Consider the following 57671-nt stretch of genomic DNA (forward strand, 5'->3'; position numbering starts at 1 on the left):
CTTCATTCTTGGGCTTAATCTTCATTTTAAGAAACTTTGAGGCTTTGAAAGCTTTTGACTACAAAGTTATTTCAGATTATATAAAAAATCCTTTTTCTCACGTTGAGGTTATATTCCTTTTACCTTGCCTGCTCTGGCTTTTCTCGTTTTTTCTTCTGGGAGGAGAGTTGAACCCTGAATATGTAGCCAAAAGAGATAATAGCCTTACAGAATACGTTGGTGACAATTTTATAGAGTTGATTTTAATTTCTATCATCGCAGTATTTATGACTGTAAGAGCTCGATTTGACCTATACGCTGTTCTGATACTGTCCTGTATCCCCATGGTGCTCTACGGTCTATTAGTTAGCCAATCAATGGGAGCCTATAATACATTCACTTATTATAATTACTTAATATATTTGGCTTTTTCTATATATATAGTATGTACGAAAACGAGCAAATTTGTAATCATTGTCCCTTTTACATATATAACTTTTACGTTGATAACCATTTCTGGCTTTCTTGATTTTACAGAGGAAGTCAATAAGCGAGATAAAGTTGTAAGAGCTGCTGTAGAAGTAATTAAAAATAAAACATTGAACATTAACCTTGATGAACCATGGAAAGAGCGTAACTTAGCAAGGTTTATTTTGTACAAAGCCGGTCAAGGTAATATGAATCACTTAACAAAGCACGATTTATTCTGTAAAGACACCAATCTATATACTGACAATACTTCGTGTACTATTAATGAGCAGCCACCTTCTTGCCGGACGCTTGTTGATGACAAAGACTCAAGTGCGCAATCGGAAGCACTTAAAATTATTAACACAAACTATGCACATTGTGAATAATGTGTGTTGAATTAGATATTTATTGCTCTACAACTTTAAACAAGACAAACAGACAATTAATAGTACGTGCTTTCACGATAAAGTTGGAACTACGAGCGAGTTAGTCGAACTGCAAAGACACCTTCGCCTACGCTTGATATTTAACAACTTCATTTCTATAAAGGTATTTACCAATCGATTTATTAGTTATTTTCCATATGAATAAAGCAAAAAAAACCTAAAACACAATGCGCGATTCCAAATGATTACCTATATTTGGCAGATACAGGTAAAAACGAATGTTTCTATTTATTGTTACTTCTTAAAATATACCTAGGTCGTTTTTTAGTTTCAACATAGATGCGACCTATATATTCTCCAAGAACACCTATCCCTATAAGTTGAACTCCACCTAGGAAAAGAACAGATACCATTAATGACGGGTATCCTGGAACGTCATTACCCCATATAAGCTTTTCAACAATCATCATCAAGCCGTACGCAAATGCCAGCGAAGAGATAGCGAAGCCGATATAGGTCCACATTCTAAGAGGTACTGTTGAGAAACCTGTAATCCCCTCTAATGCCAGATTCCATAACTTCCAGCCATTAAACTTTGTCGTACCAGCTGCACGTTCATCGCGAGTGTATTCTACAATCGCGGTTTTGCCGCCACACCAAGATAAAATAGCTTTCATAAAGAGATTACGCTCTTCAAGCTGAATAATACTTTGAACTATCTTTTTATCTAGAAGCCTAAAATCGCCAACGTTTTCTTCTATTTTAGTATTGCTTATTTTATTGTGGAAAGAGTAAAACCACTGTGCTGTTTTACGCTTGAGGTAAGTATCTGAATCTCGATTGGCACGTTTAGCGAGCACCATTTCGTAGCCCTCTCGCCACTTAGCAATCAACTCATGGACAACTTCGATTGGATCTTGCAGGTCAACATCTATGGGAATAACGGCGTCACCATCACTGTGCTCTAAACCGGCAAATAGCGCGGGTTCTTTGCCAAAGTTTTTTATGAAGGAAAGTGCTTTCACATTTTCATCACTAGCAGCTATTCGAGAAATGATTTCAAGTGTCTTGTCAGAACTGCCATCATCTATAAAAACGACCTGTACCTGGTACTGACTCAGCTCTGCTTTAACTTTCTCATAAAAGATGTCTATGACTTCCTCTTCGTTGAATACAGGGACGACTAAAGAAATTTTTTCCATGGCTTTGTTTAGACCTCTTTGAAAACAACGTATTTTGAAAACAGAAAACCGATGACCAAACTCGTTCCAGAGAATAATATTAATGTTACCAAACCAGGTAACTTAAAATAATCTGAAGCTAAACCAAAAGTGAAAGCAATAACACCCATAAAAGCGGTGAAAGTCACGTACCTTTTTAATGAAGTCTTCGATTGAAATGTGTACTTGCCATTTACGTAAAAAGAAAATGTAACAGCTGTCGCAAAAGCAAATAAATTTGAAAGAGACTGCGAGAAATCAAATTTCAACAATACGTAGAACGTTATCCAGTGTATTGCGGTGTTCACAATACCTACTGTTAGGAATTTAGAAAAAAGTGATAGTAGTGAATGACTTACTTTCTGAGCCAAAACAGTTTCCTTAGATGAAAAGTTTCTCGGCACTATTATGCATCGAATTACGCAAATTAATTATGGCATTAGTCTATGACACATTATACGATAAGACTAGGTGCTTTCTAGATATTTATAAAAATCATTTAGCGAGTATTTTTACTTTTACTATACAAGATTTGGAGTCTTATTACTTCGCCGTGAAAAAGCAGTTAAAACCAAAAACATTAACTTAACAAAATAAAAACAACTAAAGCTTTTCTATAATTTAGATAAGCGTAATGTAAACTACAGTTAAGCTTCAGAATAGAAATATAATATGAAATATACTCTAAATTACAGGCCCGATATAGATGGCTTAAGAACTATTGCTGTAGCTTCAGTCGTTCTATTTCATTGTGGTTTTTCCAGCCTATCAGGTGGCTTCATAGGTGTTGATATATTTTTTGTTATATCTGGTTTTTTGATAACTACGTTATTATGTAGAGATATTGGCAGTGACCTTTTTTCGCTGACCTCTTTTTACGCTAAAAGGTTACGCCGCCTTTATCCAGCATTAATAGCAACAATACTGTTAACTCTAATTTCCGGGTATTTTGTCTTTATGCCAGACGAGATGAAAGAACTAGGGCAAAGTGCTGTCAGCGTAGTAGCATATCTTTCAAACGTGTTTTTCTGGCTTAAAAGCGATTATTTTGATGGCCCATCAGAGCTCAAACCCCTTCTACATACTTGGTCATTAGCAGTAGAAGAGCAGTTTTACATATTATTTCCTTTAATATTGCTCACTCTACACAAGCTGTTTAAAAAAATCTCCGTATATGCTCTTCTCCTACTGCTAGCGACTTCGCTTTTAGGGTGTCTGGTGGTTCAAGGAATTGAGAACAGCGCTGCGTTCTACCTAATGCCATTCAGAGCATGGGAGTTCCTCTTTGGCTCACTCTGTAGCGTTTACTTGGCCCATGAATCCACAGCTAACACCTTTGCGAAGAAAACTCTGCCTATTTTAGGCATTATTCTAATATTTGGTTCTATAGTTGTTCTAGATGAAACCTACCTCTTCCCTGGTATAAGCGCAATTCCCGTCACTATTGGTACTGCTTTAGTTATTGCTTTTTATGAAAAAGATACACTTGTGTATAGAATTTTAGCAAGTTCGCCTATGGTATTCCTCGGTAAAATTTCATATTCGACTTATTTAGTACATTGGCCCATAGTAGTTTTCTATAAATACTCAATCATGAGAGAGCCAAACCTTTTAGAAAAAATAACGATGACTGCTGCTTCTTTCGTTATCGGTTTTTTGTTTTACAAATATATAGAAAATACCTTTAGAGCCAAGAGACTTTCAAAAAAGGATATTCGACAAACTTTTTTGTATACGGCATCTTGTTCGGTAGCAATCGCATCTATCGGAATTTTCAGCCACATTCAGCAAGGTTTTCAAAACAGATTTGACGTTCTTCCCGCCCCAATCCATAAAGTTTCAAATGCGTTCCCTAAGGGGGCCAATTGTTTTCTTTCAACTGATGAGGGTGCCGATTTATGGACAGGGGACTTATGCACAGTCGGTGGATATGATAAGGAGAAACAAACAACATTGTTGTGGGGTGACTCCCACGCTAATCACTTAGTTCAAGGTGTATTATCAACAAAAGACGACATCCCTAACAACGTTCTTTTGTATGCAAGTGCCGGGTGCGCTCCAATTTTAGGCGAGCTTCCTAACAATAGGCCTAACTGTAGTGATAACAATCAATTCGCATTACGAGTAATAACCGAGCATAACGTTAAAAGGGTAGTTTTAGCGTCAAATTGGCAATATGCACGCTCACAAGGTGTCGAAATCAGCAGAATTTTAAACACAATACAGCGTCTAAACAGCTTGAATGTGGAAGTTGCCGTTATAAGCCAGGTTCCTATTTACTCTGTCCATAATCCTCAATATCTAAATGTCAGGCTATCAAGCAACACTAACTTTAATGGCAATTGGATGATAAAACCTTCGAAAGGCTTACGCGAACGTGAAATAATTAAAGCCCTACCCTTTCCAAGTACAATAAACGTTTTTGATCCTTTTGAGACTTTTTGTGAACATGGAAGCTGCTCAATTATGAAAGATTACAACTTGATGGTAGTAGATTCAGGACACCTCTCGACAGAGGGCAGTACAACCTTGGTTAGACAAATCCTCACCAACAACGCACAATTTTTTTGACTATTAGACTAATAGCAGAGCTATTGGTGGCTTGACTAAATTAGTAATGTCAATATTTCAGTGTAGTGCTACTTCGATTCACTCAATAACCTATTTGATGAAGCAGAAAATATAATGCCGAAAATTGTTTTCGTTATCAACTCAATTAAGTTTGGTGGCGCTGAAAGAGCGTTAGTGAATTTGTTAAGTAAGCAAGAATTCTATGAAGGTTTTGATATCTCAATAGTACTGTTAGACGATGAACCACTTGAACGCGAAATGCCAGCCCATATTAAACTAATTAAGCTAGATAGCAGAGGCTCGCTCGTAAAAAGTATTATAAATCTTAGTGGTTATATAAAGAGAAACTCTCCAGATTTAGTCGTAAGCTTTCTAGTAAGATCCAACGTAGCTAATGCGTTTGTACGGTATTTTAACAACACTTCGAAAGCTGTGCTTTGTGAACGAATGCATTTAAGTAGTCATCTAGACAATCAATTTTCTGGTTTCAAACGCCTATTATCTTCTTTACCCCCCCGCGCTATGTATCGCCACGCAGACGCTGTAATAGGCGTGTCAACAGGTGTAACCAATGATTTAGTTAACAACTTTAATCTTCCAAAGCATAGGGCAATTACTGTTTTCAACCCGTACAATACGGAAGAAATATTAGCTAAAAGTAAGCATATTTCAGAAATAAACATACCGAATGAATATATTGTTAGTACTGGTCGTTTAACGCCTGCAAAAAATTTCAAGCACCTTATAGATGCTTACCTTGCATCCAATGAGCCAGCTCCCCTTTGCATACTCGGCGAGGGTGAACAAAAGCAGGATTTACTAGATTTCATTCATGCGAAAGGTGCCTCTGATCGAGTTCTACTGTTAGGCTATGCCAAAAACCCTTTCCCTATTCTTGTGAAAGCAAAGTACTATATCTCAGCATCAACCAACGAGGGCTTTCCTAACGCACTTGTTGAGGCTATGGCTGTGGGCTTACCTGTTATTATGACAAACTGCCCATCCGGACCTGCTGAAATATTAGAAGAGAATGAAGCGTTTTACAGTGAAACCATGCATATAGGAAAATACGGCATACTTGTTCCATTAGGTAAACAAAGCGAGCTCACCGCCGCAATAAACTACCTTCAAGATAAAGAGCGTAAAAAAGTTTTCCGTGCAAAAAGCCTTCATCGCGCTAATGATTTTCATATAGATAAGATAGCGAACGAATATTGGCAGTTTTTAAGGTCACTCTTATAACAACGACTCAAATAGCTCTATGTGCTTCTGAATATTTACTTCCCACGTATTTTGTTGCTGTAGTGTTTCAGCGTATGTATTTTTGTAAAAAAGATAGTCTTTAACGTTCAACTTTGCTGCGAGGCCATATACATCCCCCCTCTCGAAGTAGCTTGTCTTATTGAGCTCAAACTCTTTATGGGGGGCAATATCGCTGGCTACAATGGGAATACCAACAGACAAGGCTTCTGCAAGCACTAGGCAAAAACCCTCCATATATGATGGATTCACCAGCAAAGATGCATTTTTGTACAGTTCTGTAAGTTCATCATCAACACGGGTACCGGCAAATACAATACGTTCACAAGCATGTTTTGTTAACGATTTAACATATTCATCTTCAACATAGTTAGAACCTACAATTACCAGTTTTAGATGCTCGACATTACTCATATTAAAAGCGGCAATTAAATCGTCGAAACCTTTAGTTTTATCTAAACGCCCCACGGCCAATATGTACTGGTTTGCTCTTATTCCAAGTTCTGAAAGTATTTTACTATGCGCACTTCGGTAGTTGATTAGCGAGCCTGCATTTCTTATAACCGTACGCTTTCTCTTTAAAAAAAAGTATTTTTCATTAACTTCGTCAAGAACAGACTGGCTCACACAAATAATACGGTGTGCAAACAAGACTGTTGCTAATTCGCCCAACTTTAAAATAAATTTACCGTGCCAACGCCATTTTGGACGTTTATAGTCTGGTGAATGATGAGTTACTATTGTTTTAAACCCCAAAAGACGAGAAACGGGACTAAAAAATCCGGGGCCAATTCCGTGTAAATGAACAAGCTCCGGGTGTACAAATAACCTAGCGTAAATCAAGGCGAATAAAGTATGAATAAATGTTTCTAAGCCGCTTATATTTACAGCCTTAAGTGCCTTAACCTTTACTCCATTATATTCGTATTCTGTTTTTCCCTGATATGTTATTCGGCTGAGTATAGTGATATCAAAATCACTACGTGCCTTCATTATACCAGGGTAAAGATGTTCGCATATGGTCTCTATTCCCCCAACGAAACATGGAATGCCTCTGGTGCCAATAACACAAACTTTTGGCATTTACGTTCCTTTATAATTGCCTTTGGTGAAAAGCCGAAATCCACATGCAATAGAAATAACGCATGATGGATACATATAGATGCTCAACTGTTTCTTTATTTTATTAGTATTTAATGGAATAACCAACACCTTGCGTGTTCAAAACTGAAAAACTACACTTTATTTATATTATTTTGCGCTTGCCGCTTTCTTTCCCCAAGGTTTTCCCATGCATTTACGCACTTTTTATTACCTTATCGCTATACTAAACTTACTTACCATTTCAGCGTGTACTAGTACAATTACTGAAACACGGCTATCGCAAATGGCGCTGCAAACCGGCGACAAGTATGACCTACTCATTAGTGACACTTACGCAAAAAATGATGTAAATATACCACCAGAAAAAGTTGTTGAATTAATTAGCACAAGCAACTCGCTTGATGAAGTTGAAAAACAGTTATTAGAAAGATACGGCATTAACATAATTAAGCTTTACGAGCATGGGTTACTTACTAATTCTGACGAGCTAATTTTATCTCAAACTATGCCTGCACTGTCAGAGAATATTGCATTACTTAACGCGTTATTAGCAATATTTCCTGTCGATAGTTATTCCATTATTCGAAGCGTTCGTAAAGCTAATATTATTGATAGTGAGCAGCTTCTTGACGCCATTTTGCAAGCTGGGCTCGACCCTTCCCTGGCAATGGAAGCTACTGCAAATGGGTTAGAAAATACTGTCACACCGCTTATCCATTCGGCAAGTATAACTCTGTATAACCAAGATGAAGAATACACTAGCGATATTAAATACAGACAAGCTGGAACAGAACTTTGGGATGAAGGCTTATCATTTTCTTGGGATCCTATATATGGCGCATTATCAGGAAGCATTTTCAATTTGCAGCCTGAAACCACTTATGACGTTGAAATACAAGTCAATCAGAGTGGTGATATAAAAGAATTTGTATTTGAATTTACTACCAAGCCCGACAGTCCACCGATTGATCCTGATAAGGTGTACTATCTTTCTGAGATATACAACGGTGGTCAATTAGATCTCGAAGCGCTAAATATATTTGGCTCATCACAAGGATATGCAAAAATAATCGGTGACGGCGCAGTTATTACGCCAGAGTCGGATGATATCGCTGCAGTGAATATTGGCCGCCAGTCATACGTAATGTTAGAAAACCTTACTATTCGCGGTGGTCAGAGGTATGGAATTTTCGCTAATCATACACATGACATTTGGATTAAAGGGTGCGATATCGCTGAGTTCGGAAGAACAGCTTACGAGTATAGAGGCGGAAAGGCGTATTCTAGCGCAGGGAGTACATCACCAATAAACTACGACTCTGGTATTTATCTAGAGAAGTCGGGTATTGCAGTTATTGAAGACTGTGAGATTCACAACCCCAATTTGGGGTCAAATCACTGGGGCAACGGTCACCCTAATGGGGCAAATGCCATCCAAATATGGGCATATCACCCTGATTTGGAAAAACGTGGACAATTTATTATCAGAAATAACAGGCTTTATGGAAGTGATGAAAAGCGCTTCAATGACGTAATAGAAGGCAGAAAAAATGCTTGGAGAGTCGGAGGCTTTGTAAGAGACTCTGCTATTTACGGTAACTACATAGCATATGCAAATGATGATTTAGTTGAATTGGATGGAGGTCAAAGTAATGTACTCATCTATAATAATGAACTTACTCAAGGGTACACTGGTATCAGTATTGCACCTAACAGACTAGGCCCCAGCTATATCTTCCACAACCTTATTTACAACCTTGGTGATGAGAGGGGCCGTGAGTGGGCAGCAATAAAAGCTGGTGGCATTATGAGCCAACCGGCGGGTGTTACACGAGTATACGAGAACGTGATTCTTACTAACCGAAACGGTATAGCAGCCTCTAGCTTTCAAGGAGATAAGACATTTTGGATTGAGACACAAAATAATGTGATTATTACTCGAAACAATTCAAACATGGTAGGTTATGGTATATACGATGAACAACAGTTTCTATCCTCTCAATTCTTCAACGATTTAATTTATAACATTTCCATGGGAGGTACTAAAACATATGTTTCGCCGGAAACTATTTCCTCATTAGCCACCAAGGTTGATACTAGTTCTGTTCAAAACTTTGACCCTGCCCTCATCAATGTGTTGGAAATCGATAGTAAATACCAAATACCTAATATTTCAATCACCGTTCCAAAAGATAGAGCGTTTAGTTCAACTCAGATACTGTCTGAGAAATGTATTTTTAATTGCAAAGAAAAACTATTAATTAAAGTGGGCAAAGGCAATTGATTTTTAGCGCTACTTGAAGTAAGTGTAATCGACTTTATGATTTATCGTGAATATAACTACCAATAAGCTTTAATATCAAAGAGTTTTTACCAATAAAATGAATTCTCTTTTTTTCTACGAGTTTTATTTTGATTGCTACAGCGAGTGCTCTGAAGACTTTTTTTCGTTCCACAAAAATGAGTGAATGACTCTGATCAACGTAGGACAGAGCTTTTTTGTTGCTATTTAGTATGCCAATGTAATCATCGAGGTGATTTAGTTTTTGACCGCGAAGTTTTTTGATTTGCAAGCATTCGAAATCTAATTGGCTTGTAATCTCATAACCTAGCTTTATCAGTACACCACCAGTTATTTCTTCAATCTGTTTTAATAGATTTGGAGGCATGGACGTTTTCCAACGTCCAACGCTAGAAGCATCTATTTTACCGAATATGTCTCTTTTCCAAGGCTCACCTTCCGAAGTTATATCAGCAGCATTACTTCTTAATAGAATTGATCTATCAAATTCTTCTCCAATAAATTCGAACACTTTTTTCAATATTGTTTCACTATCAGTCACTAATTTTTCGTAACTAACAGTTAAAAAATCGGGTCCGTTGAATTCATCATCGACTTGGACAAACCATGACGAAATAAGAGCTGCATTTTCGATAACAGAGTTTGAAGCCCAAGGGAGTTTAGGTATAGAAACAGCGCTATCACGAAGATCTCTATGTATCAGTATAATCTTCGCTGAAGGAAACTCTTTTCTTATGTCTTTAAGATGTTTTAAATGATTAGGTGTTTTCTCAAGCCACCTACTTTGCGAATTAGTGTTTTCCCGCTCTACAATAGATTCTAACATGGCTTTTAGAGAAGGCTCTTTTTTTGACAGCGCGGTTTCGATGTCACCAGAACTTTTTTTGTAAAGTTCTAACACACTCTGATCTGAAAGCGTCAACCTATTCTTCATAAGTAGCGCAGCTTTATGGGGCCAATTTTCAGTTTTCAAAGCTTCATTTAACTCACAACTGTTTAGTCCAATCTTATTAAAAAATTGCGTCTCAGCACCAGAATAAATGTTCGGATGCGAAGCTAAAAAAGACGTGAGTAATGTTGAACCAGATCTTGGAGTTCCTACTACGAACAAAGGCGCCTTTCCACCGATACCGATATTATTCATAACGTTTCCTCCACTGTGAAATTTATATTATCGAAGCAAATATAGCGCCAAAAAGAGTTCTATGAGCCACTTTAATAGAGTCCCTAATTCTTAGGAAAATACAAAAATGTAAGCTTTATCAATCGTGCGAAAGGTATCCATTTAGCAAAACTTACCTAGGTGGTATAGTTCTAAACAACATTAAAAGCATAAAAAAAGCCAATCATGTTTGATTGGCTTTAGATTTGCTTATGAAGTTAAATTAAGCTTTTCGACGAATACCAGCTAAACCAATTATTGCTAATGCAAAAATCATAACCGTAGAAGGTGCATTCGCACTCACTACGTTTGAGTCCGGTACTGATAGAATAGAAATGTCGTCCAAGCCAGTTCCTGAAAGAACTACGCTACTCTGTCCGTTATCATCGAATGTTAGGAATGAATAACCGTCGATACCAGAAAACGAACTAAATATTATATCTAATCCCCAAAAATCGCTTGAAAAATTCGAGAAAACTAATCCGTCGGTTTTACCTGCAGCATATGAGAACCTAACGTTAGTACCAGTAGCCGTAGCAACAACAGGGTCTCTGTTGCCCGGATCATCTACAAATACTACTTCCCCATCACTACCGTTCATATCGAAAACTATGCTGCCAGCGTCGCCGCCTGGACCACCGAAAATCATGTATAGACCTAGTGCGTCAGTATCATCTAAAGCAAAAAAGGCTACAAGTTCGTTTGCTTGTTCAAAGCCTGTATTAGCACTCCAATCTGCAAAGTTGTAAAAAGATTCAAAAGTCTCATTCAATTCTAACGCTTGAACTTCTGTAGAACCATTTAATGTAATTATAGAAGCGTTTGCTCCAATACTACTGCAAAGCATTAATAAAGCTGCCCCGGCTTTTACTAGCATGTTTTTCATTCTGACCTCAAAAATATCTTTAAATGAAACTTAGATTAAGAACCTAATATTTTTATACAAGATACATACCAAAAATAATAACGATAAAATTCAAACACTTGCAATCTAAATATTTTCAACTGTAAATTTTTACGACACCGTTTTCCGGTCTTTAGAGAGCATAAATTTGAGTTCGCTTGTGTATAACAAAGTATATCGATTAAATAACGTCAGCATTGTTAGAGGAAAAAGCACTCCCCCGGCAGCGACTAATCCAATTAGTACGGAAATATCATTTGGGAAAAAACTGTTCAAATAATTCTTTAATTCAATAAGAATTATGAACATAAACAGAGAGGCACTCGCAGGTGGAAATACCTCTTTAGACAAAGCAATAAAGTCTATAACGATGTGCCTACGCACAATCAAGAGACGGATTGGCAATAAAACAAATGCACTTATCACTATACTTATAAGCATAATTTTGATGCCGAACCATATAGTCGCGCCAGCAACGACCACGCTACTTATTATGTTTAGTAAAGTCAAATTGAAGGCATCTTTTGTTTTACCATTAGCAATTAGTAAGTTTGGCAAAAACCAAGCAATCACTCCTGGAATCATACCAAATATAGAAATCGTCATATATTCGGCACTGGGAGCAAACTTATCTCCAAAGGCAAAGGTAACAAATGGATCGGCAATTGCGGCTAACCCCATAAATATAGGTAATACAATGATTGCTGTTACAGCGACCATTTTTATATATAGGCTACCAAGCTTGTCTTTTTCTTTCACTCTAGAAAAGCTAGGAACAACCATTGTATTTATAGAACTCATCGTAACTTGGCTTACTACTGACTCCCCTTTATGGGCCGCTGCTAAAAGCGCAAAACTAGCAGGGCCTAAAACAATACCTGTAAACATGTTGCTAGCTTTCCTGTGAAGGAAATTCATTATTGTCATTCCGAATAGAGGCAAGCAAAAGCTAATCAACTCTTTGTTATCGTTTTTATCGAAATGAAAGTAGGGTTTAAATTTAGCCACATACAACAAAAGAAAATATTGAACTATAGCATTAGCTAATTTACCAATAATCAGCGCCCAAAGCCCATAACCATTCTCAGCCAATACAATAATCATCACTGCAGAGATTAAAGTGGCACAGAACTTTGCTACGCCCATTTGTCTATTTTTGAACTCACGCATTAATTTACCACTGACTACAACTTGAAGGCTTGTTATTAGCGTTATTGGAGCAAGGCTGGCGACAACCCACGCGGCCAATTCGGAATATGAATAATAAGCAATAGGGGTACCAATACCCAATATTCCCATCACTACGACCATACCCATGCCAGCGACGAAGGTCATAGTGCTAGCTGCATATCTGTCTTCCCATTTGTCTCTTTGAACCAAGTTTTGATTTACGCCTGCATTCACCAGTGTATTAGCAAACTCAATGAACAAAAAGCAAAAACCAGCCAAACCGAACTCTTCTAAGGTAAGAACTCGCGCTAAATAGGCATATACCATAAAATCAACGACGTTGATCCCTGTTCTTGTTAAAGAAGTCCAAATGCTACCTTTTGTAGCTTTTTTCTTAAGCGACATTTATTTCTCAATAATTTAACTGGAAGGTTACGAAAGTATCAACTATGTTCTATTTGCTTCTTTACCTAATTGAAGCTGAAGAAACTCAGTCATACTGGTAAGAAAAATCAAAAAAAGTAACCAGATTAAACCTGCTTTACGTTTGGGTGATAACGTAGAGTTAATACATGCTTGGCTAGAACGAATAAAAAACATTTTTACCAAATTTGCACAAAACCTTGATTTACGTATTAATCCAGCTTCAGCGAGCTCCAAATCCCACATGCCACCTACCACTCGCCTACGCTTGACTAGTAATTCGTTTTTATTACGAGAAGGATGTAAAACTTCAGAGTTTTCTGAGTAAACAACCTTACCTCCACTTTCAACAATGCGCTGACTAAACGCAACGTCTCCGCCCGATTTCAACTTTTCATTAAAGCCACCGTATTTTCTTAGCAAATCCAACGAACAAAACAAGTTGGCGGTTATACACTTACCGTTTTTAGCGTTTTGATCTTGTTTCATAGAAAACATGTTTTCAAAATCTAATGCACTTTGTTGAGTTCGTTTGGCCGAATCTGAGAAAAAAGAAACTTTACCAGCAACAATTACATCACCTTCTTCCTGATGCCAACTTGTCATTAAATTTAAAAGCCAATTATTTGAAACTAAGCAATCTGAGTCTGTAAATGCTATACAGTCACCGCTCGCAACTTCTAAGCCAGCATTTCTCGCTGCATAAGAGCCTGGCGTCAAACATTGCAAAAGTTGGAAAGGTTTTTCTTTTTTCTGCGACACAAGATTTGAAAGATATTCGTAGGTGCCATCAGTTGAACCGTTATCAATAACGATTACTTCGTAAAGATCTTTTGGATAGTTTAAGTTCAGCAAATTACTAATACACTTACCAATTCTGTCAACGTCATTATATACAGGAACCAAAACGCTTACTTTTTGGAAGGAAGTTGAAACATCAATTTTCGAATTCATTCTAATCCTTTATCTATATTAAGAACTTGCAAGAATTAATTCCCAAGCACTAACTACTTTTTCTTCGCCATAACAAGAAACCACTTCTTCTAATACTTTATCTCTAGAAACAAAAATGCCCTCTAATATGTCGTTAGACAGGCTTTTAATGTCCATCACATGCACAAAAGAGTGTCGCTTACTTTTTTCTCTTCCGAAAATGCTGTCATTAGTAAGAATGTTGCATCCCTCTCCTATAGCATGGTAAAAAGAGCCCGAACTGATCATAGTACCTTCTGCATGTGGTAACAGAACAAATTTCGATACATTAAGTAAATCATCTAACTCACATCTTGAAACGAAGCGGTTGTCCCAAGTAACGTTTAGACGCCGTTCAATAATTATGGAGTTTAATTTATTTATGTATGAAGCGTCTGAACACTTCCCCACTATTTTTAAAGAGAGCGAAAGCGGCCAATCTTGCAACACTAAATCTAAGTTTTTGTAAGGCTTGATGCCCCCAAAAAATATGACGTCATTATCATATTTTTTATTCAAACCTAAGTTTTTTAAGATGGTCTTGTCATTTTTATATAACGGATGAATAAGTGCAGGCGTACTATAGTACTCTTCCAAAGCTACCGGCCTTATTTTAAGAAATGAGTACAAGCCACAAATAAATTTGAATCTCTTCATACTTCCAGCGGAATTATGCGGTTTGAAATTATGTTTTACCCACACGGTCTTCTTGGCAAAAATCTTGGAAAATATAACTAAGGCAATCATTTTCAAAAAGTATTGAACTACACGCTTATAAGATCTTCCATATACTCTATCTTCCACCCAGTTTAAAATAACAATAGCTTTCTTGGGCGATGATATAAGGAATTTTACGAAGTCAAGATTTGTTTCTCTTACATCATACCCCAACTTTTTCAGTGCTTTTTTATTCAAGTCTAAGAATTCATTTTGACTTCTATGTGGGTACATAAATGCTCGCACTAATTCACCGTTACTCATTTATAATTTTCCAAACAAAGTTACCCGTATGACTAAAAAGACTTGTTTAAATTATCTCTCTCAGGCCATAGTTATAATATCACTCTGCTATTAAAGCAGGTTCATAAGTAAACAGTGGTGATTAACCAAACTTTCTTTTAACTCCATTAAGGAAAAACATAAACGTAGCTCTATAACCAGCAATCTCGATTGCTTTTTTAATCCAAGCTACCTTTGAATTTTTATGTTTAAGAGAAAACAAAACCTGTTCACAAATGCGTTTTTTGTACCAGTACTCACCTAAAAAATCTCTATGTTTTTTTGCAGAACCTAATCGCTTTTCTATGTCCCTGGGTGACATTTTACGAACTTTTGCGCCGATTCCATCTTCATTTTGAAATCGATAGAGAAATATAGGAATGTTGATATTAATAAAGGAAACATTACGTTCGAATAATCTAACGTACATATCCCAATCTTGGCCGTTATTAAGCGTTTCATCAAAAGGCATTTCTAGAAGCAATTCCCTCTTTGCACTAAAGCCACTCATTCCACAATAGTGATTTCCTCTTACCAGAGAAGATTTAGTAACCTTACTATCTTTGTTTACTTTTACTTTAGATTCGTCACCTAAATGCTTGAAACCAGAAACTACTGCCTCTGCACCACTGAGATATTTTTCATGATGATGAGCGAGGTATTCAGGCAGCCAAATATCGTCGTCATCTAAAAAGGCTATTACATCACCATTGGACTCATGAATTCCTCTATTTCTAGCTACATTTGCACCGCCTGATAAAGGCTGCTTGATATATCTTATTCTGATGTCATCAAATTTAGACAACACGCTTGCGTAGCTTTTCGAAGAATTGTCATCGACAATAATAATTTCTCTTGGTTGAGCTAGCTGTTCCAATACGCTTTTCAGTGAAAGCTCTAAGTAATCAGGCCTATTGTAAGTTGTAATAACAACACTGAATTCCATGATTATATCCCTCTCAGTGACGTATATAATCGCTTGGCTGGCGAGTAAATAAAACGAATGTATCTATGGTAAATCGACCATCTTAAATTTGATCGACCAGCTATATCTTGTTTGGTATAGCCTAACAAAGAAGCTAAATGATAAACGGACTCTGAAAAAGTGTGGCCAAAAAACGAAGATTGTTTTGATGCCTTACTTTTTCTAGAACTCTCTTTAAAAGTTGTTTGCGAATCGACGCCTAAAGCGCTACATATTCGGCTAGTAATTTCAGCTTGATTCAGCACTAAATCTTCGTACTTTAGCAAAGTACACTTTTCAGGTGAACTTGAAGAGAAAGAAAACCAATTCATATAATTTATAATCCATTGATTCTCGAGTTCTATTGGATTTACGTTCCACCGTCTAAATTGAGAAAGAAACACATCTTTAGGATTTCGAACTATGCAGACATAATGGCAATTCAAAACATCGTTATATTCTAGTTCAAACTCTTTCATGAGTTGTAGTGCACTGTTCTGCATTAGGTGGTGCGGCGACTTTTCGATAAACGTTGGTCCAAATTTTTTTATTATTTCAAACCAACCTCTAAATATTAACTGTTTGTCATCATTATGAGGCGGTAGGAACCCTAAATTCAGTTCTAGAAAATCAACGATCTCAGTGCGTGCTCTCATGGCACTATACGGCACAGAACTGGCGAGCATCTTTAGTTGTGGTAAGTGCAAAACAGAAGCAGCCTTTGTCCAATAAAGCGTCTCTGACTCAAAATGCTTTGTAACTGGGTACTCATGTATACCTAGTGCTTCATTAAGACTACGGAAAAGAAAACTAGAGCCAGAGGACTTCTCAGAGAGTATGTAAATTATGTTTAACTTCTGGTCAACTGTCATATCGAGCCACTCTTTTCCTGTACAAATCCAAGAACACTTGCATACTGATTCTTTGTTTTTTGAGCAATTGCATTCCAATCATATCTTTCAAGAAATTCAGATTGCACAACGTGTAAATTTAATTCATCGAGATTGTTTAGTTTATTAGTTAAAGAGTTGACGTCCCCAACTTTAAAATAGCAATCGGTTTGAAGTGCTATGTCTAAATTAGGTTGTATATCAGATAGGATGACTTCTGTACCTGCACTTATCGCTTCAAGTGCTACTATTGGATGTCCTTCGTGATAACTAGGCAGAACAAAAACTCTTGCAAATTTGTATAAGCTTTGAAGCTCAATACCGCTGCGTCGGCCAGCAATTACTACTTTGTCACTAGCTTCATTTTTTATTTGTCGCGAATATTCATCGTCATGATCAGCATCTCCTACAATAACAAGCTTATGGGGGGCTTCTGAATGGTTGAAGGCCTTGATTAGATCGTGCAGTCCTTTTTCAGGAACCAACCTTGCAACAGCTAAAATATAACTGTCCGATAAAACAGAAAGATCTTTAGGAAGATCGCTTTTTACACAATTAAAACCAAAATTCGCAAGTGTTCCATTTGGAATAAAAATAATGTTGTTCTTTCTTTTCGGAAATTTGTTTTGAAGTTCTAATGTTAGAGAGCGACCAACTACAATAACTTTATTCGCAAACTTGCACGCCATTTTCTCTCCGGTTTTGAGAATAAACTTAGCTAATGCATTCCACTTTTGACGATCATAGTCAGCTCCGTGATGGGTTACTACCACTTTCAAACCAAGTAAGCGTGCGAAAGGCGTAAAAATCGCAGGTCCAATTGCATGAACATGGAGTACGTCAGGACGGATAAATACGGCTGAGTAAATAATAGCAATGAATGTATGAAGAAAAGTTTCTAAAAACTTATTTTGGATTGCCCACAAACCAACAATTGAAACACCTTTGTATTCAGTTTTCCGCTTTTCCAAGTAAGGGCTACGACCAATGACGGTAACTTCAACTCCTTCACCCGCAATCCTAGGATAAATTTGCTGACAATGAGACTCTATCCCCCCCATGATATTTGGAATACCTCTAAGTCCTACAACTGCTATTTTCATTTACTTAATATCCCTGTAGGTCTTCGGGCCATCATTACTGATCACTTTCGCTGGCATTCCCGCAATAGTCACATTCCCTGAAAAACTCTTGTTAACGACAGCATTTGCTCCAATACCGATATTATCGCCTAGTTCAATACCACCATATATTTTCGCACCCGGACCTATATAACAGTCGTTACCTATTTTAGGCGCTTTCATCCCGTCTCTTACATCAGCACCAATATTTACACAGACATGAATTCTACAATTCTTGCCAATTTGTGCGTTCGAGTTAACAACAATAGTACCTGCATGTGCAATTGATAAGCCTGGACCAAAAACATTTGGAGGTATTGAAAAACCTAACTTTCTTCCTTTTTTTCGAACTTTGAGCCGTAAATAAGCAACATAAACTTTGCTTAGTAGTCCAATCTTGCAATTCAAAAAGTACTCCAACTTTCTCAAGCATTTTTGAAAAGACCAAATGTCATGGGTTAACTTGTTTTTCAGTGAAGGTTCTATATTTAGTGATTTCAAATCTTCATCTAGAAACATTCTATAATCCGATTTACTCTTAATTTTCATAAAGTAATTCCCGTTTACTAAAAGAATGTCTGCAATGTTTAGGTTTCTTTTTATAACCAATAAGAACAGCATTGAAGATTGAAAAGAATATGAGCCCTTCAATATTCCATAGTGGCATGGTCGCCATATTCATTGCTAAGAAACCGACGAATGATAACGCAATAATTTTTGACAACTTTTTGTCTAATAGCTTGAGTGAATTTATGAGGATAGTTATGCAGACAAAAATGAAACTTACAAAACCAAGTACGCCGTACTCGTAAAGATACGAAACAAAAGTATTATGAGCGTATAAATTGAAACGCCCCTTCCAAGAGTCTGGGCCGAACCCTAATAGTTGGTTAAGTAACTCGGCATTACGGAAAGCATCAATGTATTGGCTCCATATATAGACTCGGGCTGACATGATATCACGCTCAGAGTCTGAGAAGTATATTGGGGCTTTTAACATCAAGTCTAAGTTACCCAACAAAAGTCCTATGTCAGAAAACCTCTCACGCATCGAAACAGACAATGCGACAAATACAAAACATAATATAATAGCAACAACCATCATCACCGGTGCTTTTTGGGAAGGTTTTAAGCGTTGTTCGACTAGCGTGAAATAAAACACTGCTGCTATAGGGATTATGGTCAGAATAGATGTTCTATAATTTACTAAAATTAATAGAAATAACGAAAGGCTGAACAAAGCCGTTCTGAAGGGCAGAGTACCTCGATTGATGAGCCCTATTACGAAGATAAAACTAACAATTATCATTGAAAAAGCCGCTTCGTGGTTATACCCACCAATAAAACTAGCGGAACCATCAGCTTCAGTAGCCTTTGCTTGCCCTAAAACTACAGAAAGAATTTGCAATGCAACTGGCATTGTGAATGCCACAAGCAGCTTTTTCAATGTTGTATTTTGTCCTTGTAACCTAATTGATATTACGAGCGAGCTGGCAAGTACCAAAAAATAACACCATTTAACTAACACATTGATCGTGCCTGGTATTTTCATATTTACAAAACCACTAATTGCGATACAAAGACAAAAAAGAAAAAACGGGAAATACTTTTTGAGCAAAAGCGCTGACGTGGGAATAAGCAGTAACCCTAAGCCAGCTACACCAATACTTCCCAAAGCATTTATTGAAAAGCCCGCAACCAATGAAGGGTAAGTAATAGTATGAAATGCTGACAAAAAGAATCGCAACCATATAGCGCAAATAGCAAACGCTAAATATTTATTGCAGTTCCCCGTTATGGTGCGATACACCATAATGAAGCTTATTAGGCTAACAACTACCTTTAACCCTTCGAACATGTTTATTTACAAACCTTTTCAATAATGGCTATGACTTTTTCTTGAAAGGCATTGTAAGAAAATTGCTTTGCACAGCTTTTGCTTTTTGCAACGTAAGATGCCCGAACAGTTTCATCACTGAATGAGCTTAACGCACTTGCAACACCTTCAGCGTTATTTAACTCACAAAGAATACCGTTTTTTTCATTACTAGCGCCAGTTACTCTGTAAGGGTATTGCTCGGCAATAATTTCCGCAGGGCCAGATTCGCAGTTTGTTGCTATTACTGCTTTTTCTAAACACATGGCTTCAACAATGGCATTAGGGAAGCCTTCAGCGTTCGACGTACTTACAAAGTATTCGGCATTGCTTAAATAAGGGTATGGGTTTGCTTTAAAACCAAGAAACTGCGTTTTGTTTTCAATTCCTAGCTCTTTGGCTTGTGCTTTTAGGTTCGCTTCTTCATCGCCCACGCCCAGAATTACTAGGTTTTCTGCTATGTTAGCTTTAGCATAGGCGTTAAGTAGTAAAGAGAAATTTTTATTTTTGACTAAGCGCCCTACCCCAATAATGTAAGGCTTTGCTGGCAGATCCTGCACATTTTCCGATGCCTGGGCCTGAAGCTGCTGTATATCATACGGGTTATACAGCACCGAAATTTTGTCTCTTGATACTGCATAGTTGTCGATAAGGTCGGCTTTTACGCCTTCAGAAACGGCTACAACGCTGTCAGCTTTGTTGTAAAGCAAACGAACCAAAAGTCGGCTTACACTATCTTTTAGGCCGCCAGAAAGGTGGCTTGTTGTATTAACCCGCTCGCTAATTATAGCTTTAAACTTTAAGCGCTTAGCTAAGGTAACGTTCAAGAAGTTACTTCGCGTTAAGAAACTAAAGCAATATTCTGGATTTAGTTTCGCTAAAACCGGCTTTAGCTGCTGGTAGCCCGAAACTAGACTGCCCTGGGAATTAAGCACTATTTTATTAACGTAATCGGGGCAAACTTGAGATTCAGGCAAGTCATCTAGCAAAATAAGGTGTACGGGAATGTTTTTAGCAACGAAATAAGACTGCATTATGGTTAACAGTTTAACCATTACTCGTTCAGCGCCACCGCCTTCAAGTGAATTAATGATAAACACCGCTGGACGCGCTGAGTACTCCATGAAAGTTCCTTTTCGTTGTAAAATTACTACAAAGCTTGGCAATGATACCAGACGGCGCACAACTTCATAACCCGCACCGCATACTTATATTTTTAAAACCTTAATTAAAAACAGTTAAACATGAACCATGCCAGAAAGATCACTTTCTAATAAAATACCTTTATGATTTTTGAAATGCCTTTCAAGTTCTTAATAAGTTTGCCATCATTGTGTTATTGGTAGGCAAGCTATGGTAACGCATAGTAGTGAAAGATTTTTTACACTTGCCTTAATCTATTGCATAAAGTACCTACGGTTTGCACCAAAAGAAACGTTCATGCTCACCTTTTCTTGCCTTATTAACTGTGCGCGGCATGTTATTAGCTGCTCGCATGGTTGTGATTGTAGGGTGTACTTTGTTGGCAGTTACATCGCCCATTGCACAACAAAAAACCGTGTTCACACCCCAAGTTTATGCCCGTATTGGTTCAGTTTATGGCACTGAGGCTAGCGAAAACGTTGCTAAATGGCGACAATTGGTTAGTGAACTACAAAGTGAAGACTTAGACGAAAAGCTTTACGAAATAAATCGATTTTTTAACCGCTTTGATTTTGTAGACGACCTTGTTCACTGGCAACAAAAAGATTACTGGGCAACGCCAATTGAGTTTATTTCTACCGGTGCAGGCGACTGTGAAGACTATACCATAGCCAAATATTTCTCTTTACTCGAGCTTGGTATTCCCGAACAACAGTTGCGACTAATGTATGTTACTGCGTTAGAATTGCGCCAACCTCACATGGTATTGGCGTATTATGAAACCCCAACCTCTATTCCACTTGTTTTGGATAATATAAACAGGCGTATTTTGCCTGCCAATAAAAGAAGAGATTTGTCGCCTATTTATAGCTTTAACGGTAACGGACTGTGGGCTGCTAAAGCTATGGGCACTGGCCGCAAACTTAGGGGAAGCGGCCCAATGAAAATGTGGGACGACATGGTAGAGCGGCTAGACCGCGTTATGTACGGAGATAAACAAGAATAATGAGACTATCTACCCAATTAAGTTCAAGCTTACTCGTTTTTTTAATACTGGTTTTTGCTGGTTCTTTCATAATAAACGTTAAGCTAACAAGAGAATATGTAAACGAGCAGCTTGCTACCCACGCGCAAGATACCGCAACTTCGTTAGGACTTTCTGTTACGCCCTATTTGGGTGACGCTAACGGCCTGATTGTAGCCGAGACCATGGTAAATGCTATTTTCGACAGAGGGTTCTATCAGTATATTACCATTACTGACATGGAGGGGAACCTACTGATTGAAAGACGTAACCCAGATACTGTCGATACGGTTCCTACCTGGTTTACGGATATTGTAGAAGTTACTCCCCCCGTTGAAAAAACAGAATTAAATGATGGTTGGACGATGGCAGGTGAACTAGCGGTTCAAAGTCACCCAGGGCTTGCCAATGAAACCTTGTGGGAAAGCGTTAAACAAAGTGCGTTTATGTTTTTTGCAGCCTTTGTTTTTGCCTATATTGCCCTGCTTTTTATCATCACTGCCATTACAAAACCGCTTCGTATTGTGGTAAATAAAATTGAAGATATTCAAAATCAAAAGTTTTCTCACATCAACTACAGACCTTTTACGAAAGAACTTTCTTTTATAACCCAGGCAGTAAACAGGCTTTCTACTTCTGTTGAAGTTATGTTTAAAGAACTAACACAAAAAGCCGAGCAGTTCAGAATTCAAGCTTTTGAAGACAGCCTTACCGGTGTGCAAAATAGAAACGCTTTCACCCGCCACATGAACGCGCTACTAAGTAAAACTGCCACCTCGGATGAAGGCTATTTAATTTTAATACGTCTTGCACAACTAAACGCTATTAACATGACGTTAGGTGCTCAAGATGGCGATAAGTATGTTACTGGTGTAGCTGAAGAGCTTAAAAACTTCTCATCTAGTATTCAAGAAACATCATTTTTGTTTAGGATATCGGGCGCTGATTTTGTTTTGGTTACAGAGGCTATGACAAAGCAAGAATGTGAAGCCCACATAAACGTACTCTGTAGTACGCTAGCACCTTGCAACCCACTTAAAGATGGCAGTAAAGCAGTATGGATTGGCGCTGCGCAGTTTAATGATGAACAATCTTTTTCCGAAATTATGGAAAATGCCGACAGCGCGCTTATGGCCGCTACAAAACAACCCAATGGCTGGCAATTTGCGTCTGAGCTTTCTCACATTCACAGCAATACGGCGTGGAAAGAGCGTTTGAACCAAATATTACACCAGCAATATGCCGATATACTTATTCAGCCTGTAATGAACGTTGACCAAAACACGCCCGCTTATTTCGAGGCGTTTGCACGATTTAAAGACAAAGATACTGGCAACCCTATACCAATGTCTCAATTAATTCCTGCGTCAGAGCGCTTGAACTTAATTCCTGAGGTAGATAAGTTGGTGGTAAGCCTAGTGCTTAATAAGCTAGCAGAAGACAAACGTAATGTTGCGATTAACATTGCGAACGCGTCGCTAGCCAATGCAACATTTAGACAGTGGCTATTAGGTTTACTGAACCAAAATGAAGCGCTGTGCACCTATTTGATCTTTGAATTAGAAGATTCTGCGTTAATACACCATAAAAACGATGCAGTATCGTTTTGCAAGTCGCTGGTTAATTTAGGCTGCAAGATTACCATTGAACATTTTGGAGACAATCTTGCATCGTTAGTCGGGTTGAGGGCTATTCAGCCTCATTTTGTAAAAATTTCTGGCAAACTTACGAAAGATATTCACTCGGATAAAGACAGTCAGCTGTTTGTAAGTAGTTTATTGAGTATCGCTCGTGGGTTAAGTATTAACATTATTGCTGAACTTGTTGAGAATGAAGCGGAATGTGTCGCTTTGTCAAAATTAGATGTTTCATATCAACAAGGTTTTTATTTTGCTAAACCATCGCTGTGGCAGTTTTAATACACGCGTAAAATGAGCATAAATGAATAGATGTACAACAAAAGCGAGATCTTAGACGTTCACTTGTTGTACAATATGGTCATATGGCGTTAGCAAGAAGCTAACCAGACGTTTTTAATCTAAGGATAAGTTATGCGTAGCAACATTATTTTATCTGTGCTCTTTTGTGTATTGATTGCTTTTTCAACAGTTTCTTTTGCACAAGAAGGTAGCGTACCAGGCCTACAAGTTAGAAACCTTCTAGTTACTGAAATTGAAGAAGGTTCAGCAGTTGAGCAAGCAGCTAGTGAAGTAAGCCAGACCGTACTTGACGAAGGTATGTTTTTTAATGCCGCTGGCTTATCTTACTTAAGCGAGAACCAAGCTGCTTATCAATCGATGGTGAGTCTACTGAACGACAACGCAACCGGCTTTGAAATTGCTATAGCAGGTTTTGGTGAATTGCCGGAACAACCAGAACAAGTAGTAACTATCGCTATTTTGATGTTCCCAGAAGACGCTAATGAAATTTACAATATCGCCCTTCAGATGCAGGTTATTAGCGAAGAAGACGCATTATTAGCAGTTATTAATGCAGGTGTAGACCCTAGCACGTTAACGGCAACTGCGGCAGGCGCTGCAGGCAATACCTTTTCTCCGCTAGGTGTAGGTACGGGTGCCGCTGGTGCTGGCGGTGGCGATACCACTATTTCAGCGAACTAAAGTCCATTATTTTTAAATTTCGCGCTAGTACGTTGTAAGTGCCTATTTTTAATACCCAGAAAACCGAAAAGTTTCTTTTCGGTTTTCTTTTGTTCACTCTTTTTTGGCTGCCTTTATCGTTAGGTGCCAACCGCCCTTGGGCGTGGGCATTAATGCAAATGTCGTTTTTCTTTATTGGCGGCGTTTTATTACTCATTAACAACTCTTTACTTTCAAAGCTATACGCACAATTCAAGGTGCTTGTTATTGTATGGATGGCATTTTTAGCCTGGCAGCTCGTTAATATAATTCCCCTTCCTTTTTCTTTAGTTGAAGCCCTTCGCCCTGAACGCGTTCACTTTATGATGAACGAAAATATTCGGTACGTAGAAGATATAAGGTCGCAGTGGCTTTCGCTAAGTTTCGATGTTGGGCAGAGCAACGTTACGTTTTTTAAATCGCTTGCCTATTGCTTCTTGTTTTTCATTGCACTTACGCTTATCAAAACAGGTAAACGCCTTAGGTACACTTTGATAGTGATTAGCGCTGCTGGTGTGTTTCAAGCTATATACGGTGCATTGGAAGTATTGTCTGGCTTACAGTATAGTTTGGTGTTTAAGTTACCTGTTTCGCATATCGCAACGGGAAGTTTTGTGTATAAGAATCACTACGCTAACTTTCTTTTGCTATGTTTAAGCGCTGCTATTGGTTATATGATAGCGAATTTGCGTGTTCAAAGCGGTTCTAGCACTAGAGAGCGATTACGTAGAATAGTGCGCTTTTGGTTAAGCAATAAAGTGCTGTTTCGTATTGGCATTATTATTATGGTTATTGCGTTAGTTATGTCTCGCTCTAGAATGGGTAACAGCGCCTTTTTCATAGCCATGACTATTACCGCCACACTAGGCTTAATTTACTTCAAACCGCGCCAAAAAAGCTATGTAGTGTTATTTATCAGTATGTTGGTAATCGACATTCTTATTGTTAGTAGTCTTTTTGGACTTAAGCAGGTTCAGCAACGTTTAGAGCAAACAAACTTAACTCAAGAAAGCAGAGATGAAGTTATTACTGATGCCCTGCCCCTTCTCTCCCAATATGGGATTATAGGTACAGGAGGAGGCACCTTTTATACGGTATACCCTCAGGTACAAAGTGAATCTATTCAGCACTTTTACGATCATGCTCACAATGAATACCTTCAGTTTGCTATTGAGTTTGGCATAGTAGGCGCAGTCATTATAGCCATGCTCGTTTTGCTTTGCGCGAAAAGCGCCTTAAGCGCAATACGACACCGAAGACACCCGCTACCAAGGGGAACAGCCTTTGCTGCTGTTATGGCGGTTATAGGGATGGCATTACATAGTACGGTAGACTTTCCTCTACAAGCGCCTGCAAATACCGCTATATTTATTATACTGTTAGCGCTAGGTGCGTTAAGCCGCGATATAGCTATGGGAAGACAAGATAAATAACCAACATTGGTTTTATAACACAAGGGGATTTGTGTGGTATTAAAGATAAAGCGACCGATAAAAGAAGAGCCAAACGTTCAACATATGCTGGAACGTATGCCAAAAAATGTTGCCGATTCTTTTACTGACGAACAACTGTTTCACCTAAACACAGCCCTAGCCGGTAGGCGATGGGGTAGCCACAAAGTTGATGTAAGAGGCACTATAGGTTTACTGCGAAGCCGATATTACTTCGTTTTACTGGCAGGCCGAGATAAGCGCGACCTATCGCGTACCGAAAGTCGCATAGGCAAACTGGTGATGGCAGCGGTTATTGCTTTATTCTTATGCGTATCTTTAGTACTAGGCTTAGTGCTGTTGTATATTTTAAAAAGCTGGTTAGGTATTAACCTTTTTGAAGGGTTTTCATTAGGCTTGTGGGATTGGCTAAACGGGAAAGGATAGCTAATTGTAGGTTATGCAGTTGGGTATGCGTTTTTTAACCGGATAACTGGCGTCGCGCAACCATCTGCAAACAGTTTCACTCGCATTGTGCTTTTGTATTGCCTTTAAAACAAAACCTCTGCTTAGCGGGTTTTGAAGGCCTAAATTCAAATGCTGTTCCAATTGCTCTTTAATTTTTACATAGTGAATAGACCTTGCACTAAACATTTCTAAACCAAACTCCACTATGAATTTATGCACTATGGCATCTTGTGGGCCGGCTTGCTTCGCGTTTTTTAAGTAATGGTAAAATTCCTTATCTAACTCACCCTGCTGTAGCTTTACAGAAGCCAAGCCAATCCAGCTACCGCTCCAAGTAGGCCTTATTAACAGACTTTTTTCGTAGCTCTGTGCCGCATTCTTTAAGTTATCACTATGGCTCTTTAAGCCTAATTCAGCATCGCTCGATTCTTTACTTCTCTTTTCAACAAGGGCTTTCCACTCGAACAGCTGCCCTTGTATTTGATAATACAGCGCGTTATCTGGGAAATAATCGATAGCGCTCCTAATTTTACTTAGGCCACTGTCAATTCTGTTTATTGAAGCTTTGTCAGGGCTTAGTTGCCACCCCTCAATATCGTTTTTCACGCTGTAATACGCGTTACCCGCAATGAAAAGCTGGAAGCTCCACAAAAAACAGAAACCGGCAAGCAGCACCATTACCCACTTCAGTATTAAGCTGTTATTTGTGAAGCTATTGAGTAAACGGCTAGTCATTGATTGGTTCATTGCTTTGAGCGAACGACACTATCTCACCAGGCCGCTTTATAAAAACCTCTTGTGCGAGTTCATCACTGAATGTCGACACAACTTCGTAGGCGGCGCTCATATCGTTAGGCCGGCGTACAAGGTCATGGGTGTCTGACGCCACAATATGAAATGCTTTGTTTCGCATCATAGATAATGCAAAGTCTTCTACCTTGTCGCCAAAGCGGCCTGTTAACGCACCTGCAGTAACTTGGAACATACAGCCTTGTCGCTGCAGCCAACTAAATTTGTGCTGCTCAGCTAACAACTCACGGTTGCGTTCTGGGTGAGCGATAAGTGGCTGCACGTTATTTTTCAAAAGCCACTTTATAAGTACTTCCAAGCCTTGCGGTATATGGCTATGTGGCATTTCTAGTAGCAGGATATGCTTGCCGTTATATTCGCCTAAAAAAGGCAGCTCCTTTTGCTTGTACCAAATAGGAATTAGCTCGTTGACGCGCACTTCTGCGGCAAAGGAAAGGGAAAGAGGAATACACGTGCGATTTACTTCTTTTTGAAACTCTAAGAAAGTTTGTTCGATAGACTTTAACGTATTGTCAAAATAGCCTTTGTGTATATGTGGTGTGCAAACCATATGGCGAACACCGCCATCTACCGCTTGCTGTGCCATTTCCAAGGCAATGTCTAGAGACCTGGCACCATCGTCGATGCCAGGTAATATGTGGCTATGTAAGTCTATCAATAAATGCTGTTAGCTGTTTTTATGACTAGTATACCCATATTGATCATAAAACCCAGCGTACCTTTGTGCTGCTCCTGATTTGCGTAAGTCTACTTGATTTAGTACTACACCATCAAGACGATGACCCACTTGAAGGAAACGAGACAAGCCATTGTTAATTAGTTTTTCACTGGTACTGTCAGCACGCACAACATAAATAACCGAGTCACAAGAGTTAGCAATAACCATAGAATCACTTACCGCTTGCGTCGGTGCAGTATCAATAACTACATATTTATACCGTGTTTTCAGCTGTTGAATTAGCTCGTTAAAACCTTTATCTGAAAGTAGCTCTTGCGGATTAGAAGGAATAGTACCGGCAGATAAAATATCAATATTAGACTCTTCATCCCTTACTAAACACTCGTCAAATGTATGAGATTTGAGTATAAGGTTCGCTACACCAGGCTGGTAATTTGGAATATTGAATTGCTTACCAACACAAGGGCGACGTAAGTCTGCATCGATAAGTATCGTTTTATCAAGCTGACCTAAGGCGAACGCCAAGTTTATAGAAACCGTCGTTTTACCTTCTTTAGGTACACTTGAGGTTACCATTATAGCTTGCTGCTCTTTGTCTAAATTTAATAAAGACAAGCTAGTACGCAATGTACGAACAGACTCGGCAAACTGATGCTTTTTACCGTCGAAGAATGAACGAACGGGCAAGTCGGTCTTTTTCTTGTGTGGTAACCAAGGAATAAGGCCCAGCATGCGTTGACCAAGCTTGCGCTCAACATCTTCCACTGAACGTATACCACTGTTAAGCGTTTCCATCGCAATAGCTAAGAACACACCAAAACCCACACTAAATACGAAAGCTGCGCCAATTAACAATTTTTTATTTGGTTTTGAAGGCACATAGTTTGGAAGCGCTTCATCCAACACTCTTGCGTTTGCAGATTCAAACCCACCTAGCTCGTCTGTTTCTTTTAAGCGTGTAAAGAATGAATTGTAAAGCTGCTGATTAATATCAACTTCGCGCTGAAGGGCTTTGCGCTGATTATCCAGCGCGGATAGGTCGCGAAATTCTGCTTTTGCTCGTGAAACTTCTCTTTCTAACTGAGCAACACGATCTTCCGATACTTCGTATTGCGTAGTTATACTTCTAATAAGGTCACGAATTTGGCCGCTTAATGTTTCTCTTATTGATGAAAGCTCAGCGTTTGCTGCAATCATGCGCGGGTGTTTCGGGCCGTATACATTGCTAAGCTCACTTACGCGCGTCATCGCCTTAGCTTCGTCGCGGCGAACGTCTCTGATAGTCGGGTGGTTAAGCACTTCTGGTAAACGCGCAATATCATCTAAAGAAACATCGTTTCGTGTTTGCTTGTAAATTACCGCATTTAATTTAAGCGCCGTTTGCGCATCTAATAACTGCTTACTTAGCTGCTCTAGTTCTTCAGACGCTAAACCTACTACACCATCAATGTTTACCACTTGGTTTTCTTCATAGAACTTCGCCAAATTACGTTCAGCAACATCTAGTTTCTGCTTCAAACCTTCTAAGCTTTCTGTAAGAAAAGACGTCGCTTTTGCCGTCATATCCAGCTTAGCTTGAAGATAGTTCTCGATGTACACATCGGTAACAGCGTTGGCCAATTCAGCCGACAGCTGCGGAGATTCGGTGGTAACGGTAATACGCATTACTTGCGTGTTATCTACCATTTCTACAGACAACGCTCTCATTAGCAAGGACGTAGCTTTACGTTTTTTAGCCGCTAAAATTTGCTCTTCGGTAAGCTCTTTTGGCTCTTCCTGCGGCAAAAATGGTAATGCCTCTAGAAGACTGGCTTTAAGCTGGTCGGCAATACCTGGCTCTTCTTTGGCTGGCATAAACTCTTCATTATTCCATAATGACAAGCTTTCCACCGTACGCTCTGCAATTTGACGCGACTGCAAAATTTCAAACTGAGTTTGCATGTAGTCTTTACGCTTGGTATCTAAGCCATAGACTTCTTCAATTGAAACAACGTTAGCTTTGTCAGCTTCTACCAAGATAGTCGTGGTAGAGGTATACATGGGCGTCATGCGCATAACTAACAGCGCAACTAAAATTGTGAACGCAATTGCTAATGAAATAATACGAAATGCGTAACGCTTTATAATTCCTAAATAATGAGCAATGTCGATGGTTTCATTTTCAAACACACCGGCGTTTAACTCTTCCCTGCTATTTACTGCCATTTTTATTCCTGAACGCTACGTAAAATTTAGAAGAAACGCTGATTAATGGTGATAATGTCACCAGGCTGGATCATGTCGCTAACCGTTACTGTGAACTCGTTAGTTCTGCCATCTTTTTCGCGAATGATTGTTATTTTGTCGCGCGCTGCTCGTTCGGTGTACCCGCCTGCTAACGCCGCCGCTTTATTTACCGACAACCCTGGTTGGTAAGCATAACCGCCAGGGCGCTTAACTTCGCCATCAATAAAGAACGGGCGATATTCCACGATAGCTACAGAAACAGATGGATTAACAAGGTAGTCACCTAGTAAACCGTCGTATATAAGCTGTTCTACTTGTGCTGCAGTTAGGCCTACAAGCTTTATTTCACCAAGGAATGGATAGTTTATTGTGCCAACGTCAGGAAGGCGAACCTCCATAGACAGATCGTCTTGCCCGAAAACACTTATTTGTATTCTATCGCCAGAGCCCAGCTGATATTGGCTCATACTTAAATTACCCTCTTGGGCCGTAACGACGTTCGAGAGGAGTAAGAAACAAATTAAGAAGAAACTATAAACTACACCATTCTTCACAACGTAACCTCTGCGGATAAACCTACAACGTTTCTATCGTAACCTATTGATTCTCTATTACTGTCACGATCTGCTAACTGGTAAAACAGCGAGAACGATAAATAACGACGTGCTTGATAATTTAGAGAGGCTGAATAGCGCATCAGCTCGTCATCACGGTTTTCTATACCTTCATCATTTAATACATATTCATTGGTTTCACGAGTTATACTCACAGAAGAACTTAGACGATTTAACCACTCATGATTCCATGATGCAGTATAGTCTCTGCCACGAATGAAGTTTCCTTCGCCGTTTGTTTCGCGAGTATCCGCATTGGTCGAGAAGCGGAACGTTGAATATGAAACAGGTTGCCACTCTACTCCAACTTCCCAATCTGTTCCGTAAAAGGTGCTTCTTGTTGCAGATTCAAAATCTTTCTCTTTATAACCGACTTTCGCAAAACCCGTTGTTGCAGCAGTCGATTCCCAAGTTACACCTAATAGAACACGTGTCTCGTCACTATCACGTGTTTCAATCCCGGTTTGGTTATCGTATCTGACATAAGTTTGGGTGACATCAAGAACGGCTGTAGTCGCTGAACCTATTCTATAACCCAATTCAGCGCCTACTTTATTTTTTACACGATCTCGAATTAGGTAAGCTTGTTCAGACCTATCATAGTCTAGCGTTTCACGGTTGGCTTTGAGCGTTAACAAACCATCAGATGTAGCAGCGCCGTACATGTATTCACCACCGAAATAAGTACTTTTATACCTGTCAGGAGTAGTAATAGCTGTACCAAGGCCTAGTGAGAAGCCGGTGCCTCTCTCTTCATGACCGTCTTCATATTGAGCGACAGCATTGACTCGATGGCGACTGTTCAACTCGAAGTCACCCGAAGCTTCTACAAAATGATCGGTGTAATCGTCGTTATCACTAGAAAAATAAACGCCGCGTTCTAATCTATATCCAACTTGAACTGGGTTACCATCTACTTCTGTAGCAGCGATCAATTCCGGTGATAACGTAGCGCGCCAGCTATATATTTTGGGGTCATCATCACGCGCATATGCAACGTTATCAACATAAGCCATTGACGAAGTAAATGATGGTATTAAATCGAATTGTCCAGCTTGGATTCGACCGGCCTCTTGGGCATATAGTGTCGGGGTGGCGCAAATTACCGACATTGCTATGATGCTTTTGGTCCTTTTAAACATGTTTTTTCCTTCCTTCGATGACCTATCTGTAATGACAATCTAATAACGGTAACTTCGTTTAGCTTTCACCCACTACACACGCGTATAGCTCTAGTAAAAGAAAAATCTGCATCTTTTACAATTTTTGGTGTTTTTTTACCGGAATATCTAAACTATATTTGAACACGAGCAATAGACGTGCCGTTTTTTGGCCTCTTAACTAAACGTAGAAAAAGTTTCGTTAACTCGCCTGCGCTCAACAAACGGCCGCTCGCAGACACATTAGCTAAATCAAAAGTATTTTATAAAGTACTTAGGTATTGTTTCAGCTATATGTCGACACGTTATTTTGCTCAGTATGCTATCGTATTTATGTAACGAATGGAAAGCTTGTGAGCGTCATTCTACTCTTTCTGCACCAAATTAGTACGAAATAAAGTTGTTTGCTGTAATAAAATTACAATAACAGTCCAATATTGTTACAATGAAAAATAGTAGTTCTGAAATAACTAAGATTAACGTGTCAAAAACACATAGTTGTAAAAGCAGCAAACACCGCGCCATAATTAGGCACAACTATTGCTTACTTTTAGATAAATGTATTAGCTGTTTTTACTGTTCACGTAATAATTGGATCAGGCTAGTAAAACAACCAAGCCATCCACGGCGGCCTTCACTTTTCACCTAGAGATTACCTAAATGGACAATAGAGTAGAATCTAACAAAGCGATAAAAGCTCATCCGGTAGAACCTAATACCAACGGTGGTTTAGTTGTTAGAAACCAGAGCGGTTTTTCTACGATTTACAGACTTATTGACCTTTCACTTGTCACTATTCTTTATTATTCTTCGGCTGCGTATTATGGAACGCAAATAGACACAACAAGCTTAATCCTACTATTTATCAACGTAATTTGTTTCCAAATTTCAGCGGAAGGCGTAGAGCTTTATCGTTCATGGCGCGGTCACAGAACACCAGAAATGCTTCGCGCAGCCGCAATTACTTGGATGTTGAGTATTCTGGGCACTATGACCATGGGATACTTCTTCGTTCAAGAAATTAAAACTCCGCCGCCTGCAATTTTACTGTGGTTCGCATCGTCATTCGTTGTTTTAATCATGTGGCGATTTGTTATGCGAAAATTTTTATTTCGCATTCGTAAAAGTGGTTTGAACTCACGTCGCTCTATAATAATAGGCGCTACTCAACTTGGCGCGAATGTCGCACTTCAGATACAACAAAATGAGCACTTGGGTATCAAGTTCAATGGCCTCTTCGATGACCGTGAGCCAGAGCGCCTTCCACACGAGATGCAAGGGGCTGTGTTAGGCAACATTGAAGCTGCGATAGAAATGGCAAAGCGCAATGAGGTTGATTACATCTACATTGCCCTTCCGATGAGTGCAGAAAACCGAATTCGCAGCATATTAGAGCAGTGTAGTGACACCACGGCAAACGTTTATGTTATTCCGAACTTCTTCATGTACAACCTACTAAATGCTCGCTGGCAAACAGTAGGTAATGTGCAAGCACTAAGTGTTTACGACACCCCGTTCCAAGGTGCAAGCGACGTTCTTAAGCGTTTTGAAGATATTGTTTTAAGTACTCTAATTTTAATGCTTATATCTGTTCCTATGTTAGCGATTGCAGCAGCAGTTAAGCTTACATCCAAAGGGCCCGTTATTTTTAAACAAAAGCGTTACGGATTAGATGGTAAACAAATTACGGTTTATAAGTTCCGGTCTATGACCACGCAAGATAATGGTGCAGTTGTAAAACAAGCAACCAAAAACGATGCCCGTTTAACGAAGATTGGTGGTTTCTTAAGAAGAACGTCTTTGGATGAACTACCGCAGTTTATTAATGTTCTGCAAGGCCGTATGTCGATTGTTGGCCCTCGCCCTCACGCTGTGGCGCATAACGAGGAATACCGCAAAATCATTACAGGCTACATGTTACGCCATAAAGTTAAACCAGGAATTACAGGCTGGGCACAGGTAAATGGCCTGCGTGGTGAGACTGAGACAACTAACAAAATGGTACAGCGCGTAGAATACGATCTAGATTACATACATCGCTGGTCTATTTGGTTTGATATCAAAATAGTATTTATGACTATTTTCAATGGCTTTATTAATAAGAACGCCTATTGATTACCCTTATTCGAATTTTTCCAAAGCGGCTTAAGCCGCTTTTTTATTACCAGAAAAACGTATCAGCTCTATTTCTCTTTCATGTAGCTATATCTTGCTAGCAAGCGTTTCTCCGAAAGCATATATAACTCATTAAAAAATAATGTCATATCTAATTATAAGTACTGACTCAGTGATATCTTTATAAGCGACCAAGCTGTTTTAAAATATTACCGTTATCAAACTCTGACACATCTCTACAAAACTGATATTTTCTATAGGAAGGTAAAGTTTTATCGAATACAGCTAGTTTTTGCGCTACTTGTTTGTGACCTAAAGATTTAATCGAGCCGATATTTCCTGATGCAAAGTCTGCAAGAGCTTTAAGTGAATCGTCTAGCTGTCCGCCCATAATTTCGTGAGAAGCATCTTGATAATCCAATGACCAAATGAGAAATTCATTTTGGCAAAAGTAATCTACACCTCCATCGATTATAGTAAATCCGGACTCATTAGATATTCCCTCTAGTGCAGCCGACATACCTCTGCTGTAAACATTCATGAGTGAACGATCTCGCCCACTTACAGACAAGAAATGAAAATCCTTTTGCATTAATAAACCGGAAAATTGGCTTTTCAATTTTGCCAAATCTGCGCAATCTGGAAAGCATTCGAACAACAACTTTCTCGTACGTTGAATTGATACTTCCAACTTATTGAGATCCGCAGCTTTAGCAAACACCCCAGAGGCCGCCGCTCCAGCTTGCGCCCCCATACCAGCAAATACATATTCTGTTGGCGTTAGTAACCGATACTTAAAGCTATTATGTGACGAAACTGTACGCGAACTCGAGGTGCTTTGCGTTTTGTCTAACGAGTCCAAAAGACTGCGCGATTTTGCACTTGGTAACTCGAATGTTCTTTCAAAAATTAAATAGGTTTTATCTGATAAGTTCCTATAAAGACTTTTATAGGGGGAGCGGTCTTCTCGAAGCTCGTCCTTCTCACCACCGTAATAATCACGTACGGAGTTGTCTTTCGCTTTGGAAAAGGCTAGTTCATAAAGTTGCTGCCACATCTTTATTTCAAATCGGAGTGCAAACGCTTTTTTGCTATGCCAATCGTTGAATGAGTCGCTCGTAATGGAGGAGTTTTCACTTAAGTCTGTTATAAACTCATTGCTAAGTTTAGTTAAAACAGGAGGAATAATGTCGTTAGCAAAATAGCCAATCTCGGATACTAATTTGTCGTACTCCGTTTTCGACGATATGTCGTTTGAATTTAGCCTTTGTATAAATTTTATTCTTTGAAGCGCTACGTCATCTATAGTTTTTATAGCATTTTTGCTTTCAATAACGTTTTCATCAATCTTCAATTCATCTTCTATAAGCTTTTGCCTTAAATTTCCAAGCATAGCCATTAATGGGTGCGATTGATATTTACCTTCAAATTGTCTTATAACCTCTAGCGCTTTGTCGTTCTGCTTCAACTGCGTATATGTTGCCGCAAGTCCAAACATTACATCAGGCGCGCGTCGTTCATTCGGGAAACGCTTGAGAAAATACTCATAAATCAATTTTCTATGCTCCCAATCTTGATCCTTAGTCGCTAAAGTAAGTAAGTCGCTCGCACTAAGGTCTTCCATTTTTGATGCTACTACTTCTTGGGGCTTCTCGTCTTGACTTACTGTTCTACTCTCGGAATTAGGTGCTTGTGTTAAGGCTTGTGAGTTTCTTACGTTGTCAGAGGGCTTATATTGAGGTTTACTGCCTTCTATAGTGTTTACGTGACGCCCCGTTGTTTGTCGCTGTGTTGTTTTATTTTCTGCAATGACCGCAGCATTATCGTTAGATAACATTTCTACAGCAGGCATGGAATACAATAAGGAAGCACCATCGAATCTTGAGCTTTTGTTAGTTTGAAGTTTTTTGATAAGAACTAGCATAGTATTTCGGTGCTTATTGTTCCTGTCATTTATTATATTTTTCACATCATTTTTTATTCCCCAATATATTGGTACGCCTTCTTCCCGATTTAAAGTAAGAAAGCGCAGCACTGCATAGGGTAAATATTCTGAACTTTTATGTTCCTTGATAAGCTCGTGAAGAATCACTCTTTCTTTTTTCGCTACCTTTTGTTTTTGTCTAAAACTACTGGTTGTTAGGCTTTCTTTTGACTGCGTATTTCGGTGAATCCGAACGGTCATTTCGGTTTTATCCGATCACTTTTTCTTCTTCTTTTTCGTCCTCGGCGTTTTTCAAGGTAGTTGTCGCCTGAGCTGTTAAGCTGCTTCTTTTTTATTCTCCGGATTTAGCTCTACGCTTCCGATCTTATCCCAGTTTCTGGTTTCACCAGACCAACGACTTGGATTTCTCACTTTTGCCTCGGCATATAACTCAGTGCGCTTTGCCAGTATCTGTTGGTCTTCACCTTTGTGTCGCTGCTCTGGGGTAACGAATCTTATGCGGCTATGGCGATGTTCGGTGTTATACCAGCGGACAAAATCTCGCACCCAGGCTCGCGCTTCCTCCAGCGACTTAAAGCCTTCACTCGGCCATCTATGGCAGTATTTGACTGTGCGGAACAGAGATTCTGAGTAAGGGTTGTCATTACTGACACCGGGACGGCTACGTGAGCCGATAACGCCCATTTCAATCATCTTAGCTTGCATGGTCAGGCTCTTCATCGGACTGCCATTATCAGAATGTAAGATTATCTCGTCATTCACGCATTTCTCAGACCATAGCGTGCGTTCCAAGAGGTTAGCGGCATGATCACCAGACTCGCAATCATACACTTCCCATCCCACAACTTTACGGCTAAAAATATCCATTATCATGTACAGATAAAAGAACCGACCAATGACCGTAGAGGGGCAGTACGATATATCCCAGGTCCACACTTCACAGGGTCCCGTAGCCGTAAATCCATCAGGTTTTGCCTGTGTACCTTTGGGTTTTGCTTTGCCTCTGTGGCTAAGCTGATTATTGGCTTTCAATATACGGTAAAAGCTGGATTCCGAACCCAGATAAACTCCCTCATCGGCCAACATGGGCACAATCTGACTGGGCGGCAGACTGGCAAACCGCTCTTCATTGCAGATATCCAAAATGGCTTGTTGTTCTATCTCAGTTAGCTTATTTGCAGGCGTCGGCCTGCTCGCCTCCGGGCGCTTATCTGCACAAATTCCATCCGCGTCCCGCCATCGTTGTAACGTGCGCAGGGATAAGCCGATGATGCCACAGGCTTTGTGCTTTCTGGCCCCCGCACTAACGGCTTCATCAATCAGTGAAATATAGTATTGCCTATCTGAGAACGTGGTTAGTTGTCCTCGTCTTCCCCCCAGTAGGCATTTAACTTTTTTCTAAGCACCAGAAGCGCAGCAGTTTCGGCTAACGCTGCGTCTTTGCGTTTTAACTCTCTTTCCAGCTCTTTAATGCGTTTCTTATCCGCTTTACGTTCCTGGGCCTGCTGTTTACGCTTATCCGCCTCGGATTGATTACCGGAGATACAGCTATGTTTCCATTGCTGGATTTGCTCCGGGAAAAGGCCCTTTTTCCGGCAGTATTCACTTACCTCAACTTCCGACATGGCAGCAGTCTCTATCACCGCAGAAAACTTCTGCTCTGCGGTCCAATTCTCTGGCGTATTACTTTTAGTCAAACTGAAATCGGCCTCTGTATACTTGTCCCGCCAACCATACAACGTAGACAGGCTAATACCTTCTCTTTGCGCAAACTGGCGTAATGATAAACCGCTTTCAATCAACTTACTAACCACTGCCTTTTTATGTTCTTCTGGATAATGTCTCACTCATGCCTAACTTCCGCACCCTGTCTAATACTATGAAAAACTGAGGCGACAACTATCCTGACACAGAGGGATCGGATAACGCCGAAATAAGCGATCGGATTAGACCGAAATCACTGATCGGATTGAACCGAAATGGGTGATCGGAATGGGCCGGAACATGCATTGACACTAACTCACTGAGAATATCTTGGCTGGCGAGCGCTTTCTCATAAAGTTTTTGAGCCTCTGTACTTTCATCAGATAAAGCAACGTTGCAGAATAAACTCAGAACGATGAAGTGAAGAAGCATTTTAGAAAGGGGAAGTGCTTTAGTTTGGTGCATATAGAATTTCCAATGTCCGTATTGTATAGCCTCAAATAGGCATAGCTACGCATCCAATATCTTTACTGAGCTGCGCTTTGAATAGTATTTAAAGTCAACGAGTGATGCTATCTGCGAAACTTAATCCACTAACAAGTGCTTATACGTTTTTTATATAGTCAACAAAAGTTAGATTGAGCCTAAGCCTAACCCATATTGATCATTTTTTAACCTTAAATATGGATGAGTTAGCTTATTAATTTAAAAACCTTTATCTAATCAGTTAAATACGGACAACGAAGCGTAACTGTGAAAGTTAGATTTCGGCTTAAAACCACTTGGTATGAAGAATGAGTTTGAGAAGATGTGTTAGAAATTAAAACGAAAAAAGGCGAGCATCCTGCTCGCCTTTTCCCGAAAGAACTTAAACTTAATTAGTTAATAATTAAGCTAATGCGCCTTTAGCCGCTTCGACTAGTGCGCTGAAAGCTGCTTTGTCATGTACTGCGATGTCGGCAAGGATCTTACGATCGATTTCAACAGACGCTTTCTTCAAACCGTTAATGAAACGGCTGTATGACATACCATTTTGACGAGCAGCAGCATTGATACGTGCAATCCATAGTTGACGGAATTGACGCTTGCGCTGACGACGGTCACGGTAAGCATATTGACCAGCTTTAGTTACAGCTTGTACCGCTACGCGATATACACGTGAACGTGCGCCGTAATAACCTTTTGCCTGCTTGAGGACTTTTTTGTGACGAGCACGTGCGATAGTGCCGCGTTTTACTCTAGCCATTAATCAGTCTCCTAAGTCTTATACGTAAGGCAACATGCGCTGAACCAATTTGGTATCAGAGTCATGAACCAGTTTTTTGCCACGAAGGTGACGTTTACGCTTAGAGCTCTTCTTAGTCAGAATGTGACGTAAGTGAGACTGTTTGCTTTTAAAGCGGCCAGAACCCGTTTTCTTAAAACGTTTGGCGGCACCGCTTACAGTTTTCATTTTAGGCATTGCTAAAACTCCGCATTGTTTAATATCGGTATTTTTCGTGTTGCAGTCACTTCATACCGGCTAATGTTTAGCAGCAAGGTGTTTAAGGGTGCAGATTCCTTAAAACTTTAGACCGTTACTACTTCTTATTTGGGGCTAGCACCATGATCATCTGACGGCCTTCCACACGACGTGGGAAAGACTCGCATGTAGCGATTTCTTCTAAATCCGTTTTAACGCGGTTTAGCAAATCGATACCGATGTCTTGGTGCGCCATTTCACGACCGCGGAAGCGGATCGTAACTTTGGCTTTGTCACCACCTTCAAGAAAGCGACGCAGGTTGCGCAGTTTTACCTGGTAATCGCCTTCATCAGTGCCAGGGCGAAATTTAATCTCCTTGACCTGAATTTGCTTCTGTTTTTTCTTCTGCTCTTTTTGAGCTTTACTTTTTTCGAAGAGGAATTTGCCATAGTCCATAACTTTACAGACTGGCGGCTCGGCATTCGGACTGATTTCTACTAGATCTAGGCTCGCTTCTTCAGCGGTACGCGTAGCTTCTGCTAGCGAAACCACACCAACCTGTTCACCGTCTTTGCCAATTAATCTTACTTCTCTGGCTTTAATCTCATCGTTAATGCGGGCTTTGTCGCCCTGAGCCTTGTTGTTAGCGCCTTTAATGTGCTATTCCTCCAAACATTTAATTCTTTTGTCTGCTTTTAGGTGATTCGTATGAATCTAAAAAATAAAAACTAAAAGCAGACACCTTGATGTGCATTATACACAAAATGCTCAACTATTTAATTGTCTTTTCTACAACTTCTTGTTGAGCCATGGCAATAAAGTCTTCCAGGCCCATTTTGCCTAGGTCATCGCCGCGACGAGAGCGTACTGCTACTTCGCCCGCTTCCATTTCTTTATCGCCCACAACCAGCATATACGGAATACGCTTCAATGTGTGCTCGCGGATTTTAAAGCCGATTTTCTCATTACGCAAGTCAGACTTTGCTCTAAACCCTAAATCTTGCAGTTTTTTTACACAATCTGATGCATAGTCAGCCTGTTTGTCGGTAATATTCATTACCACAACTTGCTGAGGTGCCAACCAAAGTGGGAAGAAACCTGCAAATTCTTCGGTCAAAATACCAATGAAGCGCTCTAGTGAACCCAAAATAGCACGGTGAATCATTACCGGTACTTTACGTTCGCCATCTTCAGCCACATAGGTTGAACCCAAACGGCCAGGCATTGAGAAATCAAGCTGTACCGTTCCACACTGCCACGCACGGTCTAAGCAGTCGTGCAGCGTAAATTCAATTTTAGGGCCGTAGAACGCGCCTTCACCAGGCTGATAATCGAACTCGATATCGTTGGCTTTAAGTGCTTCTGCAAGCGCCGCTTCTGATTTATCCCAAATCTCATCCGCACCTACACGCTTTTCAGGGCGAGTAGACAGCTTAACTTTGATATTTTCAAAACCAAATGCCGCGTATGTCTCATACACCATCTTAATACAGCCACTTACCTCTTGTAGGATCTGTTCTTCTGTACAAAAAATATGAGCGTCGTCTTGCGTAAAGCCTCGCACACGCATTAAGCCGTGTAGCGCACCCGATGGTTCGTTACGGTGACAGCAGCCAAACTCGGCCATACGAAGCGGTAAATCGCGATACGATTTCAAACCTTGGTTGAAAATTTGTACGTGGCCCGGGCAGTTCATAGGCTTAACCGCATATTCACGTTTTTCAGATTCGGTGGTGAACATGTTTTCAGCGTACTTATCCCAGTGACCTGATTTTTCCCACAAAGAGCGGTCCATCATTAATGGGCCTTTTACTTCGTCGTAGCCGTATTCACGCAGCTTTTTACGCACAAAACTTTCTAGCTCGGTATAAATAGACCAGCCGTCGTTGTGCCAAAACACCATACCTGGCGCTTCTTCTTGCCAATGGAAGAGGTTAAGGGCTTTACCAATTTTGCGGTGGTCTCGTTTTTCCGCTTCTTCTAAGCGCTGTAGGTAAGACTTAAGCTGTTTCTTGTCAGCCCACGCTGTGCCGTAAATACGCTGAAGCATTTTGTTGTCGCTGTCACCACGCCAGTAAGCACCCGCTACCTTCATGAGTTTGAAGTGGTGGCAGAACTTCATGTTCGGTACGTGCGGGCCACGACACATATCGGTATATTCTTCGTGTTGATAAAGTGCTGGGCGGTCGTCCTTGCTGATGTTTTCATCAAGAATTTCCATTTTGTAGCTTTCACCGCGCGCTTCAAATGCATCGCGGGCTTCCTGCCAGCTAACTTTATTTTTAACCACGTTGTAATTGGTTTTAGCCAGCTCAAGCATGCGCTTTTCTAACTTAGCTAAATCTTCCTGGGTTAGGCTCTCTTCCATATCAACGTCATAGTAAAAACCGTTGTCGATAACTGGGCCGATAGCCATTTTGGTGTTAGGCCAAAGTTGTTTGATAGCGTGGCCTAACAAGTGCGCGCAACTGTGACGAAGAATTTCTAAACCTTCATCGTCTTTTGCAGTAATAATTTGAAGTTGTGCGTCTGCGTCAATCATGTCAACAGCGTCTACAAGTTCGCCGTTTACTTTCCCCGCAATGGTTGCTTTGGCTAAACCAGGGCCAATATCGTTTGCAACATCTAGTACAGAAACAGGGTTATCGAAAGCGCGTTGGCTTCCATCAGGAAGGGTAATTACAGGCATTTTAATTCCTTTACAGTGGTGACGCCTACTCTGCGCCACATGCATAATCTGATAAATTTAATCGTGCTATTGAGCACTCGAATACAGCGCACTTTCGCCGCGCTATGCATAAAAAATGCGCGGGCTCGGTACAGCAAGTGGTGGATTATAACCAGTGTATGGGCAACTTCAATAATCAAAAGGCTATCTTGGTGCAATTTGTGTCATATTGCTCTTTGCATTTAACATTTTAAGCGTCGAATTCGTGCATTTATGTTTTTTTAACCCATACTTTAGAATAATGCGATTTGGCTTATTAATGCTTTTCTTATGCGCTTTTTTTTCCGCATATGTTCACACCAAGCCAGTTAGTAAGACGTTATCGCGGGTCGGGCACTATCTTTATACCAAAGCGTTTCAAGGGAACGTTTTAAATAGGCGTCTTAATGTAAAGAAATAGACTTAGCAGAGCGTGTGATATGTGGCATTTCATTAGCGAGCATATTTCAGATGAGACCGAGCAATTTTTCAGTTGTCAAAAAGCCGAGCGCGTAAGCGGTGGCGACACCCATGAAAGCTATATTATTAAAGACGCTACTCATCGCTATTTCGTGAAAACCAGGCGTTACGACGACACCCAGCAGCTTTCCCATGAGGCGGAAGGATTAAATGCCTTAGCCAATACACAAACGATTGCCACACCTCGCGTCATCTGCCACGGCATTACCGCCAACGAAACCCCAAATATGGAATATTTAGTGCTTTCTCACATTCGCTTTATAGAGCCTAACGCAGATAACTACTTCACATTAGGCGAGCAGTTAGCGTCGCTTCACAAGGTAAACGCCTATACCAGCTACGGCTGGCCCCACGATAATTACATTGGCGCTAGCGTGCAAACCAATGGACGAATGGCTTCATGGGCCGATTTTTTTGCCGAAAGGCGAATTGGCAGCATGCTAGAACGCTTGGCCTCAAACGGACTTTGGAAAAGCGAGGATGGTGATATCGACTCTATCGTTACGCGGGTTCGACACCTTCTTAGTTTACATCAGCCCCACCCTTCTCTGCTTCATGGTGACTTGTGGGCAGGCAATGCAGGGTTTAATTGTAAGGGGCCTATTTTGTTCGACCCTGCTGTCTATGTTGGCGATGGCGAAACCGATTTAGCCATGGCTGAGTTATTTAACGGTTTTCCCCAATCTTTCTTTGACGGATATAAACAGCACCTACCCATTGAAAAAAATTACCCGTTAAGAAAACCAATTTACCAGCTTTACCATATTTTAAATCACGGGTTATTATTCGGCGCACACTATATTGCGCAAGCAAAACACATGCTAGATGACATTAACAGAGACTAACCCCCTCAAAATACGCCGCATAAGATTTAAAAATAGAGAGCAGCTTTTATTATGACAAATTCAGGCCCTGTCGCACTTATTACCGGGGCAGCAAAGCGCATTGGTGCCGCAATGGCAATGAAATTACACAACGAAGGATATCGTGTGATTATTCATTACGGGCACTCTGAAAATGACGCACACTCACTTGCCGCCAAGCTTAATCAAAAGCGCGCAAACTCGGCGTTTTGCTTACAAGCAGATTTATGCGATACCCACGCGGTTTCGGCATTAGGCGAAGAAGCCGTAAACGTTTGGGGCAGGCTCGATGTGTTAGTGAATAACGCATCTAGCTTCTACCCCACACCCGTTGGCGATATCACCGAGGAAGACTGGACATCGCTTGTTGGCAGCAATGTCAAAGGCCCGCTGTTTTTGTCGCAAGCACTCACGCCAGCGCTTAAAAAAAGTAAAGGCTGTATCGTGAATATGGTTGATATGCACATAGACCGCCCTCTCCCTAAACACAGCGTGTACCTGCTGGCAAAATCTGGGCTTGCCTCGTTAACCCAATCTTTAGCGATAGATTTAGCTCCCAATATACGGGTTAATGGCATAGGTCCCGGCGCAATATTGTGGCCAGAGAGAGAAATGGAAGACGCGGAAAAAGATACGTTGTTATCCAGCATTCCGTTAGGCGAATTAGGTACCCCTGACGATATTGCAAACGCCCTTTGTTTTTTAATTTCGGCACCATATATCACAGGGCAAATCATTTTTGTCGACGGTGGTCGTAGCTTACATACGGGGGCATCCGCGTGAACCAACGTTTGCTAAGAGGGGCTTGTCGCATTGGCACAGTGGGCGTGGCTTTCTTAGCGCTGTCTGGCTGCTTTAGCGATAACACCGTTAAGCACAGTATTGAAGACTATGCTGAACGCCTTTCCCGTGTACTCGATACGCCGCTTCCCCCGTCGTTTGACGATAGCATAGTACGCCCCCTTCCTACGCTTGCCGATTCAGCGTCTCTTAGACATAACATTGAGCCCATAAGTATTAATTTACGGGAATTCTACGCGTTACAAGATTGTGAGCTGGGCACCGTTGTTGCCGAGCGCAACACGTCTTTAGGCAAAAGTCAGCTGCCCTCACAACGGCTAGTTCACGAAAGCAAATTGCTTACGGTGTTAAAGGAATGCGAAGCGGCGCTGCAAAACGAACAAGGCAGTGGTAATGAAAAGCTGGCCGATACTATTGCGTCATGGCGCAAGCAAAAAACCATAGACTACGCCAAAACCTGGGCGAACCTGATTCAAGGAAGCCAAGAGTTACGTTTGGCACTTAACACCCCTCAACGGTTGTTTTCTGTAGAAAACAACAAAGATTCGCTATCAAGCGTAAACGCCCTCTTTTATTTAACCACCGTTAACAATGTGGCTAACCTTGCCACGCCTATCAATAGCAGTGAATTAGAGAATCAACTTCACATTGTTCGCTCAGGCCGGTTGCCGGCTACGCTCTGGCAAACGCAGCAAACCTTAGCCCATACGCTTTCTGAGTTAACGCACATGCTCAGCCCAAAACTTGAAGCGGTAAGCTGCCCGGATGGAAGAGCGAGCGATCAAGCCAAGATCCTGCGCAATGTGTTCTATTTATTCTTCATTGAAAAAATTCAGCCCGTGGGAAGTTTAGTTAACCAATACCACTATAAGCTCTCTCCATTGTGGGAAAAATGGCTTAACGAACCTTCGCTGCACAAAGAACTGAAGCGCTACATTGAAAACCAAACCCAAGAAGGCTTCGCACAGTACAGCGACGCGATGAAGTCGCACGTAAGCCTATGGCAACAGTTTTTAGGCCGCTGTAACTTATCGCCAGTCGCACCCGGCTAAGTTGCTTTATAAAATATTTTCACCGGCCTCGGGGTCTCGAGACTTACGGGCCTGTTCTCTAATCTCATGCGCTTCAGAGGTAACGTCATCCTCTTCACTGTTGTGTGAGTTATCTGAATGATGCCTTTCGCTGCGCTTTGCATCGCTTTGGGGTTTATGTTGGGTGCGAGTCGCTGCGCCGCCTTCACCATGCTCATCTGTGGCGCGTTTTTCAGGCTCAGGTTGTGCGTCATCAGTGCGGGTAATCGCTAAGCCCTGCGGAAAAATACGCTCTCGCGCATCGTCTGGCATGCTAATATCAGCATCTAAGAACGCTTGGGTAATGTTGCGCATTAAAACAGACGACATTTTTAGTACGCTGGTTTTCTCAACATTCACCCAGAAATATACTTTAACGTTGTAGGTAGACGCCCCTAGCTCATCGATAAGAATTTGCGGCTCTGGGTCGTGCAGCACGTTATCTTGCGCATTAGTCACGTCACGCGCAATTTTTTGTGCATGCTGTATGTCTGAGTCGTAACCCACACCAATCACAAAATGACCGCGCATAAGCGGGTTGGCGGTAAGGTTTTTAATAACGCCCTTGTAAATCGTCGCGTTAGGAATTTGAATGTGATTGCCATCGAAATCAACCAGCGTGGTGGCGCGCGCAGTCACCTTCTGAATAATACCCACGAACTCGTTTATTTGAACAATATCGCCTATTCTAAACGGCCTTTGGATGGTAAGAAGTAAACTTGATATAAAGTTCTCTGCAATATCTCTAAAGGCGAAACCTAAAATAAGCCCCACTACGCCAGTACCGCTCACCACAGCAATTGCAAAGCCTGTTAACCCAGCCAAAAACAGAAATAGATATATGCCAAGTAAGATAAGTATAAGGCTTACGCTGCGCTGAATAACCGAACGTAAGAGTGGCGACGCAGTGGTGCGAGTAAAGGGCTTTACCAGCACCTTTGCCACATGGGGGGCTAACAGTATAAACGCCACCATGATAACCGCACCAAGCGCTAACCCGGGTAAACGGTATACAAAACTTTCCCAAAGCGAGGAAAGCAACGATTGCGCGTTCGTGAAGCTTGTTACGCCACCGCCTTCACTGTCTTGCATAAAACGAGAAGTAAACGAAAGCCAGTGACTGAATTGCGAAGTTGATAACATAACCTAATTCCTTGGTAGTAACATTAACGCCCATGCACGCTGTATGCATAATGCCTACGTAGAAATCACAAGATAAGATCCCAGCCCTATTGTGAATAGAAAACTGCCCCAAATAGCGTGCTCAATTACGACCACAGGGGTCGAATTAGTTTGCATATATCGATAGCCAAATATTGCGCCCCCTATCCAAGAGACAACAACGGCCACCCAATTCCCATAAACCAAATGAGCAAGACCAAACAAAAAAGTACTTAGGCCCCATCGTGCGTACTTAGACGGTAAAATGCGTTTGTAGCGGTGGAAAAAATAAGTGCGAAAAATAATTTCTTGCGGGATCACAGACACAATTGGATAAATTAATAGGGTTGCCACCCACATCCAAGGCTGGTTCATTGGCCAATGTAAAAATAGCGCTGGCTTGAGAAAATAAACCACCAGCGCAAGTAAACTCGCCCACGGCAAAAATAGCCTAAGCATACGTTTAAAATGAATTCGGTAATCGTCCCAATGCCACAACTTTATACGCTTAAATTGTTTATCTGCTAACAGTACCGCTAAGCAGAAAAGCCCCATTACGCCCAAAATAGGCATGAGGTAACTTGCGAAATGCTTTATCCAGTACAGCACAGCAAAGGGCACTGCTACAAATAGCAAAATCAGTTCAGACCACAGCTTTGCCACAACACACCTCTTGTTTTACCCATGCTTGTTTTACCCATGCTTGTTGTTCCATTTATGCATTAGATTCTCGCCCTAATGCCCTGAACAACACATTCATTACCATCCGATGACGGTTTTATGAATATTGCTACTATTATGAAAGTGTAGTGCCAATGTGCGCCCTTCGAACGACTAATTCGGTGCTACTTTCGCCTAACGAGCTGCAGCTATAAGTAAGCCATTAATTTCTATTTAGTTTTGTTTACACCCAGAGAATCACTGCGCAGAAAAGACGTTTGAAAAAGGCGTTTAACGGGCGGTTTGTAATTATCAGAAACGAAGAAATATGAAAAAGCGAGAGGGTGAATTCAGGTAGTGTTTGTATAACGCACAAAAGTCGTGAAATAATTGCACAAGATGTATAAGGCGAAACTAATGACAAAAAATAGCCCTAGCGACGTTTTACAACAAATTGAAAAACACTATGCCTCGTTGTCTCCATCGGGCAAATCGATTGCGCACTATATTCAACAAAACCCCATCGCTGTGCTTAGTCAATCTACCTCACTCATTGCCGAGAAAACGGGTACATCAAAAGCCACGGTTAGCCGTTTCTTTCGACAGCTGGGTTTCGACTCGCACCAACAGGCGAAAGACGCGTTGGTGCAATTACGGGAACAAGGTGTACCTGTGGTTAGCCCTTCAAGCGGCGTACTTCAGCATGAAAGTGATAGCAAAAATTTAGCTAATACGTTTGCAAGTACGTCTTCAGAAGCATTGACCGAAGTGGCTAAGCTGCTTGCTTCGGCAGGCCAAATTACCTTAATAGGGTTTAGAAACGCCTACCCTATTGCGCTTCACTTCAGGCAACAGTTAAAACAGATTCGCACGTCGGTACGCGTTTTACCGCAACCCGGGCAAACCTTAAGTGAAGATATCATTGACCTTGGGGAAAACGATGTGGTGGTGCTATTTGGATTTCGCCGCAGAACCCGACAGTTCAAGTATGTCTTAAACAGCATAAAACAGTGTAAAACCATATTGGTTACCGACCCTACCGGTCAAGGCTACCGCCAAAGCGTTGACCATTTGCTGGTTACACACATTGGTAGCGACTCGCCGTTTGATAGTTATGCAGCCCCCATGAGCCTTGTCGCGTCGCTGTGTAATTTAACTTACGAAGCATTGGGTAGCGCCGCGGCAGACCGGGTAGACGCCATTACCGAGATTTATATTCAAATGGATGAGCTAGAAAGTCCTAAACGCTAACGCTTCCAATCGTACGCTTTTTAAGCAATACTATAAACGTAAGTAGCAGATAACAGCTATTATGCAAGTAAAAATGGAACTTTTTCAGGAAAAAGTAGGTATAAGTATAAATTATTTTTATTTTACTGCTTTTGACATGCTGTTGGAGTAGATATGGATAAGACGCAAGTAATCATGGAAGAAGCTAACGGGGTGTTAGCATTTTGGTTTGGTGAACTTTCACCTGAACAGTGGTTTGAAGAAGATCCTGCGCTGGATAAAACAATCGCGTCGCGATTTTCTGAACTTCGATTAGCTGCAACAAGAGGCGAACTTTGGCCATGGCGTGCCACAGCAACAGGCCGTCTTGCAGAAATCATTCTTTTAGATCAGTTCTCTCGCAATATTTTTCGCAACCACGCTGATGCATTCAGTGCCGATAGTATGGCGCTGGTGTTAGCCCAAGAGGCAGTCAGCGTAGAAGCAGATAAGGTGTTGACCCCGCAGCAACGCGCATTTATGTATATGCCTTTCATGCATAGTGAATCACTTGCCATTCACGATGTCGCAATGGAACTGTTTTCTCAAGAAGGGCTCGAGCGTGAATTTTCTTTTGAAAAGCGCTACCAAAAGGTGATTGAAACGTTTGGCCGCTACCCACATAGAAATCATGTGTTAGGGCGCGAGTCGACGGTACAAGAAATCGCCTTCCTTAAAAGTAATCCTCAAGGCTTTTAGCGGCTATTGCCCCCGCAAAACAGCGGCTATTGTGGCGCTGTTTGTTGCGGCTTCACATAAGTTCGTTCGTATTTTTCAATTACCGCTATACGACTTCTTAATGCTTGCCCTTTTGCTCTCCGGTTTTTTGCTTTTCTGCTTTTCTGAAAAGCAACGCTTGTTTCTCCTTGACATTACAATGAAACAATTGTTTCATGTTATGTAGGCATATATGAATAAATAAAGAACGAAAAATAAGAATTGCGCTGTGAGCTCACCTTTTGTAATCAAGCCCTGCGACAAGCATTTTGAGCAGGCAATTGAAAATTTAAATACCTACCTTGGTGACAGTTACAGCCCAGACGTAAGCGCTCATTATAAGCAGAGCCATGCAGAAAGGCGCCTTGATAACGGCCAAGATATAAACACTTCACTTAAGGGCCTTGGTCTAGCGGTGAAAGATTTGTTTCATATAAAAGGTTTGCCCACGGCGGCAGGTAATCCCGACTGGCAGGCAACACACGAAATACCTCAAGCAACGAATACCTGTGTAGCTACCATGCTAAACGCTGGCGCTAATTTTAAAGGTAAAACCATTACCGACGAACTCGCCTACAGTTTGCATGGACAAAACAAGCACTATGCGCCATTAGTAAACCCGGTTGCACCTGCACATATTCCTGGCGGCTCATCGTCTGGCTCTGCGGTAGCGGTAAGTGCTCATCTTGCCGATATTGGGCTTGGAACCGATACTGGCGGGTCGATACGCGTGCCTGCTAGCTATCAAGGGTTATGGGGGCTTCGCACTACGCATGGCCTTCTACCGTGCGACAACATGGTAGCATTAGCCCCTTCTTTCGACACCATTGGGTGGATGACAAGAGATCTCGATACGCTTCAGAAGGTCGCGCACACATGTATAGATAATACAAAGCAGAGCACCATTAAAGTAAACCCTCGCTTTGGTATAGCCACCCCTTTATTTGCAAACACGGCACATAGTTCGGTATGTAATAAATGGTTAACCGAACTTGCTGATAACAACCCTTGTGTTGCGCTAACAGAAGAACAGTTAGATCTTTTTAAACTGCAAACCGCCGCTACATTTAGAAGTCTGCAGGGCAGTGAAATTTGGCAGCAACACGGCGAGTGGATTGAGAAAGTTCAGCCAGATATTGCGAAAGACATTATGTTGCGCTTAGCATGGTGCAAGACCATAACAACGCAAGACGTCACCCTTGCTAAAGCACAACAAAAAGTGGTGATTGACCACATCAATGCGCTATTTAACGACTTTGACGTATTGGTTATTCCCACAACACCCGGTGTTGCACCCCGATGCGATGCCGACGAGACAACATTGGCAAACGATAGAAACGCGCTACTTGCACTTACTGCAATAGCAGGGCTAGCGGGCTTGCCCCAGCTACATTTGCCATTATTTACCCTACACAATGCCCCCTGCGGCTTATCGCTTGTGGGCAAAAAAGGCAACGATCTTGCACTTCTTGCGTTAGCTAAAACGCTAACCACTGGCTGATGGTTTAGGCGCACAAAAAACTGCGCCTCCACTATTTAGCAGCAAGCAGAAGGAAGAAACAACGCTACCCTATTGCATAATAGGCCCTGGCCGTTGCTGAATTTTCGAAGGATATAACAATGAGTGAAAAACCGAACATCGCGTTTACTGCGCCCCATTATGCTGCATCACAAGTGGGTTTAAACATTTTAGAGAAAGGCGGCACGGCCATTGAAGCTATGGTGGCGGCAGCGGCATCAATTGCCGTTGAGTACCCGCACATGAATGGTATGGGCGGTGATGGCTTTTGGCTTATCAGCGAACCGGGCAAAAGCCCTGTTGGTATCGATGCGTCTGGTGTTGCCGCAAAAGGCGCGACGCCGTCGTTTTACGAAGGCTTTGATACAATTCCAAGCAGAGGCGGAAAGTCGGCGCTAACCATGGCCGGCGCAGTAGCGGGGTGGCAGAAAGCCCTAGAGATAAGCCATTCTTGGCAAAGCGGGCTGCCGCTAAGTACGTTATTTGATACCGCCATCAGCCAAGCCAACTGGGGGATAGAAGTTACCCAAAGCCTGGTTGACGCAAGCAATAAAACTTTCGAGGAACTCAGTATCGACGAAAACTTTGCCCAGTTTTTAATAAAGGGCAAAGCCCTTAAAAAAGGTAAAATTTTAAAGCTTACTAAACTGTCTGAAACCTTGAAGCATTTGGCTGATAAAGGCTTGGATGACTTTTATCACGGCGAACTTGCCACACAACTCGCTGAAGATTTAGAAGCGGCAGGCTCCCCTATTCGCTTAGAAGATTTCAAAAATTACGAAGCAAAATTAGTAGAGCCGCTATCGGTGTCTACCAGTAAAGGTAAGCTTTATAACTTACCGGCGCCCACACAAGGGGTGGCGTCGCTGATTATTTTGGCGCTGTACGACAAAGTTCAACACTTTGGCAGTACCGATGCCGACATGGTGCACCTGCTCATTGAGTGTACAAAGCAAGCCTTTATTGCTCGTAACGCTAACGTGACCGACCCGTCGCGCACACCGGTGAGCTTACAAAGCCTATTAAGCGACGACGCGCTTGAAGAAATGGTCAAGAACATCTCGTTAGACAAAGCCTTGCCATGGCCACATGAAGCAAAACACGGCGACACCATTTGGATGGGCTGCTGTGACTCAGAAGGTCGCATGGTGAGCTATATTCAGTCCCTTTACTGGGAATTTGGCTCCGGCGTAGTAAGCCCACAAACCGGTATTGTTTGGAATAACCGCGGCACGTCGTTCTCACTTGACTCAAGCAGCAATCAATACCTAGCACCCGGTTTAAAGCCGTTTCACACGCTAAACCCAGCTTTTGCAGAGCTTATTGATGGCCGCCGAATGAGTTACGGCACCATGGGCGGTGAAGGACAACCGCAAACCCAAGCCGCTCTATTTGCGCGTCACATTTATCACGGCCAACCCATTGCAAAAGCGATTTCGTTAGGACGCTGGTTGCTTGGCAGAACGTGGGGCGATCAGAGCCACAACTTAAAAGCCGAGCGCGACTTGGTTGAATACGTAGGTGATAGTTTGCTAGCCCGCGGTCACGACATGGTTACGGTAGACCCATGCAACGAACTGATGGGCCATGCCGGCGCCATCATTCGCGACACTGAAGGAACGGTTAACGGTGCCAGCGATCCGCGCAGCGACGGTAAGGCTTTCTTTGGCCACCGTTAATTCACTTAACGCTTTGCCATTAACTTAAGTTACACATTTAAATTAATCACTTAGAAGAGTTATAAATTACATGCAGTTTTTAATGGATAACCTTACGGTTATATTGTCTTTAATAGGTACGGGCGTTTTCGCGGGTTTACTCGCGGGAATGCTGGGCGTAGGCGGCGGCATTGTGATAGTGCCCGTGCTGTTCTTTTTATTTCAAGCCCTTGGCGTATCGCCTGAAAGCGCGATGGTCATTGCCACAGCAACGTCGCTGGCTACTATTGTCCCCACTTCGGTAAGCTCTATTCGTGCCCACCACGCTAAAGGCAACGTGGATTTTGCCTTACTCAAAGCGTGGGCCGTATTCATATTAATTGGCGTACTTGCTGGCAGCTATCTGGTTACCGTGGTTAACCCTACTTTCCTAACCTTACTGTTTGGCATTATTGCTACGCTTTCTGCAATTAACATGCTTATAGGTAAAAAAGACGCCCTATTTAATGGTTTGCCAGGCCGTGGGGGTCAATCGGTAATGGCAAGCTGTATTGGCTTATTTAGCTCTATGGTGGGTATTGGCGGTGGAACGCTAACCGTACCTACACTGACTTTTTGTAACTACCCAGCACATAAAGCGGTGGGTACTGCAGCGGCAGTAGGCTTAATTATTTCCCTTCCTGCAGCGCTAACCCTACTGTTTGTGGGAGCAACTCCCGCCGACGCCCCGTTTGCAACCTACGGCTACGTAAACTTGCTTGGCTTTGCTTGCATAGTGCCGCTTACCGTGCTGTTTGCTCCCATTGGCGCAGGCATTGCCAACAAGCTTGATGCAGGCTTGCTTAAGAAAATCTTCGCTGTTGTTCTTATCATCACTGGCTTGCGCATGTTAGCGCAAGTCCTTATCTAGGAGTGCCCTAATGTCTCACGAAATGTCTAAAACAAATTCTAACGGGGCTTTGGCACCACTCTCTCCACCGCCGCGTTTGCTAATGGGCCCTGGCCCTATCAACTGCTATCCGCGCGTTTTAAGCGCCATGTCTACGCAGCTGGTAGGCCAGTACGACCCGGTAATGACCGGCTACATGAATGAAGTAATGCAGCTTTACCGGGATGTTTTTAACACCCAAAACCAACAGACGTTTTTGGTTGACGGCACTTCACGGGCTGGCATTGAAGCTGTACTCGTCTCGGCCATAGAGCCAGGCGATAAAGTACTTGTTCCTATTTTTGGTCGTTTTGGGCATTTGCTTGCTGAAATTGCCGAACGCGCCGATGCCGAGGTACATACTATCGAAGTACCTTGGGGTGAAGTCTTTACACCAGCGCAAATTGAAGCGGCAATTAAAGAAGTAAAACCGAAGTTACTGGCTATTGTGCAGGGCGATACGTCGACCACCATGCTTCAACCGCTCAAAGACATAGGCGCAATATGTGAGGCTCACGACGTATTGTTCTACTGCGATGCCACCGCATCTATCGGCGGTAATCCTCTTGATGTTGATGCGTGGAAGTTAGACGCAGTTTCCGTTGGCCTGCAAAAGTGTTTAGGCGGCCCGTCTGGTAGTGCGCCTATTACCCTTAGCGATAAATTCGTAAAGATGGTACGCACGCGCCATCACGTTGAGGCGGGTATTCGCGATGCCCATCACGAAGCGGCCCGAGGCCCCAAAATTCGCTCGAATTATTTTGATTTACCTATGATCATGGATTATTGGGGTGAAGAGCGTTTAAACCATCACACAGAAGCTGCCAGCATGCTGTATTGCGCTAGAGAATGCGCACGCTTGCATTTAGAAGAAGGTCAGCAAAATGTTATAGCTCGCCATAAAGTGGCTGGCGATGCCATGCTTGCCGGCATTCAAGCCATGGGCCTTGCGCCTTTTGGCGACTTAAAACACAAAATGTATAACGTGGTGGGAGTACATATTCCACAGGGCGTTGAAGGTGAAGCCGTTCGGGAAACGCTGCTTATGCGGTTCAATATTGAAATTGGCACCAGCTTCGGCCCCCTTAAAGGCAAAATATGGCGTATTGGCACCATGGGCTATAACGCGCGTGAAGATGCTGTACTTCACACTTTACAATCTCTGGAAACCGTATTGCGAATGCAAGGGTTTAATGCGCCTGCAGGCAAAGGGGTAGATGCGGCATTAACGGTGTATGCAGAAGCTAAAGCGGCAGGAGTGGCGGATGCGTGAATTCGCTGAACTAGCCACTCAGGTTATGGCACGGTGTGAAACCTTGGGCACCTTAAGCCAAGATCCCACCTGTTTAGACAGGCGCTACTTAACCGAACAACACAGGTTAGCGAACCAACTTGCATCCGGTTGGATGATTGAAGCAGGCATGACGACCTGGCAAGATGCGGTGGGAAATATTTGGGGGCGCTACACATCTAGCGTGCCCAATGCACCGCGATTAATCTTGGGCAGCCACTTAGATACCGTACCAAATGGTGGTAAATACGACGGCATGCTGGGTGTTATTGCAGCTATTTCACTGGTAGCCATGTTTGACGGCACCCAAACTAAATTCCCATTTCACATTGATATCGTTGGCTTTTGTGATGAGGAAGGCACGCGGTTTGGCACAACACTATTAGGCAGCCGCGCGCTTACTGGTAAGTGGCAAGACCAATGGCGCTTCCTTAAAGATGAAAACGGCGTGAGTTTAGAGCAAGCCATGACGGATTTTGGCCTGAGCTTTGATGCCGTTAACAGCGCCGCTATTTCCCGTACCGATATTTTGGGCTACTTAGAACTGCATATTGAACAAGGCCCCGTTTTAGAGCAAGAAAACTTACCTGTGGGTGTAGTAAGTGCAATAGCGGGCGCGAAGCGCTTTAATTTTACGGTTGAAGGAATGGCTGGTCACGCCGGTACGGTACCTATGTCTATGCGAAAAGATGCGCTATGTGCAAGTGCAGAAATGCTGTTAGCCGTTGAAGCTATAAGCCTGCAGCGCCCTGGCGTAGTCGCTACCGTTGGTAAAATTGAAAATGCCCCTAATGGTGTCAATGTTATTTCGGGTCGCACCCGTTTTTCACTCGATATTCGAAGTGAAGACAATGACTTGCGCGATTCTGTGTTGGCAGAAATTTTGCAAAAATTTGATGACATTGCAAAAGCACGACAAATTACGCTTAGCCGTGAGCAAACGCATAGCGCTCCCGCGGTTCACTGCGACCCGCACTTAAAGCAAGCCTTGATTCGCGGGGTTGAAGAAAGTGGAATATTGCCACGGGCATTAGCTTCTGGTGCAGGTCATGATGCCATGGCAATTGCAGATATTTGCCCTGTGGCAATGCTATTTACCCGCTGCAAAGGTGGTATTAGCCATCACCCTGCTGAGTCTATCACTCACGATGACGTCGCGGCGAGTTTGTCGGTGCTTTATAAAGCAATTAGCAAGTTACAACACGCTTAGCATGTGTAACAAACGTGCGCCAACGTCAGCGTATTTCAAGGCAAAGGCCTTTTATCGCGAGAGCGTTCCGCTATCTTTCTTCTTAAGATAAAACCACGATAGTTTTGAAGGGTGAATAATGAAAATAACAAGGATTTACAACGATGAAGTGGGAAAAAGTCACTTCGGCGAAGTGGATATTGCGCTAAAGGACGGCGGGCCGATTGGTATGCTTTCAGAAAAGTTTGGCGCGGATAAAATCATTTTCCGAGAAACGCCTGCCGACTATGACTTTAAATGGCACCCTGCCCCAGCACGCCAACTGCTATTTATCATTAAAGGGCGCGCAGAGTTTACCGTATCTAACGGTGAGCGACATGTATTTGGTGCAGGTGACGTCCTACTTTTAGAAGATACCGAAGGTGAAGGCCACTGCTCGCGGGCTATGTACAATGAAGTGCGCCACTCGATTTTTGTCACGCTGGACGAAGGCGTTACGCTTTAGCAATAAATGCTCAACTCACGTTAATAAATGCGCTAATTTAGCGCATTTTTTTGTTTAGGCACCAAAATGGGGCTTAGACATATTCCGAACATTTCAACCCACGTAAACAGCACATAAAAAGCAAGCTAAAACAAACAGTTGGAAACCACAAAACAAACAGACCAGTTGGTCAACATCTTGCAGTTCATGGATATACTTTATTTACCTATATCCGGCCATGTTATTTGCTTTACCACCCTTACGTTTTTTAACGCTGTGCTTTTCATGTGCGCATAGCCTTGTTGCCACGCGTGTCGTTGATAGAAATGCTAACGCTTGGTTCGAAAGGGGTGTGGGCTCACAAAGCGCATCGCAAACGTGTCGAGTTCTCCGCCAGCAAGCGTGGATACTTACGGCCGAGGTCCCGTCTTTCAAAAAAACAAACGCACTTCACTTCTTCTACAGTGCTTTATTAATAAGTGCTTTGTCTACAAGTGCTTTTACTGTCTGCGTGAAATAAGGAATAACCATGTCTTCTGGTAACAGCGAGTTAATTTACGATTTACACGATAGCCCGGCATTTCTCCCATCACTTACCGCGGCGTTTCAGCACTTGTTAGCCAGTTTTGTAGGCGTAATTACACCAACACTTATCGTCACATCGTCATTAGGGTTAAGCGAGTATACTCCCTATTTGATTAGCATGGCTTTGTTTGTAAGCGGCGTGGGTACGGCCATTCAAACCAAGCGAATTGGGCCCGTGGGCAGTGGCCTTGTTGCTATTCAAGGTACTAGCTTCGCGTTTATCAGCGCATTAATTTTGGCCGGTAGTCAGGTGAAAGCAAATGGTGGCACGCCTGAAGATATCCTAGCCCTGCTATTTGGCTTAACGATGGCAGGTGCGTCAGTTGAAATTGTATTCAGCTTGTTTGTAAACCGCTTAAAGCGAATTATCACACCACTGACCACAGGTATTGTCATTACCGCAATAGGCCTCAGTCTAATTAACGTGGGCATGACAGACCTTGCCGGCGGCTTCAATGCTTCAGATTTTGCCAGTACCGACAACTTAACCGTCGGGCTAGGTGTATTACTCATCATTGTTTTTCTGAACGCGTCATCAAATCATTGGCTTCGCTTAAGCGCCATTTTTATCGGCATGGCAATAGGTGCCACCTATATTGCCTTTACTAAAGGGCTAGATTTTAGCGGTTTATCTTCATTGTCTATCGTCGCTATTCCCACGCCATTTACTTTTGGTATTGCCTTTGATATCAACTTATTTTTGCCTATTGCGCTTATTTACTTATTCAGCGCCATAGAAACGGCTGGCGACCTCACCGCCAACAGCCTTTTCTGTAAGCAGCCTGTTAGCGGGCCTGTGTATTTACGTCGCATTAAAGGCGGCATTTTAGGTGACGGCGTAAATTCATTGCTTGCTGGCATATTCAACACTTTTCCCAATACCACATTTGGGCAGAACAACGGCGTGATCCAGTTAACGGGGATCGCGAGCCGTAAAGTAGGCTTTTTTGTCGCTGGGCTATTCGTGTTTATTGGCTGCTTTCCAGTGGTAGGCGGCGTGCTTCAAGCTATTCCTAAACCTGTGTTAGGCGGTGCAACCTTGGTTATGTTTGCCATGGTGGCCGTAGGCGGATTGAAGCTACTTGCAAGTTATGC

Annotated in this window: 49 protein-coding genes (2 of these 49 cut by a window edge); 22 read left to right on the top strand and 27 right to left on the bottom strand. The window is 41.6% G+C overall.

Features of this window, described 5'->3' with window-relative positions:
• Window positions 1-836, top strand: partial view of a hypothetical protein gene (locus tag ACTRWF_RS01570; protein WP_462834999.1) — the 3' portion only. It extends 661 nt beyond the left edge of the window; 836 of the gene's 1497 nt are visible here — the last part of the coding sequence; its start codon lies beyond the left edge, outside the window; its stop codon occupies window positions 834-836.
• Between the two features lie 284 nt (window positions 837-1120).
• On the opposite strand, the gene ACTRWF_RS01575 is transcribed toward ACTRWF_RS01570, so the two are convergent.
• Both ACTRWF_RS01575 and ACTRWF_RS01580 read right to left on the bottom strand, forming a co-directional pair.
• The gene (locus ACTRWF_RS01575; protein ID WP_462835000.1) at window positions 1121-2038 is read right to left on the bottom strand and encodes a glycosyltransferase; all 918 of its coding nucleotides are present in this window, start codon (window positions 2036-2038) and stop codon (window positions 1121-1123) included.
• Between the two features lie 8 nt (window positions 2039-2046).
• Window positions 2047-2460: a GtrA family protein gene (locus ACTRWF_RS01580; protein ID WP_462835001.1), complete on the bottom strand. Its 414-nt coding sequence runs from the start codon at window positions 2458-2460 to the stop codon at window positions 2047-2049.
• Window positions 2461-2728: 268 nt separating this feature from the next.
• Here ACTRWF_RS01580 and ACTRWF_RS01585 point away from each other — a divergent pair, with 268 nt between their 5' ends.
• Together ACTRWF_RS01585 and ACTRWF_RS01590 are read left to right on the top strand one after the other, a co-directional pair.
• Window positions 2729-4627, top strand: coding sequence for an acyltransferase family protein (locus tag ACTRWF_RS01585; RefSeq protein ID WP_462835002.1), 1899 nt, complete (start codon window positions 2729-2731; stop codon window positions 4625-4627).
• A 114-nt stretch (window positions 4628-4741) separates the two neighbouring features.
• Window positions 4742-5869, top strand: a complete 1128-nt coding sequence (locus ACTRWF_RS01590) for a glycosyltransferase (RefSeq protein ID WP_462835003.1) — start codon at window positions 4742-4744, stop codon at window positions 5867-5869.
• Here ACTRWF_RS01590 and ACTRWF_RS01595 read toward each other — a convergent pair.
• Window positions 5864-6970 (bottom strand): glycosyltransferase, encoded by a 1107-nt coding sequence (locus ACTRWF_RS01595; RefSeq protein ID WP_462835004.1) that lies wholly within the window; start codon window positions 6968-6970, stop codon window positions 5864-5866. The genes ACTRWF_RS01590 and ACTRWF_RS01595 overlap by 6 nt on opposite strands.
• A gap of 208 nt (window positions 6971-7178) precedes the next feature.
• On the opposite strand from ACTRWF_RS01595, the gene ACTRWF_RS01600 reads away from it, so the two are divergent.
• Window positions 7179-9275 (top strand): right-handed parallel beta-helix repeat-containing protein, encoded by a 2097-nt coding sequence (locus ACTRWF_RS01600; protein ID WP_462835005.1) that lies wholly within the window; start codon window positions 7179-7181, stop codon window positions 9273-9275.
• A gap of 34 nt (window positions 9276-9309) precedes the next feature.
• On the opposite strand, the gene ACTRWF_RS01605 is transcribed toward ACTRWF_RS01600, so the two are convergent.
• The 11 genes from ACTRWF_RS01605 to ACTRWF_RS01655 form a co-directional block, all read right to left on the bottom strand.
• The gene (locus ACTRWF_RS01605; RefSeq protein WP_462835006.1) at window positions 9310-10437 is read right to left on the bottom strand and encodes a sulfotransferase; all 1128 of its coding nucleotides are present in this window, start codon (window positions 10435-10437) and stop codon (window positions 9310-9312) included.
• Between the two features lie 241 nt (window positions 10438-10678).
• Window positions 10679-11341, bottom strand: a complete 663-nt coding sequence (locus tag ACTRWF_RS01610) for a hypothetical protein (protein WP_462835007.1) — start codon at window positions 11339-11341, stop codon at window positions 10679-10681.
• 129 nt (window positions 11342-11470) lie between these two features.
• Window positions 11471-12934, bottom strand: a complete 1464-nt coding sequence (locus ACTRWF_RS01615; protein ID WP_462835008.1) for an oligosaccharide flippase family protein — start codon at window positions 12932-12934, stop codon at window positions 11471-11473.
• Window positions 12935-12976: 42 nt separating this feature from the next.
• Window positions 12977-13906, bottom strand: coding sequence for a glycosyltransferase (locus tag ACTRWF_RS01620; protein ID WP_462835009.1), 930 nt, complete (start codon window positions 13904-13906; stop codon window positions 12977-12979).
• Between the two features lie 18 nt (window positions 13907-13924).
• Complete coding sequence (locus tag ACTRWF_RS01625) at window positions 13925-14905, bottom strand: glycosyltransferase family protein (RefSeq protein WP_462835010.1); 981 nt, start codon at window positions 14903-14905, stop codon at window positions 13925-13927.
• Window positions 14906-15026: 121 nt separating this feature from the next.
• On the bottom strand, window positions 15027-15869 hold the full coding sequence (locus tag ACTRWF_RS01630; protein ID WP_462835011.1) for a glycosyltransferase: 843 nt from the start codon (window positions 15867-15869) through the stop codon (window positions 15027-15029).
• Between the two features lie 2 nt (window positions 15870-15871).
• Window positions 15872-16759 (bottom strand): sulfotransferase, encoded by an 888-nt coding sequence (locus ACTRWF_RS01635; RefSeq protein WP_462835012.1) that lies wholly within the window; start codon window positions 16757-16759, stop codon window positions 15872-15874.
• The gene (locus ACTRWF_RS01640; protein WP_462835013.1) at window positions 16756-17880 is read right to left on the bottom strand and encodes a glycosyltransferase; all 1125 of its coding nucleotides are present in this window, start codon (window positions 17878-17880) and stop codon (window positions 16756-16758) included. The genes ACTRWF_RS01635 and ACTRWF_RS01640 overlap by 4 nt, the downstream gene beginning before the upstream one ends.
• Window positions 17881-18447: a serine O-acetyltransferase gene (locus tag ACTRWF_RS01645; RefSeq protein WP_462835014.1), complete on the bottom strand. Its 567-nt coding sequence runs from the start codon at window positions 18445-18447 to the stop codon at window positions 17881-17883. It abuts the gene before it with no gap.
• Complete coding sequence (locus tag ACTRWF_RS01650) at window positions 18437-19756, bottom strand: O-antigen ligase family protein (RefSeq protein ID WP_462835015.1); 1320 nt, start codon at window positions 19754-19756, stop codon at window positions 18437-18439. Before ACTRWF_RS01650 ends, ACTRWF_RS01645 begins: the two co-directional genes overlap by 11 nt.
• A gap of 2 nt (window positions 19757-19758) precedes the next feature.
• Entirely contained in the window at window positions 19759-20898 is a 1140-nt protein-coding gene (locus tag ACTRWF_RS01655; protein WP_462835016.1) for a glycosyltransferase, read from the bottom strand.
• 353 nt (window positions 20899-21251) lie between these two features.
• On the opposite strand from ACTRWF_RS01655, the gene ACTRWF_RS01660 reads away from it, so the two are divergent.
• The 5 genes from ACTRWF_RS01660 to ACTRWF_RS01680 all read left to right on the top strand — a co-directional run bounded on the left by ACTRWF_RS01660 (window position 21252) and on the right by ACTRWF_RS01680 (window position 26457).
• Complete coding sequence (locus ACTRWF_RS01660) at window positions 21252-21923, top strand: transglutaminase-like cysteine peptidase (RefSeq protein WP_462835017.1); 672 nt, start codon at window positions 21252-21254, stop codon at window positions 21921-21923.
• Window positions 21923-23860: an EAL domain-containing protein gene (locus tag ACTRWF_RS01665; protein ID WP_462835018.1), complete on the top strand. Its 1938-nt coding sequence runs from the start codon at window positions 21923-21925 to the stop codon at window positions 23858-23860. The genes ACTRWF_RS01660 and ACTRWF_RS01665 overlap by 1 nt, the downstream gene beginning before the upstream one ends.
• A 132-nt stretch (window positions 23861-23992) precedes the next feature.
• On the top strand, window positions 23993-24562 hold the full coding sequence (locus tag ACTRWF_RS01670; protein WP_462835019.1) for a hypothetical protein: 570 nt from the start codon (window positions 23993-23995) through the stop codon (window positions 24560-24562).
• Between the two features lie 44 nt (window positions 24563-24606).
• Window positions 24607-26013 carry an O-antigen ligase family protein gene (locus tag ACTRWF_RS01675; RefSeq protein ID WP_462835079.1) on the top strand — a complete coding sequence of 469 codons (1407 nt, stop codon included), beginning with the start codon at window positions 24607-24609 and terminating at the stop codon, window positions 26011-26013.
• Between the two features lie 33 nt (window positions 26014-26046).
• On the top strand, window positions 26047-26457 hold the full coding sequence (locus ACTRWF_RS01680) for a 3-phosphoshikimate 1-carboxyvinyltransferase (protein ID WP_462835020.1): 411 nt from the start codon (window positions 26047-26049) through the stop codon (window positions 26455-26457).
• Here the strand turns inward: ACTRWF_RS01680 and ACTRWF_RS01685 are convergent, their stop codons facing one another.
• From ACTRWF_RS01685 to ACTRWF_RS01705, 5 genes are all read right to left on the bottom strand, one after another.
• Window positions 26458-27213, bottom strand: a complete 756-nt coding sequence (locus tag ACTRWF_RS01685) for a VpsP family polysaccharide biosynthesis protein (RefSeq protein WP_462835021.1) — start codon at window positions 27211-27213, stop codon at window positions 26458-26460.
• Window positions 27206-27946: a CpsB/CapC family capsule biosynthesis tyrosine phosphatase gene (locus ACTRWF_RS01690; protein WP_462835022.1), complete on the bottom strand. Its 741-nt coding sequence runs from the start codon at window positions 27944-27946 to the stop codon at window positions 27206-27208. Before ACTRWF_RS01690 ends, ACTRWF_RS01685 begins: the two co-directional genes overlap by 8 nt.
• A gap of 9 nt (window positions 27947-27955) precedes the next feature.
• Entirely contained in the window at window positions 27956-30172 is a 2217-nt protein-coding gene (locus tag ACTRWF_RS01695; RefSeq protein WP_462835023.1) for a polysaccharide biosynthesis tyrosine autokinase, read from the bottom strand.
• A gap of 26 nt (window positions 30173-30198) precedes the next feature.
• Window positions 30199-30660, bottom strand: a complete 462-nt coding sequence (locus ACTRWF_RS01700) for a polysaccharide biosynthesis/export family protein (protein WP_012518096.1) — start codon at window positions 30658-30660, stop codon at window positions 30199-30201.
• Between the two features lie 83 nt (window positions 30661-30743).
• Window positions 30744-31949 (bottom strand): outer membrane beta-barrel protein, encoded by a 1206-nt coding sequence (locus ACTRWF_RS01705; protein WP_273001089.1) that lies wholly within the window; start codon window positions 31947-31949, stop codon window positions 30744-30746.
• A gap of 678 nt (window positions 31950-32627) precedes the next feature.
• Here ACTRWF_RS01705 and ACTRWF_RS01710 point away from each other — a divergent pair.
• Window positions 32628-34082 carry an undecaprenyl-phosphate glucose phosphotransferase gene (locus ACTRWF_RS01710; protein ID WP_020743344.1) on the top strand — a complete coding sequence of 485 codons (1455 nt, stop codon included), beginning with the start codon at window positions 32628-32630 and terminating at the stop codon, window positions 34080-34082.
• Between the two features lie 181 nt (window positions 34083-34263).
• Here ACTRWF_RS01710 and ACTRWF_RS01715 read toward each other — a convergent pair whose 3' ends face one another.
• The 6 genes from ACTRWF_RS01715 to thrS all read right to left on the bottom strand — a co-directional run bounded on the left by ACTRWF_RS01715 (window position 34264) and on the right by thrS (window position 41883).
• Window positions 34264-36267 carry a tetratricopeptide repeat protein gene (locus tag ACTRWF_RS01715; RefSeq protein WP_462835024.1) on the bottom strand — a complete coding sequence of 668 codons (2004 nt, stop codon included), beginning with the start codon at window positions 36265-36267 and terminating at the stop codon, window positions 34264-34266.
• Between the two features lie 75 nt (window positions 36268-36342).
• A protein-coding gene (locus ACTRWF_RS01720; protein WP_414631214.1) for an IS3 family transposase occupies window positions 36343-37874 on the bottom strand; the annotation gives its coding sequence in 2 pieces (ribosomal slippage) (window positions 36343-37412 and window positions 37412-37874; 1533 coding nt in all).
• 746 nt (window positions 37875-38620) lie between these two features.
• Window positions 38621-38977, bottom strand: a complete 357-nt coding sequence (gene rplT, locus ACTRWF_RS01725) for a 50S ribosomal protein L20 (protein WP_012518092.1) — start codon at window positions 38975-38977, stop codon at window positions 38621-38623.
• Between the two features lie 18 nt (window positions 38978-38995).
• Window positions 38996-39193: a 50S ribosomal protein L35 gene (gene rpmI / locus ACTRWF_RS01730; protein ID WP_012518091.1), complete on the bottom strand. Its 198-nt coding sequence runs from the start codon at window positions 39191-39193 to the stop codon at window positions 38996-38998.
• 118 nt (window positions 39194-39311) lie between these two features.
• The gene (gene infC, locus ACTRWF_RS01735; RefSeq protein ID WP_071951277.1) at window positions 39312-39851 is read right to left on the bottom strand and encodes a translation initiation factor IF-3; all 540 of its coding nucleotides are present in this window, start codon (window positions 39849-39851) and stop codon (window positions 39312-39314) included.
• Between the two features lie 115 nt (window positions 39852-39966).
• Window positions 39967-41883 carry a threonine--tRNA ligase gene (gene thrS, locus ACTRWF_RS01740; protein ID WP_462835025.1) on the bottom strand — a complete coding sequence of 639 codons (1917 nt, stop codon included), beginning with the start codon at window positions 41881-41883 and terminating at the stop codon, window positions 39967-39969.
• Between the two features lie 458 nt (window positions 41884-42341).
• Between thrS and ACTRWF_RS01745 the strand changes: the two genes are divergently transcribed.
• From ACTRWF_RS01745 to ACTRWF_RS01755, 3 genes are read left to right on the top strand one after another with little or no spacing between them, the layout of a single operon-like run.
• Window positions 42342-43226, top strand: coding sequence for a fructosamine kinase family protein (locus ACTRWF_RS01745; protein ID WP_071959010.1), 885 nt, complete (start codon window positions 42342-42344; stop codon window positions 43224-43226).
• A gap of 51 nt (window positions 43227-43277) precedes the next feature.
• Window positions 43278-44027 (top strand): pteridine reductase, encoded by a 750-nt coding sequence (locus tag ACTRWF_RS01750; RefSeq protein ID WP_462835026.1) that lies wholly within the window; start codon window positions 43278-43280, stop codon window positions 44025-44027.
• Complete coding sequence (locus ACTRWF_RS01755) at window positions 44024-45097, top strand: DUF3080 family protein (RefSeq protein ID WP_462835027.1); 1074 nt, start codon at window positions 44024-44026, stop codon at window positions 45095-45097. Before ACTRWF_RS01750 ends, ACTRWF_RS01755 begins: the two co-directional genes overlap by 4 nt.
• A 6-nt stretch (window positions 45098-45103) precedes the next feature.
• Here ACTRWF_RS01755 and ACTRWF_RS01760 read toward each other — a convergent pair whose 3' ends face one another.
• Both ACTRWF_RS01760 and ACTRWF_RS01765 read right to left on the bottom strand, forming a co-directional pair.
• On the bottom strand, window positions 45104-46258 hold the full coding sequence (locus tag ACTRWF_RS01760) for a mechanosensitive ion channel domain-containing protein (protein WP_462835028.1): 1155 nt from the start codon (window positions 46256-46258) through the stop codon (window positions 45104-45106).
• Between the two features lie 54 nt (window positions 46259-46312).
• Window positions 46313-46939: a CPBP family glutamic-type intramembrane protease gene (locus tag ACTRWF_RS01765; protein ID WP_462835029.1), complete on the bottom strand. Its 627-nt coding sequence runs from the start codon at window positions 46937-46939 to the stop codon at window positions 46313-46315.
• Between the two features lie 414 nt (window positions 46940-47353).
• On the opposite strand from ACTRWF_RS01765, the gene ACTRWF_RS01770 reads away from it, so the two are divergent.
• The 9 genes from ACTRWF_RS01770 to ACTRWF_RS01810 all read left to right on the top strand — a co-directional run.
• Window positions 47354-48187, top strand: a complete 834-nt coding sequence (locus ACTRWF_RS01770) for an SIS domain-containing protein (protein WP_462835030.1) — start codon at window positions 47354-47356, stop codon at window positions 48185-48187.
• A gap of 153 nt (window positions 48188-48340) precedes the next feature.
• Window positions 48341-48904: a DUF924 family protein gene (locus ACTRWF_RS01775; RefSeq protein ID WP_462835031.1), complete on the top strand. Its 564-nt coding sequence runs from the start codon at window positions 48341-48343 to the stop codon at window positions 48902-48904.
• Window positions 48905-49151: 247 nt separating this feature from the next.
• A complete protein-coding gene (locus ACTRWF_RS01780; protein ID WP_462835032.1) occupies window positions 49152-50423 on the top strand; it encodes an amidase in 1272 nt (423 codons plus the stop codon).
• Window positions 50424-50542: 119 nt separating this feature from the next.
• A complete protein-coding gene (locus ACTRWF_RS01785; protein ID WP_462835033.1) occupies window positions 50543-52120 on the top strand; it encodes a gamma-glutamyltransferase in 1578 nt (525 codons plus the stop codon).
• 70 nt (window positions 52121-52190) lie between these two features.
• Window positions 52191-53009: a sulfite exporter TauE/SafE family protein gene (locus ACTRWF_RS01790; RefSeq protein ID WP_015066875.1), complete on the top strand. Its 819-nt coding sequence runs from the start codon at window positions 52191-52193 to the stop codon at window positions 53007-53009.
• A 22-nt stretch (window positions 53010-53031) separates the two neighbouring features.
• Window positions 53032-54300, top strand: coding sequence for an aminotransferase class V-fold PLP-dependent enzyme (locus ACTRWF_RS01795; RefSeq protein ID WP_462835080.1), 1269 nt, complete (start codon window positions 53032-53034; stop codon window positions 54298-54300).
• Window positions 54293-55528: an allantoate amidohydrolase gene (locus ACTRWF_RS01800; protein ID WP_462835034.1), complete on the top strand. Its 1236-nt coding sequence runs from the start codon at window positions 54293-54295 to the stop codon at window positions 55526-55528. The genes ACTRWF_RS01795 and ACTRWF_RS01800 overlap by 8 nt, the downstream gene beginning before the upstream one ends.
• A 118-nt stretch (window positions 55529-55646) precedes the next feature.
• Window positions 55647-56012 carry an AraC family ligand binding domain-containing protein gene (locus ACTRWF_RS01805; protein WP_012518075.1) on the top strand — a complete coding sequence of 122 codons (366 nt, stop codon included), beginning with the start codon at window positions 55647-55649 and terminating at the stop codon, window positions 56010-56012.
• 508 nt (window positions 56013-56520) lie between these two features.
• Window positions 56521-57671, top strand: the 5' portion of a protein-coding gene (locus tag ACTRWF_RS01810; RefSeq protein ID WP_462835035.1) for a solute carrier family 23 protein. It continues 403 nt past the right edge of the window; 1151 of the gene's 1554 nt are visible here — the first part of the coding sequence; it begins with the start codon at window positions 56521-56523; its stop codon lies beyond the right edge, outside the window.

The sequence above is a fragment of the Alteromonas sp. G5_S2_22_S1 genome, assembly GCF_054968525.1.

Bases quoted from the DNA above. Each gene is read 5' to 3' on its own strand.
- ACTRWF_RS01760 (WP_462835028.1), bottom strand. From the start codon at position 46,258: ATGTTATCAACTTCGCAATTCAGTCACTGGCTTTCGTTTACTTCTCGT.
- ACTRWF_RS01790 (WP_015066875.1), top strand. From the start codon at position 52,191: ATGCAGTTTTTAATGGATAACCTTACGGTTATATTGTCTTTAATAGGT.
- thrS (WP_462835025.1), bottom strand. From the start codon at position 41,883: ATGCCTGTAATTACCCTTCCTGATGGAAGCCAACGCGCTTTCGATAAC.
- ACTRWF_RS01655 (WP_462835016.1), bottom strand. From the start codon at position 20,898: ATGGAGTACTCAGCGCGTCCAGCGGTGTTTATCATTAATTCACTTGAA.
- ACTRWF_RS01700 (WP_012518096.1), bottom strand. From the start codon at position 30,660: ATGAGCCAATATCAGCTGGGCTCTGGCGATAGAATACAAATAAGTGTT.
- ACTRWF_RS01795 (WP_462835080.1), top strand. From the start codon at position 53,032: ATGTCTAAAACAAATTCTAACGGGGCTTTGGCACCACTCTCTCCACCG.
- rplT (WP_012518092.1), bottom strand. From the start codon at position 38,977: ATGGCTAGAGTAAAACGCGGCACTATCGCACGTGCTCGTCACAAAAAA.
- ACTRWF_RS01645 (WP_462835014.1), bottom strand. From the start codon at position 18,447: ATGAAAATTAAGAGTAAATCGGATTATAGAATGTTTCTAGATGAAGAT.
- ACTRWF_RS01665 (WP_462835018.1), top strand. From the start codon at position 21,923: ATGAGACTATCTACCCAATTAAGTTCAAGCTTACTCGTTTTTTTAATA.
- ACTRWF_RS01750 (WP_462835026.1), top strand. From the start codon at position 43,278: ATGACAAATTCAGGCCCTGTCGCACTTATTACCGGGGCAGCAAAGCGC.
- ACTRWF_RS01620 (WP_462835009.1), bottom strand. From the start codon at position 13,906: ATGAATTCGAAAATTGATGTTTCAACTTCCTTCCAAAAAGTAAGCGTT.
- ACTRWF_RS01590 (WP_462835003.1), top strand. From the start codon at position 4,742: ATGCCGAAAATTGTTTTCGTTATCAACTCAATTAAGTTTGGTGGCGCT.
- ACTRWF_RS01575 (WP_462835000.1), bottom strand. From the start codon at position 2,038: ATGGAAAAAATTTCTTTAGTCGTCCCTGTATTCAACGAAGAGGAAGTC.
- ACTRWF_RS01785 (WP_462835033.1), top strand. From the start codon at position 50,543: ATGAGTGAAAAACCGAACATCGCGTTTACTGCGCCCCATTATGCTGCA.
- ACTRWF_RS01715 (WP_462835024.1), bottom strand. From the start codon at position 36,267: ATGACCGTTCGGATTCACCGAAATACGCAGTCAAAAGAAAGCCTAACA.
- ACTRWF_RS01650 (WP_462835015.1), bottom strand. From the start codon at position 19,756: ATGTTCGAAGGGTTAAAGGTAGTTGTTAGCCTAATAAGCTTCATTATG.
- ACTRWF_RS01705 (WP_273001089.1), bottom strand. From the start codon at position 31,949: ATGTTTAAAAGGACCAAAAGCATCATAGCAATGTCGGTAATTTGCGCC.
- ACTRWF_RS01585 (WP_462835002.1), top strand. From the start codon at position 2,729: ATGAAATATACTCTAAATTACAGGCCCGATATAGATGGCTTAAGAACT.
- ACTRWF_RS01630 (WP_462835011.1), bottom strand. From the start codon at position 15,869: ATGGAATTCAGTGTTGTTATTACAACTTACAATAGGCCTGATTACTTA.
- ACTRWF_RS01670 (WP_462835019.1), top strand. From the start codon at position 23,993: ATGCGTAGCAACATTATTTTATCTGTGCTCTTTTGTGTATTGATTGCT.
- ACTRWF_RS01600 (WP_462835005.1), top strand. From the start codon at position 7,179: ATGCATTTACGCACTTTTTATTACCTTATCGCTATACTAAACTTACTT.
- ACTRWF_RS01660 (WP_462835017.1), top strand. From the start codon at position 21,252: ATGTTATTAGCTGCTCGCATGGTTGTGATTGTAGGGTGTACTTTGTTG.
- rpmI (WP_012518091.1), bottom strand. From the start codon at position 39,193: ATGCCTAAAATGAAAACTGTAAGCGGTGCCGCCAAACGTTTTAAGAAA.
- ACTRWF_RS01685 (WP_462835021.1), bottom strand. From the start codon at position 27,213: ATGACTAGCCGTTTACTCAATAGCTTCACAAATAACAGCTTAATACTG.
- ACTRWF_RS01710 (WP_020743344.1), top strand. From the start codon at position 32,628: ATGGACAATAGAGTAGAATCTAACAAAGCGATAAAAGCTCATCCGGTA.
- ACTRWF_RS01805 (WP_012518075.1), top strand. From the start codon at position 55,647: ATGAAAATAACAAGGATTTACAACGATGAAGTGGGAAAAAGTCACTTC.
- ACTRWF_RS01770 (WP_462835030.1), top strand. From the start codon at position 47,354: ATGACAAAAAATAGCCCTAGCGACGTTTTACAACAAATTGAAAAACAC.
- ACTRWF_RS01635 (WP_462835012.1), bottom strand. From the start codon at position 16,759: ATGACAGTTGACCAGAAGTTAAACATAATTTACATACTCTCTGAGAAG.
- ACTRWF_RS01595 (WP_462835004.1), bottom strand. From the start codon at position 6,970: ATGCCAAAAGTTTGTGTTATTGGCACCAGAGGCATTCCATGTTTCGTT.
- ACTRWF_RS01615 (WP_462835008.1), bottom strand. From the start codon at position 12,934: ATGTCGCTTAAGAAAAAAGCTACAAAAGGTAGCATTTGGACTTCTTTA.
- ACTRWF_RS01605 (WP_462835006.1), bottom strand. From the start codon at position 10,437: ATGAATAATATCGGTATCGGTGGAAAGGCGCCTTTGTTCGTAGTAGGA.
- ACTRWF_RS01695 (WP_462835023.1), bottom strand. From the start codon at position 30,172: ATGGCAGTAAATAGCAGGGAAGAGTTAAACGCCGGTGTGTTTGAAAAT.
- ACTRWF_RS01745 (WP_071959010.1), top strand. From the start codon at position 42,342: ATGTGGCATTTCATTAGCGAGCATATTTCAGATGAGACCGAGCAATTT.
- ACTRWF_RS01625 (WP_462835010.1), bottom strand. From the start codon at position 14,905: ATGAGTAACGGTGAATTAGTGCGAGCATTTATGTACCCACATAGAAGT.
- ACTRWF_RS01640 (WP_462835013.1), bottom strand. From the start codon at position 17,880: ATGAAAATAGCAGTTGTAGGACTTAGAGGTATTCCAAATATCATGGGG.
- ACTRWF_RS01800 (WP_462835034.1), top strand. From the start codon at position 54,293: ATGCGTGAATTCGCTGAACTAGCCACTCAGGTTATGGCACGGTGTGAA.
- ACTRWF_RS01610 (WP_462835007.1), bottom strand. From the start codon at position 11,341: ATGAAAAACATGCTAGTAAAAGCCGGGGCAGCTTTATTAATGCTTTGC.
- ACTRWF_RS01775 (WP_462835031.1), top strand. From the start codon at position 48,341: ATGGATAAGACGCAAGTAATCATGGAAGAAGCTAACGGGGTGTTAGCA.